The 46,697-nt window shown below is 71.0% G+C and carries 42 protein-coding genes and 1 pseudogene (1 of these 43 cut by a window edge); 13 read left to right on the top strand and 30 right to left on the bottom strand.

Annotation, left to right across the window (positions count from 1 at the left end):
- Nucleotides 1–145: 145 nt before the first annotated feature.
- Nucleotides 146–1,393, bottom strand: coding sequence for an LAETG motif-containing sortase-dependent surface protein (locus ACIRD8_RS11065; RefSeq protein WP_403988972.1), 1,248 nt, complete (start codon nt 1,391–1,393; stop codon nt 146–148).
- 247 nt (nt 1,394–1,640) lie between these two features.
- Between ACIRD8_RS11065 and ACIRD8_RS11060 the strand changes: the two genes are divergently transcribed.
- Complete coding sequence (locus ACIRD8_RS11060; RefSeq protein ID WP_403988970.1) at nt 1,641–3,056, top strand: phytoene desaturase family protein; 1,416 nt, start codon at nt 1,641–1,643, stop codon at nt 3,054–3,056.
- A gap of 13 nt (nt 3,057–3,069) precedes the next feature.
- Here ACIRD8_RS11060 and ssuE read toward each other — a convergent pair whose 3' ends face one another.
- The 10 genes from ssuE to ACIRD8_RS11010 form a co-directional block, all read right to left on the bottom strand.
- On the bottom strand, nt 3,070–3,627 hold the full coding sequence (gene ssuE / locus ACIRD8_RS11055; RefSeq protein ID WP_360360679.1) for an NADPH-dependent FMN reductase: 558 nt from the start codon (nt 3,625–3,627) through the stop codon (nt 3,070–3,072).
- 54 nt (nt 3,628–3,681) lie between these two features.
- Nucleotides 3,682–4,452 (bottom strand): alpha/beta hydrolase, encoded by a 771-nt coding sequence (locus tag ACIRD8_RS11050; RefSeq protein ID WP_403988968.1) that lies wholly within the window; start codon nt 4,450–4,452, stop codon nt 3,682–3,684.
- Between the two features lie 64 nt (nt 4,453–4,516).
- Nucleotides 4,517–5,857, bottom strand: coding sequence for an NtaA/DmoA family FMN-dependent monooxygenase (locus ACIRD8_RS11045; protein ID WP_403988966.1), 1,341 nt, complete (start codon nt 5,855–5,857; stop codon nt 4,517–4,519).
- Nucleotides 5,858–5,903: 46 nt separating this feature from the next.
- Nucleotides 5,904–6,776 carry an ABC transporter ATP-binding protein gene (locus ACIRD8_RS11040; protein ID WP_403988964.1) on the bottom strand — a complete coding sequence of 291 codons (873 nt, stop codon included), beginning with the start codon at nt 6,774–6,776 and terminating at the stop codon, nt 5,904–5,906.
- Nucleotides 6,773–7,654 (bottom strand): ABC transporter ATP-binding protein, encoded by an 882-nt coding sequence (locus tag ACIRD8_RS11035; RefSeq protein ID WP_403988962.1) that lies wholly within the window; start codon nt 7,652–7,654, stop codon nt 6,773–6,775. Before ACIRD8_RS11035 ends, ACIRD8_RS11040 begins: the two co-directional genes overlap by 4 nt.
- On the bottom strand, nt 7,651–8,538 hold the full coding sequence (locus tag ACIRD8_RS11030) for an ABC transporter permease (protein WP_403988960.1): 888 nt from the start codon (nt 8,536–8,538) through the stop codon (nt 7,651–7,653). Before ACIRD8_RS11030 ends, ACIRD8_RS11035 begins: the two co-directional genes overlap by 4 nt.
- Nucleotides 8,539–8,540: 2 nt before the next feature.
- Nucleotides 8,541–9,569: an ABC transporter permease gene (locus ACIRD8_RS11025; RefSeq protein WP_403988958.1), complete on the bottom strand. Its 1,029-nt coding sequence runs from the start codon at nt 9,567–9,569 to the stop codon at nt 8,541–8,543.
- 37 nt (nt 9,570–9,606) lie between these two features.
- Nucleotides 9,607–11,175, bottom strand: coding sequence for an ABC transporter substrate-binding protein (locus tag ACIRD8_RS11020; RefSeq protein ID WP_403988956.1), 1,569 nt, complete (start codon nt 11,173–11,175; stop codon nt 9,607–9,609).
- A gap of 497 nt (nt 11,176–11,672) precedes the next feature.
- Nucleotides 11,673–12,515 carry a DsbA family protein gene (locus ACIRD8_RS11015; protein ID WP_403989652.1) on the bottom strand — a complete coding sequence of 281 codons (843 nt, stop codon included), beginning with the start codon at nt 12,513–12,515 and terminating at the stop codon, nt 11,673–11,675.
- Nucleotides 12,516–12,565: 50 nt separating this feature from the next.
- Entirely contained in the window at nt 12,566–13,000 is a 435-nt protein-coding gene (locus ACIRD8_RS11010; RefSeq protein ID WP_403988954.1) for an RrF2 family transcriptional regulator, read from the bottom strand.
- A gap of 152 nt (nt 13,001–13,152) precedes the next feature.
- Here ACIRD8_RS11010 and ACIRD8_RS11005 point away from each other — a divergent pair, with 152 nt between their 5' ends.
- Nucleotides 13,153–13,665, top strand: a complete 513-nt coding sequence (locus ACIRD8_RS11005) for a cupin domain-containing protein (RefSeq protein ID WP_403988952.1) — start codon at nt 13,153–13,155, stop codon at nt 13,663–13,665.
- Nucleotides 13,666–13,838: 173 nt separating this feature from the next.
- Here ACIRD8_RS11005 and ACIRD8_RS11000 read toward each other — a convergent pair whose 3' ends face one another.
- The 3 genes from ACIRD8_RS11000 to ACIRD8_RS10990 form a co-directional block, all read right to left on the bottom strand.
- Entirely contained in the window at nt 13,839–14,177 is a 339-nt protein-coding gene (locus ACIRD8_RS11000; protein ID WP_403988950.1) for a P-II family nitrogen regulator, read from the bottom strand.
- 38 nt (nt 14,178–14,215) lie between these two features.
- A complete protein-coding gene (locus tag ACIRD8_RS10995; RefSeq protein WP_403988948.1) occupies nt 14,216–15,502 on the bottom strand; it encodes an ammonium transporter in 1,287 nt (428 codons plus the stop codon).
- 184 nt (nt 15,503–15,686) lie between these two features.
- Complete coding sequence (locus ACIRD8_RS10990; protein ID WP_403988946.1) at nt 15,687–16,913, bottom strand: right-handed parallel beta-helix repeat-containing protein; 1,227 nt, start codon at nt 16,911–16,913, stop codon at nt 15,687–15,689.
- A 260-nt stretch (nt 16,914–17,173) separates the two neighbouring features.
- Between ACIRD8_RS10990 and ACIRD8_RS10985 the strand changes: the two genes are divergently transcribed.
- Complete coding sequence (locus tag ACIRD8_RS10985; protein WP_403988944.1) at nt 17,174–18,646, top strand: AlkA N-terminal domain-containing protein; 1,473 nt, start codon at nt 17,174–17,176, stop codon at nt 18,644–18,646.
- 43 nt (nt 18,647–18,689) lie between these two features.
- Nucleotides 18,690–19,208 carry a methylated-DNA--[protein]-cysteine S-methyltransferase gene (locus ACIRD8_RS10980; RefSeq protein ID WP_403988942.1) on the top strand — a complete coding sequence of 173 codons (519 nt, stop codon included), beginning with the start codon at nt 18,690–18,692 and terminating at the stop codon, nt 19,206–19,208.
- An 80-nt stretch (nt 19,209–19,288) separates the two neighbouring features.
- On the opposite strand, the gene ACIRD8_RS10975 is transcribed toward ACIRD8_RS10980, so the two are convergent.
- Entirely contained in the window at nt 19,289–19,870 is a 582-nt protein-coding gene (locus ACIRD8_RS10975) for a TMEM165/GDT1 family protein (protein ID WP_403988940.1), read from the bottom strand.
- Nucleotides 19,871–20,187: 317 nt separating this feature from the next.
- Between ACIRD8_RS10975 and ACIRD8_RS10970 the strand changes: the two genes are divergently transcribed.
- Nucleotides 20,188–20,601 carry a (2Fe-2S) ferredoxin domain-containing protein gene (locus ACIRD8_RS10970; RefSeq protein ID WP_403988938.1) on the top strand — a complete coding sequence of 138 codons (414 nt, stop codon included), beginning with the start codon at nt 20,188–20,190 and terminating at the stop codon, nt 20,599–20,601.
- 24 nt (nt 20,602–20,625) lie between these two features.
- Here the strand turns inward: ACIRD8_RS10970 and ACIRD8_RS10965 are convergent, their stop codons facing one another.
- Both ACIRD8_RS10965 and ACIRD8_RS10960 read right to left on the bottom strand, forming a co-directional pair.
- Nucleotides 20,626–21,351, bottom strand: coding sequence for an SIR2 family NAD-dependent protein deacylase (locus ACIRD8_RS10965; protein WP_403988935.1), 726 nt, complete (start codon nt 21,349–21,351; stop codon nt 20,626–20,628).
- Between the two features lie 58 nt (nt 21,352–21,409).
- A pseudogene (locus ACIRD8_RS10960) lies at nt 21,410–21,903 on the bottom strand (NUDIX domain-containing protein).
- Between the two features lie 130 nt (nt 21,904–22,033).
- Here ACIRD8_RS10960 and ACIRD8_RS10955 point away from each other — a divergent pair.
- Nucleotides 22,034–23,149 carry a glycerate kinase gene (locus ACIRD8_RS10955; protein WP_403989650.1) on the top strand — a complete coding sequence of 372 codons (1,116 nt, stop codon included), beginning with the start codon at nt 22,034–22,036 and terminating at the stop codon, nt 23,147–23,149.
- A gap of 40 nt (nt 23,150–23,189) precedes the next feature.
- Here the strand turns inward: ACIRD8_RS10955 and ACIRD8_RS10950 are convergent, their stop codons facing one another.
- Nucleotides 23,190–23,945 carry a PucR family transcriptional regulator gene (locus tag ACIRD8_RS10950; protein WP_403988933.1) on the bottom strand — a complete coding sequence of 252 codons (756 nt, stop codon included), beginning with the start codon at nt 23,943–23,945 and terminating at the stop codon, nt 23,190–23,192.
- 183 nt (nt 23,946–24,128) lie between these two features.
- Between ACIRD8_RS10950 and ACIRD8_RS10945 the strand changes: the two genes are divergently transcribed.
- Genes ACIRD8_RS10945 through ACIRD8_RS10925 form a run of 5 tightly spaced genes read left to right on the top strand, consistent with a single transcriptional unit; the run spans nt 24,129 to nt 28,950 of the window.
- Nucleotides 24,129–24,926, top strand: a complete 798-nt coding sequence (locus ACIRD8_RS10945) for an ABC transporter ATP-binding protein (protein ID WP_403988931.1) — start codon at nt 24,129–24,131, stop codon at nt 24,924–24,926.
- A complete protein-coding gene (locus tag ACIRD8_RS10940; protein WP_382986323.1) occupies nt 24,914–25,699 on the top strand; it encodes an ABC transporter ATP-binding protein in 786 nt (261 codons plus the stop codon). The genes ACIRD8_RS10945 and ACIRD8_RS10940 overlap by 13 nt, the downstream gene beginning before the upstream one ends.
- Nucleotides 25,696–26,586, top strand: coding sequence for a branched-chain amino acid ABC transporter permease (locus ACIRD8_RS10935; RefSeq protein ID WP_124275668.1), 891 nt, complete (start codon nt 25,696–25,698; stop codon nt 26,584–26,586). Before ACIRD8_RS10940 ends, ACIRD8_RS10935 begins: the two co-directional genes overlap by 4 nt.
- A complete protein-coding gene (locus tag ACIRD8_RS10930) occupies nt 26,579–27,700 on the top strand; it encodes a branched-chain amino acid ABC transporter permease (RefSeq protein WP_403988929.1) in 1,122 nt (373 codons plus the stop codon). Before ACIRD8_RS10935 ends, ACIRD8_RS10930 begins: the two co-directional genes overlap by 8 nt.
- Entirely contained in the window at nt 27,697–28,950 is a 1,254-nt protein-coding gene (locus ACIRD8_RS10925; RefSeq protein WP_403988927.1) for an ABC transporter substrate-binding protein, read from the top strand. Before ACIRD8_RS10930 ends, ACIRD8_RS10925 begins: the two co-directional genes overlap by 4 nt.
- 55 nt (nt 28,951–29,005) lie before the next feature.
- Here ACIRD8_RS10925 and ACIRD8_RS10920 read toward each other — a convergent pair whose 3' ends face one another.
- Nucleotides 29,006–31,378 carry a discoidin domain-containing protein gene (locus tag ACIRD8_RS10920; RefSeq protein ID WP_403988925.1) on the bottom strand — a complete coding sequence of 791 codons (2,373 nt, stop codon included), beginning with the start codon at nt 31,376–31,378 and terminating at the stop codon, nt 29,006–29,008.
- 283 nt (nt 31,379–31,661) lie between these two features.
- Here ACIRD8_RS10920 and ACIRD8_RS10915 point away from each other — a divergent pair, with 283 nt between their 5' ends.
- Nucleotides 31,662–33,044, top strand: a complete 1,383-nt coding sequence (locus ACIRD8_RS10915; RefSeq protein WP_403988923.1) for a glycoside hydrolase family 5 protein — start codon at nt 31,662–31,664, stop codon at nt 33,042–33,044.
- A 120-nt stretch (nt 33,045–33,164) separates the two neighbouring features.
- On the opposite strand, the gene ACIRD8_RS10910 is transcribed toward ACIRD8_RS10915, so the two are convergent.
- The 9 genes from ACIRD8_RS10910 to ACIRD8_RS10870 all read right to left on the bottom strand — a co-directional run bounded on the left by ACIRD8_RS10910 (nt 33,165) and on the right by ACIRD8_RS10870 (nt 44,390).
- On the bottom strand, nt 33,165–35,300 hold the full coding sequence (locus ACIRD8_RS10910; RefSeq protein WP_403988921.1) for a SpoIIE family protein phosphatase: 2,136 nt from the start codon (nt 35,298–35,300) through the stop codon (nt 33,165–33,167).
- Between the two features lie 158 nt (nt 35,301–35,458).
- On the bottom strand, nt 35,459–36,277 hold the full coding sequence (gene pssA / locus ACIRD8_RS10905) for a CDP-diacylglycerol--serine O-phosphatidyltransferase (RefSeq protein WP_187281897.1): 819 nt from the start codon (nt 36,275–36,277) through the stop codon (nt 35,459–35,461).
- 22 nt (nt 36,278–36,299) lie between these two features.
- The gene (locus ACIRD8_RS10900) at nt 36,300–36,947 is read right to left on the bottom strand and encodes a phosphatidylserine decarboxylase (RefSeq protein ID WP_403988919.1); all 648 of its coding nucleotides are present in this window, start codon (nt 36,945–36,947) and stop codon (nt 36,300–36,302) included.
- Nucleotides 36,948–37,129: 182 nt separating this feature from the next.
- Nucleotides 37,130–38,335, bottom strand: a complete 1,206-nt coding sequence (locus tag ACIRD8_RS10895) for an acyl-CoA dehydrogenase family protein (protein WP_403988917.1) — start codon at nt 38,333–38,335, stop codon at nt 37,130–37,132.
- Nucleotides 38,336–38,337: 2 nt separating this feature from the next.
- On the bottom strand, nt 38,338–38,865 hold the full coding sequence (locus tag ACIRD8_RS10890; RefSeq protein WP_403988915.1) for a MaoC family dehydratase: 528 nt from the start codon (nt 38,863–38,865) through the stop codon (nt 38,338–38,340).
- 1 nt (nt 38,866) lies between these two features.
- Nucleotides 38,867–39,841, bottom strand: coding sequence for a CoA ester lyase (locus tag ACIRD8_RS10885; protein WP_307124077.1), 975 nt, complete (start codon nt 39,839–39,841; stop codon nt 38,867–38,869).
- A complete protein-coding gene (locus tag ACIRD8_RS10880) occupies nt 39,838–41,850 on the bottom strand; it encodes a protein meaA (RefSeq protein WP_403988912.1) in 2,013 nt (670 codons plus the stop codon). The genes ACIRD8_RS10885 and ACIRD8_RS10880 overlap by 4 nt, the downstream gene beginning before the upstream one ends.
- Nucleotides 41,851–41,858: 8 nt before the next feature.
- Nucleotides 41,859–43,232: a crotonyl-CoA carboxylase/reductase gene (gene ccrA / locus ACIRD8_RS10875; protein WP_403988910.1), complete on the bottom strand. Its 1,374-nt coding sequence runs from the start codon at nt 43,230–43,232 to the stop codon at nt 41,859–41,861.
- A 366-nt stretch (nt 43,233–43,598) separates the two neighbouring features.
- Nucleotides 43,599–44,390, bottom strand: coding sequence for a GNAT family N-acetyltransferase (locus tag ACIRD8_RS10870; RefSeq protein WP_403988908.1), 792 nt, complete (start codon nt 44,388–44,390; stop codon nt 43,599–43,601).
- A gap of 128 nt (nt 44,391–44,518) precedes the next feature.
- On the opposite strand from ACIRD8_RS10870, the gene ACIRD8_RS10865 reads away from it, so the two are divergent.
- Nucleotides 44,519–45,268, top strand: a complete 750-nt coding sequence (locus ACIRD8_RS10865; protein ID WP_403988906.1) for a restriction endonuclease — start codon at nt 44,519–44,521, stop codon at nt 45,266–45,268.
- Nucleotides 45,269–45,286: 18 nt separating this feature from the next.
- On the opposite strand, the gene ACIRD8_RS10860 is transcribed toward ACIRD8_RS10865, so the two are convergent.
- Together ACIRD8_RS10860 and ACIRD8_RS10855 are read right to left on the bottom strand one after the other, a co-directional pair.
- Complete coding sequence (locus ACIRD8_RS10860) at nt 45,287–46,102, bottom strand: TetR family transcriptional regulator (RefSeq protein WP_403988904.1); 816 nt, start codon at nt 46,100–46,102, stop codon at nt 45,287–45,289.
- 100 nt (nt 46,103–46,202) lie between these two features.
- Nucleotides 46,203–46,697, bottom strand: partial view of a 3-hydroxyacyl-CoA dehydrogenase family protein gene (locus tag ACIRD8_RS10855; protein ID WP_403988902.1) — the 3' end only. Its footprint extends 1,287 nt past the window's final position; only the last 495 of its 1,782 coding nucleotides appear in the window; its start codon lies off the right edge, out of view; it ends in the stop codon at nt 46,203–46,205.

Here is a 46,697-nt window from a genome sequence, read left to right as displayed (position 1 = left end):
GGGTCCCCGGGGGGGCGCCCCGCGGCCCCGCGCGCGGTTTTCTGGGGGGGGGGGGGGGCGGGGGGGGGGGGCCGTTTTTCCTAAACCCCCCCGGGGGGGGGGGGGCGGGGCCCCCCCCCCCCCCACAACTCATTTCGTACGTCCCTTACTTGACGGCAGCTGCCCGCCTCCGGACGGCGTAGAAGATCCCGCCGCCCGCGACCAGCGCCGCCGCCGAGGCGCCCACCAGGGGGAGGGAGGAGCTGGAGCCGGTCGCCGCCAGGTTGCCGCCCGTCGTCTGCGGGGCGGTGCCGCCCGACGTGGAACCGCCGGTGGTGGAACCGGCCGTCGAGGAACCGCCCGTCGTGGAGCCACCGGACGTGGAACCACCGGTCGAGGAACCACCGGACGTGGAGCCGCCCGTCGTGCCCGCACCCGCGTCGATGACGATGTCGGCCGTGTCGTTCGCGGCGTTCTTGTCGAACGGCCTGGACGCCCCGGCGAAGGAGATCTTCCCGGTCGAGCCCTCGACGGCCTTGTCGATCCGCAGGACGAAGGGATACGTCTCGCCACGCCCCGGGTTCACCCACGACTGCGAGGTCCCGCAGGTGTAGTGGGTCTTGGTGACCGGGCTGCAGAAGTCGTGCGCCTTCACGACCGACGTGCCCGGCGGTATCCGGACGTCGACGGTCGCGGCCCCCTGGCCCAGCTCGCGGTACACCCAGGCCGGGCCGTCGTTGACGAACTTCACCGACGCGGTGACCTTGTCACCGACCTCGCCCTTCAGCCGGGCGCCGGTCAGCGCGAAGTCGGCCGTGTTGACGGCGGTGACGTCCGCGTAACCGGTCGCCTCGTCGTGGCTCGCCCGGTCGGCGTCGGTCGCCGGGGCCTTCTCGACCAGCTTCAGCGGAGCGCCCGTGCCGGGCACGGGGTCGGTCCCGCCGTTGTCGGACGGTCCGGGCTCCGTCGAGTCGATGCTCACGCGGACCTTGTCGTACAGAGCGCTGTCCTGCGCCTTCAGGCCGATCGGCTGCTCCGGCACGTAGAGGACACCGGGCTTCAACGGCTGCTCGACGGCGCACACCGCGACGGCCTTCTCCGGTTCCTCGTCGGCGGACGACTCGGTCGAGTACATGCAGTTCCCGTAGGAGTCCGCCGCGGCCAGGCCCGAGGTGACGGTGTAGGTCACCCACACCTTCCCGACCTCCTCGGTGCCCTTGTTCAGCACCGAGAACGGCACATCGACGCCGCTGCCCGGCTGCGCACCCGTGACCGGCGCCAGCGGCCCGATCCCGAGGTCCGGCTCCGCCGCTACGGCGACTGCGGGCAAGGAAGCGAGCCCGGTCAGCGTGGCGGCGGCGAGTACACCGACCGCGGCGCGCGAAAGACGGCGGCCGGGAAGAGTGTGAGTCATAGAAGTTCCCTCGTCGTGGCGTGCGGTGAAAATGCCGTCCCCGGCACATCACTTACCTGAATGGCAGACGCTTCCGGCCGTCAAACGGTTGCACGCACCACGTATTCCGGCTGTTCACCCGTCCGATCGCCCCTCGGCCCCACCGGCGGGACGAGCCGCGGTCCAGCGCCGCCTACCCGGGGGTCCGTTGTCGGCGTACATGAATATCCTGGGTGCCCTGGCCATCGGCTGACGAAGGAGTCCGAAGGTGCCATCGATGCTGGATGCGGTCGTCGTGGGGGCGGGCCCGAACGGGCTGACAGCCGCCGTCGAGCTGGCGCGGCGCGGCTTCGCCGTAGAGGTGTTCGAGGCGGGGGAGACCGTCGGGGGCGGTGCCCGCACCGAGGAACTGACCCTTCCCGGCTTCCACCACGACCCGTGTTCCGCCGTGCACCCGCTGGGCATCGGATCCCCGGCCTTCAAGGCGATGCCGCTCGCCCGGCACGGCCTCGAATGGCTCCAGGCGCCGTTGTCGCTCGCCCACCCCTTCCCGGACGGATCGGCCGCGGTGCTCACCGGATCCGTCGGGGAGACCGCCATGTCGCTGGGCGCGGAGGACGCCGGCGCCTACCGCAGGCTGGTCGCCCCCTACACCGGCCACTGGGACACCCTCGCCCAGGACTTCCTGCGCACCCCCTGGGACGGCCTGCCCCGGGACCCGTACCGCTGGGCACGCTTCGGACTGGACGCGGTCCAGTCGGCCACGCTGCTCTCCCGCCGCTTCCGGGGGGAGAAGGCACGCGGGCTGATCGCGGGCCTGGCCGGACACGCCATCGCACCCGCGAGCGGCCTCGCGACCGGCGGGATCGCACTGCTCTTCGCGCTCGCCGCGCACGAGAACGGCTGGCCGGTGCCGCGCGGCGGTTCGCAGGCCGTCTCCGACGCCCTCGCGGCCTTCCTGCGTGAACAGGGCGGCACCATCCGCACGGGCGTCGAGGTCCGGCGCCTCGACGAACTGCCACCCGCACGGGCGTACATCTTCGACACCTCACCGACCGCGCTCGCCCGCATCGCAGGACTCGGCGGCGCCTACGACCACTACCGCTACGGGCCCTCCTGCTTCAAGATCGATTACGCGCTGTCGGGCCCCGTGCCCTGGACGGCCGAGGAGGCCCGGCGCGCCGGCACCGTCCATGTCGGCCCCTCGGCCACCGAGATCGACGCGGCCCTGCGCGCCGCCGTGGCCGGCCGCGCCCCGAGCGTCCCCTTCCTGATCACCGCGCAGCCCAGCATCGTCGACCCGACCCGCGCCCCCGAAGGCCGCCATGTCTTCTGGGTGTACGGGCACGTCCCGTCCGGCTGGGAGGGCGACGCCACCGACGTCATCGAGCGTCAACTGGAGCGGTTCGCCCCCGGGTTCCGCGACCTGGTCCTGGCCCGCGCGGTCGCCGGGCCGCCCACCCTCGCCCGGCGCAACGCCAACTACGTCGGCGGGGACATCGCCACCGGGGCGTTCGCCGGCCTGCAGACGGTGCTCCGCCCCAAACTCGCCCGCGTGCCGTACGCCACCGCGCACCCCGCGGTCTTCCTCTGCTCGTCGGCCACCCCGCCCGGCCCCGGTGTGCACGGTATGTCGGGGCACCACGCGGCGAAGGCGGTGTGGCGGCGGCTGAGGGCGGCCTGAACGGCGGGACCGCTCAGCCCGCGGCCGCCAGCACCGCCGTACGCCCGCCCAGTGCCCGGGAGAAGGCGTCGGTCACCTGGGCGAGCGCCTCGGCCGTACCGGGCGCGACGGTCAGGGTGCCGTCCTCGCCCGCGGTGATGTCCTTGTCGAGCGTGAACCAGCCCGGGACGATGTGCGCCGCGCCCATCGAGCTGAGCACCGGGCGCAGCGCGTAGTCGATCGCCAGCACATGGGCCGTGCTGCCCCCGGTGGCGAGCGGAAGCACGGTCTTGCCGGTCAGCGCGAACTGCGGGAGCAGGTCCAGCAGCGTCTTCAGCAGCCCCGAATAGGCGGCCTTGTAGACGGGGGTGCCTATGACCACACCGTCCGCCTGCTCGAACAGCGCCGTGGCCTCGACGACGGCCGGGTGCCGGAAGTCGGCGCCGAGCAGCGCCTCGGCGGGCAGGGTGCGTACGTCCAGCGGCGTCACGTCGTGGCCCTGCTGCCGGAGCCGGTCGTCCAGATGACGCAGCAGCCGGGCGGTGCGGGAGGTGGCGGAGGGACTGCCGGAGACGGACAGGATGGTTGCCATGGGGGACCTTTCTCTACGGGGCGGAAATGCCGGAGGTGCCGGACGGGGCGGCGGCTACCACGCGCTCGAATCGACCGTGACGACCGGCACCAGTTCGTTGCGCAGGGTCTCCAGGAAGGTGACGACCTCCGCCGCCACCGAACGGTGCTGCATGTCGTTGAGGACGTCGTGGTGCGCGTCCCGCACCACCGAGAGCCGGGCCCGCGGCAGCGACTTCGCCGTACGCACGAGTGCCTCGCGGTCCGCGAGCGGATCGGCGTCGCCGGTCAGGAGCAGCACCGGGACGTCGATGTCACCGCCGTACGCCGCCGTGAGCAGGGCCTCCGGCACCGCCTCGTCGAGTGCGCCGCGCCGGATCCCGGTGTCCTCGGTGAGCGTGCCCCGATGGGCGGGGCAGGCGGTACGCACGTCGAGTTCGTCCTCCCAGTCGCCGACGGAGGCGGCCCCGCTGCCGGGGATCCCCGCGAGGACGACGGCGTCCGGCCGCACTGCGGACGGTACGTCCTTCCGGCCGAGCAGGGCCGCGACGGCGATGGCTCCCCTGTCGGCCCCCACCAGCACGAGGGGGCGTACGAATCCGTCCTCGTCGGCGGCCGAGTCCTCTGCCGCGGCGGCGAGTTGCTCACCGAAGCGGGTCAGCGAGCCGGCCGGATCACCCTCGTCGAGATCAGGGGCGCCGACGACGCGGACACGGTAGGCGTCGGCGGCCAGCCGCCTGCCGAGCCGGGTGTAGGTCGCCCGGGTCTCGCCCCGGCCCGGCACCACGACGACGGTGCCTCGGGTGCGCAGGCCCTCGGGGGCGTGGAAGTCGGTGTACTCGGTCATCTCATGACTCCTGCGAATGCGTGTGCGTGTGCGTGCATGCCTGCGGGGAGGGTTCGGGCCGGCATCAGTCGTTCGCGGGCGCGCGCTCGGCGGTGTGGCGGTTCGCGGGGACGGGCAGTCCGAGGTTGCCGCGCAGAGTGTCGGCCTCGTACTCGGTCCGGAACAGGCCGCGCTTCTGGAGGAGCGGCACCACACCGTCCACGAAGCGGTTGAGGTCCTCGTTGTTCCGGAACGCCAGGTTGATGCCGTCCAGGGTGCCGGCGTCCGACCACTTCTCGATGGTGTCGGCGACGGTCTCCGGGGCGCCGACGAACGGCGAGCGGCGGAACGCGTTGACGGAGTCGGCGACCTGACGAAGTGTCAGGCCCTCGGCCTGCGCGCGCTCGATGATCTTCCCGGCGCCCGTCCGGCCGCCCTTCTCGGCGAGGTGGGCGACGTCCGGGAACGGCGCGTCCAGGTCGTGCACGCTGAAGTCGTACGCGCCGAAGGACCGGCCCAGGAGCGCGAGGTTGCTCGCGAAGTCGTTGTCCTCCTCGAAGATCTCCCGCTCCCGGCGACGGGCCTCCTCGTCGGTGGCGCCGACGATCGGGCCGCCGTGGATGAAGACCTTGATGTGGTCGGGGTCGCGTCCGTAGGCGGCGGTGCGCTTCTTGATGTCCGCGTAGTACTCCTGCGCCGACTCCAGCGTGCCGCCCGGTGCGTAGATCCCCTCGGCGACGCGCGCGGCGAGGTCGCGGCCCTCGTCGGACACCCCGGCCTGGAAGATGACCGGCTGCCCCTGCGGCGAGCGGGAGATGTTCAGCGGCCCCGCCACCTTGAAGTGCTCCCCGACGTGGTCCAGCGCGTGCAGCCTGGACGGGTCGAGGAAGACGCCGCGCTCCACGTCGGCCGGGAACGCGTCGTCCTCGTAGGAGTCCCACAGCCCTTGGGCGACCTGTACGGACTCCAGGGCGCGGCCGTAGCGGGTGGTGTAGTCGAGGTGTTCGTCGAGCCCGTAGTTCCTCGACGTACCGGTGTCGAAGCTGGTCACGACGTTCCACCCGGCGCGTCCACCGCTGATGTGGTCGAGGGAGGCGAACCGGCGAGCCAGGTTGAACGGCGAGTTGTACGTCGAGCTCGCCGTGCCGACCAGCCCGACGTGCTTGGTGTGGGTGGCGACGGCGGAGAGCAGGGTGAGCGGCTCCAGCCGGTTCAGGTAGTGCGACGGGTAGGTGGAGTTGATGAACTGGCTGTCCACGACGAACAGCGCGTCGAAGAGGGCGTGTTCGGCGGCCTGGGCCTGCTGGATGTAGTAGTTGATGTCGATGCTCGCGTTCTTCGCGACCAGCGGGTCCTTCCAGAGGCCGTGCTGGCCGGGGCCGCCGACTCCGTACGGGTGAAGTGCGAGATGGATCCTGCGGGACATGGGTGTTCCTCTCGGTGGTGCGGGGGACGGGCGGGTGGCCGGGCGGTCAGCCGGTCAGCTGGGCGCGCAGGGCCTCTCGCTCGGAGCGGTCGGCGGTCCGCGAGTGCAGCGTCGGCGCGGAACCGACGAGCAGGCGCGTGTACACGTGCCGTGGTTGGTTGATGACGTCACGGGCGGTGCCCACCTCGACGAGCTCACCCCTGTAGAGCACGGCGATGCGGTCGGCGGTCCCGGCGATGGAGCCGAGGTCGTGCGAGATGAAGACGAGGGACGTCCCGGCGGCGCGGAGCTCCTTGAGGATCTCCAGGACCTGGACGCGGTTGGCGGAGTCCAGGGCGCTGACCGGCTCGTCGAGGATGACCAGGGCGGGCTCCGTGACCAGGGCGCGGGCCACGGCGACACGCTGGCGCTGGCCGCCGGAGAGCTCGCCGGGCAGCCGCCCGAGCAGCTCTCCGGACAGGTGGACCCGGTCGAGGAACGCGCGGGCCCGCTCCACCGCCTCCTTGCGCTCCACGCCCTGGATGAGGAGGGGTTCGATCAGGGAGTCCTCGACGGTGAGGTCCGGGTCGAGGCTGCGCAGCGGGTCCTGGAAGACGTACTGGACGACGCCCCGGCGGCGCAGGGCGCGCCACCGGCGGTTGCCGTACCCGGTGACGTCCTCGCCGCCGACCCGGATCGAGCCGGCCGAGGCGCGCACGAGGCCGAGCACGGCGCGGGCCAGCGTGGACTTCCCGGAGCCCGTCTCGCCGATGACGCCCACGGTCTCCCCGGGCGCCACGCTCAGCGAGACCCCGCGCAGGGCGCTCCGGCCCCGCCGGCCCCGGCCGTAACGGACCTCCAGGTTCTCGACGGCCAGGACGGGGGCCGGAGCCCCGGCCTCCCCGTCGGCGGTCCTCGCTTCGGGCGACGCGGTGGTCATGACGCCTCCTCGGGCGTGAGGAACTTGTCCAGGCCGTACTGCTCGTGCTCGGCCATGAGCAGCCGGGTGTACGGGTGCTGCGGGTCGTGCAGCACCGAGTGCGTCGGGCCCTGTTCCACCACCTCGCCCTGCCGCATCACCAGCACCTCGTCGCACAACTGGGCGACGACGGCCAGGTCGTGGGAGACGACGACGAGCGCCAGGCCGGTGCGCTCGCGCAGTTCGGCCAGCAGGTCGAGGATCTCGGCCTGGACCGTGACGTCGAGGGCGGTCGTGGCCTCGTCGGCGATGAGCGCCCGCGGTTCGACGGCGATCGCCGCCGCGATCAGGACGCGCTGGAGCATGCCGCCCGACAGCTCGTAGGTGTACTGGCCGTAGACCAGCTCCGGGTCGCGCAGCCGTACCGCCCCGAGGAGTTCGAGGGCCTGCCGGCGTGCCTCGCGCCGCTTCACGCCCTTCTTGACCCGGATGACCTCGGCGATCTGGGCGCCCACCCGGATCGACGGGTTGAGGTAGGACGCCGGGTCCTGGAAGACGGCGCCGACCGTGGTGCCGCGCAGGGCCGTCCACTGCCGGGGCGTCAGGGTCGAAATGTCGGTGCCGTCGATCTCGACCGATCCGCCGGAGACCTCGAAGTGCGGGGGCAGGATGCCGAGCACCGCCCGGCAGGTGAGCGTCTTGCCGCTGCCGGACTCCCCGACGATGCCGACCGCCTTGCCCGGGGCGATCTCGAAGCCGACGCCGTGCACGATCTCCCGGTCGGTGACCCGGTCGGTGATGTGCACGCCGCGTACGGCGATCACCGGGGGAGCGGTTGGGGCGGCCGGAGCGTGCTCCAGGGCGCTGTCGACGGCGGTGTTCTGGGACAGGGTCTTCATCGCGAACCTCCCACGGGGACGGGGGCGGACGTGCCCGTACGGGACCGGGCCCTGCGCCGGTTGACCAGCGCGCGGCCCGCCTCACCGGAGACGTCGCGGATGGCGTCGGCGAGCAGGTTGCACGCCCAGACGGTGACCATGATCAGCAGGGCGGGTGCCACCGGGGCCCAGGGCTGGTGGCTGAGGTAGCCCAGGTCGGAGGCGAGCAGACCGCCCCAGGTGGGGGCCGGGGGCTGCACGCCGATCCCGAGGAAGGTCAGGCTGGAGACGATGACGAAGCCCACGCCGATGGTCTGCGCGAGCGCCACCGCGATCGGCGGCAGCACCTTGACCCAGACATGGCGGCGTACGATCCACCCGACCGAGGCCCCGGAGACGATCGCGGCCTCCACGTACGGCGAACGGGCCACGGCCAGCGTGGCGGCCCGGGACACCCGGTAGAAGAGCGGGGAGACCAGGGCCCCGGTGACGAGCATGGCCTGGGTGATGCCGTTGCCGAGGAGCGCGATCACCGCGATGGCGAACAGCAGGAACGGCAGGGCCACCAGGGTGTCGGCCAGCCGGAGGGTCAGCCATTCGAAGACCCGGCCCGAGTAGACCGACAGGATCCCGGGGACCGCGCCGACGACGAGAGCCATCAGTGCGACCTCCAGCGAACCGAGCACGCTGATCCGAGAGCCGTCCAGGAGACGGCTGAACACGTCACGGCCCAGGTAGTCCGTCCCCAGCCAGTGGGCGCCCGAGGCCGACGCGAGGGTGTTGTCGCTCGTCGCCAGCGGATCCTGCGGGGCGAGCCACGGACCGCAGACGGCGAGCAGGGCGATCAGCACGAGGATGACCAAGGCGATCCGGCCGGATGTGAGTGAGAGGACGCGGCGCACCATCGTCATACCCCCCGCTGGGATGCCGGCATGACACGCGCCAGCACCAGATTGATGATCAGGTTGAAGGAGACGACCAGCACGATCGACACCACGAGCACGCCCTGCACCGCCGGTACGTCACCGGCCTGGGCCGAGTCGTTGGCGAACCTGCCGAAGCCCTGGAGGCCGAAGATCCACTCCGTGACCACGGAGGCACCGACCAGCGCCGGGAACTTCTGGCCCATCGTGGCGAGGGCCGGCCCGAGCCCGTTGCGCAGGACATGGGCGAAGAAGATCCGCCGCGGGCTCAGGCCCCGGACCACCGCGCCCGTCACGTAGTTCTCGCCGTACGCCGCGATGAGGCCGGCCCGCAGCTGGCGGGCGACATCGGCGATGACGTCGAAACTCAGGGCGAGCGCGGGGAGCGTGATGTGGGCCAGCCAGGGGCCGACGCCCTGCTCGGCCGGGATGTAGCCGGCCGACGGGAACAGGCCGAACCCCACCGCGAGGACCGCCACCAGCACGATGCCGACGACGAAGGCCGGCATCACCGAGATCACGGTGACGAACCCCGTGATCGCCCGGTCGACGAGGGTGGTGCGCCGCAGCGCCGCCACCGTGCCGAGGAGGAAGCCGACGACCACACCGATGACCAGCGCGAGGACCGCGACGGAGAGGCTCACCCCCAGGCCGAGTCCGATCAGCGTGGAGATGTCGGCCCCGTTGACCCAGCTGGTGCCGAGCTGCCCGTGCAGGACATCCGTGAACCAGTTCCAGTACTGGGTCAGGAACGGCTGGTCGAGCCCCCACTCGGCCTCGATGCGCTGGATCGCCTCGGGGGTCGCCTCCTCGCCCAGCTGGATGCGTGCCGGGCTGAGGCCGCTCATGGAGCGCAGGGCGAACGTCACGAAGGTCGCCACCAGGAACACCGGTACGAAGATCGCGACCGAGCGGCCCAGGGCGGCCGCCCCCCGCCCCGCCGCATGCCGCACCCTGGCCGTGGCGACCCGGCGGCGGCGCTCAGGAGCGGCCTCCGGCGTGATCGTCGTCATCGGACTGCCTCCTCTCTTCTCTGCAGTGGACGGACGGTCAGGAGCCGGCGATCTTCACGCCGGTCCAGTCGATGTGGGCGGGGTTCTTCGGCAGGTCGGAGAGCGCCTTGCTCTTGGCGAAGAGGTTGGGCGAGGAGAAGGTGAAGATCAGGGCTTTGCTCTCCAGACCCGCACGCGTCGCCGTCTGGAGCACCTGGGCGTAGTCGGGCGCGTCCAGAGGTGTCTGCCGGACCTTGGCGACGGCCTCCTTGAAGCCGTCCGGCTCGTACGGGGTGCTCAGGTTCAGCGGGCCGTTCGGGCCGAAGTGGGCGGTGAGCGTCTGCACCGCGGAGTCGCGGCCCGTCGTCGAGTACAGCGAGAACGCCAGGTCCTTGGCGAAGAACGGGGTGGCCCAGTTCTTGTCGATCTTGATGGTGACCTTGATGCCCACGGCCGCCAGCTGCGACTGGACGATCTCGGCCTGCGGGTCCTCCGCCGGGATGACCAGGTTCAGCTTGATGTCGCCGGGCTGGTGACCGGCCTCGGCCAGGAGCTTCTTCGACTTCGCCGGGTCGTAGGGGTAGGCGTTCTCCGACTTCGCGTCGTACGCCACATAGCCCTTGGGGAAGGGCTGGTCGGTGGACTCGCCGTGACCGAACGTCAGCTTGTCGACGAACTCCTTGCGGTTGACCGCGTACCGGAGGGCGTCGACGACCCTGTCGTCGTCGAACGGCGCCTTGTTGACGTTCAGGCTGATGTTCGAGGCGTTGAACCCGGGCTGGGAGAACACGTCCAGACCCGCCTTCTCCGCGGCCGAGGCCTGGCTCGGGTCGAGGTCGGCGAAGTTGTAGACCCCGGTCTGGAGTCCCGAGACGACGGTGGACGCGTCGGGGGCGGACACCAGCTCGACGTCGTCGATGTGGATGTTCTTCGCGTCCCAGTAGTCGGGGTTCTTCCGCAGGACCGCCTTGGTGCCCGGGATCAGCTGGTCGATGACGAACGGACCGGCGCCGACGGGGTTCTGGTCCAGCTTCGTGGGGTTCGCGGCGGCCTTGGGGCTGGCGATCTGCAGGACGCGCTCGCCGAGCAGCTGCGGTATCTGGTAGTCGACCTGGGTGAGGTCCAGAGTGACGTCGAGACCGGCGGCCTTCACCGAACCGATCGACGTCAGGTCGCCGAAGAGCGCGGAGTTCTTCTGCTTCTGCGCCCGCTCGATCGCGGCCTTCACGGCCGCGCCGTCGACCGGCTCCCCGTCGCTGAACTTCAGCCCGGGGCGTACATGGAAGGTGATCCCGTCACCCTTCTCGTTGTACTCCCAGCTCTCCGCGAGGTCCGGGACGGCCTTTCCCTCCTCGTCGGTTCGCGTCAACGAGCTGTAAACGAGGGCGAGTTCTCGGAACTGTGCGCCGCTGCCCGACACCACCGGGTCCCAGTGGCTCGGGAAGTAGGAGGAGGCCCATTTCAGGGTGGCGCTGCCGGCCGACGACGAGGCGCTGCCGCCGCAAGCGCTCAGAGCCGGCACGAGCAGGGCGACGAAGGCGGTTCCGAGGGCAGCGACCCTCAGGCCGCCCGCCTGTCGGGCCGACCGGGCGTCCGGTCGGCGGCGGATCGTGAGGCGTGCGGACATCTCGTTCTCTCTGATGGGGTCCGGCCCGGAAAAGGGCAGGAGGAGGCGGGGGAGCGTGAAGAGGGGAGCGCGGCACTCGCACGAACCGTCGTCGCGTGTGCGGGCATGCGTCGTCGAGGCGTCGGCGCACGGCTGGGCAGGAGCGGGTCCGGGCGGGGACGTCGAGGAACTCACGGCCCCGTACGGGGATACGACGGGAAGGCGCGACGGAAGGCGGAGGGCCGACGCGGGGCACAGGCGCGGATCAGCGGGCCGAAGGGCGGCCGGTGCTGCCGACAGAGGTCAGGCGGCGCCTGTGGAGCGGGGGTGGCGAGTGGTCAGCGACAGAGTGCGCTGGAGGTGCGCCGCAGGTCCACGTAGCGGCACACCACACCGGGGTGCGTCGTGAGCATGGGCTCATCCTGGCGGCAGCCGTCCTCGGCTGTCAATGGACACCCATTGGTGTCTCATTCAGCGGGACGGGGCTCAACCGCAGCTCAGAGCGGTACGGGAGGGGGTCATCCGGCGGCGGGGCGTGCTGACGCCTCGTCAGGATGTAGCCACAGAAGGCCGTTCCCCGTCTCCAGCGGGACCGCGCCGGGCGGCGGCCACACCCCCTCCGCCAGCAGGTGGCGCTCCGGTTCGGTGAGGCTCCTGTGCTGCTCCAGCGCCTCGGACGGGGAGAGCGGCGCGGCGGAGCCCAGCACGCCCGGCCAGAGCTCGTCGACGGCCCTCGCGTACGTCTCGTACGGCCGCCAGCCGGGGATCGCGCGGTACTCCTGCCCGGCCCGCAGCAGGAGCGTCGGCAACGCGTAGCGGTACCCGCCCTCGAAGGTCTCCTTCGCCGCCCCGGGGTGCGGTGATCCGCTGCGTACGGACAGGACTTCGGGGACGGGGCGCCGCGCCTCCGCGCGGTCGGCGCGCACCCGCTCCAGGACGCCGGACGAGGTCGCGTCGGACCTCAGCCGGTCCTGGTCGAGGCCCGGGACACCGCGCGTGGCGGCCATCGCGGCGTCCAGGGTGTCCGCCGGTTCACCCAGCACGAAGACGGTCTCCCGCAGCCGCCGAAGGACCCGCTCGGCGACGTCGGCGCCCTGGAGCTCCGCGGCCCCGGCCACGAGCGACGAGGGCCAGGAGCTCGCCGCGACACGGCTCAGCCGGGCCGCCCGTGGCGCATGGGTGTGCGAGCTGATCCGCTCGACGTAACCGGCGTAGTACGCGGTCTCGGCCGCCGGATCGGGGGCCGGGTCGTCCTCCTCGTCGAAGAGGATCGCGTACACCCGGCGCCAGCCGACCCGGCCGCCCAGCGCGGTCCGCAGCCTGCGGAAGGCGGGCTCCGACCCCCACGCCCAGGGGCACATCGGGTCGGTGTACTCCACCACCTCCACCGGCGGCGAACCCGGTCCGCCGGTCACGCGGCACCGATGACGGACGGCTGTTCGCGCGCCCCGGCGGGCAGCAGCGCCGCCAGGGTCAGCGAGCCGAGAACCGCCGCGGCGTCCGACTCGACCCTCCTCCACACCCCGGGCAGGCCCACCGCGGGGCCGGGGTAGTCGAGCCCGGTCAGCCCCTCGCCCCGCAGGGTGATCAGCTCACCGTCCACGGCGCGTACGACATCGAGCAGGGCGATCTCGTCGGCGGGTCTGCCGAGCCAGTAGCCGCCCTCGCAGCCGCGCTGGCTGCGCACCAGACCGGCCCGGCGCAGTTCGCCCACCACGGACTTCAGGAACCTGAACGGAATCTCCTGCGAGGAGGCGATGGCTTCACAGGAGAGCGGACGGCCGGGATCACTCGCGAGCTCCAGAAGGGCACGCGTGGCGTAGTCCGCCTTCGCGGAGATATGCATGCCCACATCATGCCCCGGGGACGGGCCGCGGGCGAGGCTCTTCCGGCCGTTCCCCTCCGGCGTCGCGCCGTGTGTTGCGGGAACATTGCCGCAGGTGAAGCGGAATGGACACCTCTTGACATCCTTTTCGGCGCCGACCTAACGTCCCTGCCATGAGCGAGCCGTTGACGACCCCCGGAGAAGGCTTCCACCCTCATCTCCACGAAGCCCAGGGCCGCCCGGCGGCACCCCTGCGCACCCGTCTGCACCACATCCGCGCCGACGCGCTCGACGGGGACACGGCGCAGACCGGCGGCATGCGCCGGTTCAGCGCCGTCAGCGGGAAGACGGTGGGTTCCGAGAAGCTCTGGATGGGCCAGACCCATGTAGCTCCCGCGACCTCCTCCTCCGACCACCACCACGGCGAGTCCGAGACCGCCATCCATGTGGTCAGCGGACACCCGGAGTTCGTCTTCCTGGACGACTCGGGGGAGGAGCCGGAAGAGGTACGGCTGCGCACCTCGCCCGGCGACTACATCTTCGTCCCGCCGTTCGTGCCGCACCGCGAGGAGAACCCGGACCCCACCGAGGAGGCCGTGGTCGTCATCGCCCGCAGCACCCAGGAGGCCATCGTGGTGAACCTGCCGCGCCTGTACGCCCTGGACCCGGACGCGACGACCGGCTGACCCTCCGGGCCGGGCGCCCGCATTACCTCAGCGGTAATCGACCGTCCCGGACGGCTGCGCCAGGCTCCCGACGTTCACGTCATCGACCGTCCTGGTCATGGCAGTCGTCATGGCCAGGACGGTATCCGATCCGGACGGCAGCACCCGAGGGATGCCGGAGCGCCCTAGGGGCCCTAGAGGGCCTCCGGCCCCCGCTCGCCCGTGCGGACCCGTACAGCGGTCTCCACGGGCATCGCCCACACCTTGCCGTCGCCGATCTTTCCGGTACGGGCGGCGCGGACCACCGCGTCCAGGACCGGCTCCGCGTCGGCGTCCTCGACGAGTACCTCTATACGGATCTTGGGGACCAGGTCCACCCTGTACTCGGCACCCCGGTAGACCTCGGTGTGGCCGTGCTGGCGCCCGTACCCGCTGGCCTCCGTGACGGTCATCCCGTTCACGCCGAGGTCCTGCAGAGCGGTCTTCACCTCGTCGAGGCGGTGCGGCTTCACGACCGCGGTGATGAGCTTCATGGGGCGGTGCTCCTGTCCTGGGAGAGAAGAGGGGGTGCTCAGTGGCCAGGGGGCTGCGCGGCGGCATGACCCAGACCGCCGTGATCGTAGGCGCTCTCCGCGTGAACTGTCTGGTCCAGGCCCGTGAGTTCCTCCTCCTCGGAGGCCCGCACCCCCATCACCCGGTCGATCGCCCTGCCGATCCCGTACGTCACGAGGAAGGTGTACGCGGCCACGGCGACCACCGCGACGGCCTGCCGGGCCAGCAGGCCCGCTCCGCCGCCGTAGAGGAGACCCTCCGCGCCGCCCGTCATCGTGGCCGTCGCGAACAGCCCTATGAGCAGCGTCCCGACGACGCCCCCCACGAAGTGGACACCCACGACGTCCAGGGAGTCGTCGTAGTCGAAGCGGAACTTCCACGCGACGGCGTACGAGCAGACGACACCCGCCGCGAGTCCGACGACGGTGGCTCCCAGCACGCCGACCGTTCCGCACGCGGGAGTGATCGCGACCAGGCCCGCGACCACACCGGAGGCCGCGCCGAAGGTGGTCGGGTGACCGTCGCGCCGCTGCTCGACGAAGAGCCAGCCCAGCAGGCCGGTGCACCCGGCGACCAGGGTGTTGAGGACCGAGGCGGCGGCCAGACCGTTGGCGCCGAGCGCCGAGCCGCCGTTGAAGCCGAGCCAGCCGAACCAGAGCAGGCCGGCGCCGAGCATCACCATCGGCAGGTTGTGCGGCCGCATCGCGTCCTTCTTGAAGCCGATACGGGGCCCGATCACCAGGGCGAGCGCCAGGCCCGACGCCCCGCAGGTGATCTCCACGACCAGGCCGCCGGCGAAGTCCAGGGCGCCGAGCGAGTCCGCGATCCACCCGCCGGGCCCCCATACCCAGTGCGCGACGGGAACGTATACGAGCAGGGTCCACAGCGGTACGAAGGCCAGCCACGCCGCGAACTTCATCCGGTCCGCGATCGCGCCGCTGACCAGTGCCGCGGTGAGGATCGCGAAGGTCAGCTGGAACGTGGTGAACAGCAGGGTGGGCACGCTGCCGGTGAGGTCGTCGGGGCCGATGCCGACCATGCCCGCGTGGCCGAGGCCACCGATGAGCCCGCCGAACGTGTCGTCGCCGAAGGCCAGTGAGTAGCCGGCCATCAGCCACACGACCGTGACCAGGGCGATCGACACGAAGCTCATCATCAGCATGTTGAGGACGCTCTTCGTGCGGACCATGCCGCCGTAGAAGAGGGCGAGGCCCGGCGTCATCAGCAGGACGAGAGCGGTGGCGGCGAGGAGCCAGGCGGTGTCACCTGTGTCGAGGCCTGCCGAGGCCAGGGTCACGGGGGTCAAGAGAGGGGTCCCTCCTCGGGGCGGCATGGGGTCCGGCCCGGAGAGGGTCCCGGTCGCGCGTTTCACGGAGGGCGCCGTCGCGTTTCCGGGATGTTTCATTGCGTCAAGGTGACCGAAACCTCACGTGGAGGGGCACCCCGGCCCCGACCGGTGTGCCCCTCCACGGTGAGGGTCAGGCGCAGGCCTACGGCGTCACCTTGTTGCCGCCGAACGTCACGACGAGGGAGCCGTCCGCCGCGAACGACCAGTCCATCGCGCCGGCGTAGGCGGAACAGGCCGAACCGTTCGAGCCGGTCCAGAACTGGTTGGAGGCGTCCGCGTCGCCCACCGTCTTGTCGTTGGAACCGTCGCCGCTGCGGCACGAGACGTTGTCGCGGAACACCGAAGTGCCCTTGTCGAAGGAGAAGTTGCGCTCGGCGTTGTCGACGCTGACGTTGTCCGACACGCTCATCGAGCCCGGGTTGCTGTTGTAGGTGAACCCGTGGTGGCCGTTGTTGTAGGCGATGTTGCGCCGCACGACGTGGTCGACCTCGATGCCGTCGCCGCCCAGCTTGTAGCCGTTGCGGTCGCCGTCGGAGTTCACGGTCCCGTCGGAGAGGGTCCCGTTGTCGTAGGAGAGGGAGTCCTCGATGGTCACCGGGCCGATGGGACCGGTCTCCGACTTGGTGTAGAGGTCCCAGCCGTCGTCGATGTTGTTGTGGGACACGGTGTAGCGGAAGACGTTCCCGGGACCCGAGGTGAGCTTCGAGGCGAAGCCGTCGGCGTCCTCACCGTCCGAGTCGGCGTTGTCGTGCGACTCCGAGCTCAGGATGAGGTTGTCGGCGGGCCACTCGTCGTCCGGGGTGTCGGAGGCGATCCGCGAGATCTGCAGGCCCGAGTCGTGGTTGAAGCGCGTGATGACGTGCTCGATGACGTTGTTGCTGCCGCCGACGAAGATCCCGTTGTCACCGGCGTGCTCGACGACGATGCCGTCGATGTGCCAGTACGCGCCGTTCACTGCGAGCCCGCGGTTCGCCGGGTCCTCGCTCATGGCCGAGAAGTTCAGGACCGGGGTCTCGTCCGGGTAGGCGGCGAGCGTCGTGCGGGCACCCGAGGTGCCGTCGTTGCCCGGCGGGATGGTGACCGTCTCGGAGTACGCGTACGTCCCGCCGCGCAGGTAGATCGTCCCGCCCGGGCCGACGCGGCCGATCGCCGAGGAGAGCGTCGTCGGGTCCGACTCCGTGCCGGCCGCGTCGGCGGCTCCGTCCGGCGCCACGTACAGGGCGTCGGCGGCCACCGCGGCCACCGCGGCCGAGGTGCCGGCGGGGGCGCCGGCGGAGTACGTGGCCTGCGCCATGGTGGTGCCGGACAGTGCGAGGAGCGAGCCGGTGAGCAGGCCGACACACGCGAGGGCGGGCTTCTTCTTCTGCATCGTTCTCTCCAGATCGGGTCGGCGCCCGGTCGCCCGCGTGTTCGGATTTCTGAACAGCCCGTGCGGCGGGCCCCATAATGAGTGGGGGGCAAGCGCTTTCTCGGACCGTAAGCGCCTGTCGTGACCGCGTCAATAGACGTGTACGTGATTGGTATTCAGTAATATGAACAGCGGGTGCGTGGCTGTACCGGGCTCTCCGCGCGAGGTCGATGTCGGATTTCCGCCAGCCTTCCGGTCCCCGCGTGCCCGATGCTTGGACCATGCACACCGACACCGAGCGCTGCGTACGGGCCGTACAGTCGAAGGACGCCCGCTTCGACGGCTGGTTCTTCACCGCGGTCCTGACCACCCGGATCTACTGCCGACCCAGCTGCCCGGTCGTGCCGCCGAAAGTCCGGAACATGACCTTCTACCCCAGCGCCGCCGCGTGTCAGCAGGCCGGATTCCGGGCCTGCAAACGGTGCCGGCCCGACACCAGCCCCGGTTCCCCGGAGTGGAACGCCCGCGCGGACTCCGTAGCCCGGGCCATGCGCCTCATCCAGGACGGCGTCGTCGACCGGGAAGGTGTACCGGGCCTCGCCGCCCGCCTCGGATACTCCGCCCGGCAGGTCGAGCGCCAGCTCCTCGCCGAGCTCGGCGCGGGACCGCTCGCGCTGGCCAGATCGCAGCGTGCGCAGACCGCCCGGGTGCTCATCGAGACGACCGGACTCCCCATGGCCGAGGTCGCCTTCGCGGCCGGGTTCTCATCGATCCGTACGTTCAACGACACCGTGCGGGAGGTCTACGCGCTCACCCCGGGCGAGCTGCGCGCCCGGGCCGAACGCGGGGCCCGCACCCGGGGAACCCCGGGTGTCATCGCGCTCCGGCTCCCGTACCGTGCCCCGCTCAACCCCAGCAATCTCTTCGGGCACCTCGCCGCGACAGCCGTCCCCGGCGTCGAGGAGTGGCGCGACGGCGCCTACCGCCGCACGCTCGCCCTCCCGCACGGCCACGGCATCGTGGCGCTGTCCCCGCAGCCGGACCACATCGGCTGCCGGCTCTCCCTCACCGACCCACGGGACCTCACCCAGGCCATCAGCCGCTGCCGCAGACTCCTCGACCTGGACGCCGACCCGGTCGCCGTCGACGACCAGCTGCGCTCGGACCCGCTGCTCGCCCCGCTGGTCGACACCGCGCCGGGGCGCCGGGTGCCGCGTACGGTCGACGCCGCGGAATTCGCCGTACGAGCGGTCCTCGGCCAGCAGGTCTCCACCGCCGCCGCCCGCACCCACGCGGCCCGTCTGGCCGTCGCCCACGGGACCCCGGTCGAGGACCCCGAAGGCGGCCTGACCCATCTCTTCCCGGCCCCGGAAGCGCTGGCCGGGCTCGACCCCGAGACGCTGGCCCTGCCACGCAGCCGCCGCACCACGCTCACCACCCTGGTCGCCGCCCTGGCCGACGGATCCCTGAGCCTGGGTGAGGGCACCGACTGGGAGAGGGCCCGCGCGGAACTGGCCGCCCTGCCCGGCTTCGGGCCCTGGACCGTCGAGGTGATCGCGATGCGCGCCCTCGGCGACCCGGACGCCTTCCTCCCCACCGACCTCGGGATCCGCAGAGCGGCCGGGCACCTCGGCCTCCCGTCGACCCCTGCGGCCCTCACCGCCCGTGCCGCGCGGTGGCGGCCCTGGCGTGCCTACGCCGTGCAGTACCTGTGGACCGTCGACGACCATCCCATCAACCACCTGCCCGCCTGAGACCACCTGCCCGCCTGACCACCCGCACCCCGAAGGACGCACCATGACCACCGCACCCGTCGCGGCCCGGCAGCACACGGTCGCCGACAGCCCGTACGGGCCGCTCACCCTGGTCGCCACCGACGGCGTCCTGGCCGGCCTCTACATGACCGGGCAGCGGCACCGCCCGCCCGAGGAGACCTTCGGCGCCCCGGACCCCGGGCCCTTCGCCGAGACCGTCCGCCAGCTGGACGCCTACTTCGCCGGCGACCTCACGGAGTTCGACCTGCCGCTGCACCTGGACGGCACGCCCTTCCAGCGCAGCGTCTGGGCCGAGCTCCGGCGTATCCCGTACGGCGAGACGCGCTCCTACGGCGAACTCGCCGGACGCCTCGGCAAGCCGGGCGCCTCCCGCGCCGTGGGCCTCGCCAACGGCAAGAACCCGGTAGGCATCATCGTTCCCTGCCACCGTGTCATCGGAGCCTCCGGCGGTCTCACCGGCTACGGCGGCGGGCTGGAGCGCAAACAGCGGCTGCTCGCCTTCGAGCGGGGAACGGACGACGCCGTACCGGCGCTGTTCTGAGAGCCGGTACGGCGTGACGGGGGGATGCGTGGATCAGTGAGCCGGTACGGCGTGAGCGTGACGGGCGGGAGACGCGGGGATCAGACGAAGATCTCGGCCACCGCCCAGATCGCCAGCCCGAGCATGCACAGACCGCCGATGCGCTGCACCGTCTTCAGTGGCACCCGCTTGGCGATGAACCGCCCCGCCAGCAGCGCCAGCGCCGACACCGACATCAGGGCGACGGCCGACCCGATGGCCGTGGACCAGGCGCCGTTGCTCGCGGCGAGGTTCGCGGTGGTGATCTGGGTCAGGTCGCCCCACTCGCTGATGAACACCGCCATGAAGGCGGTCGTGTAGACGGGCCAGAAGCCGGTGACGGTCTTGATCTCCTCGTCCTCGTCGTCGTCCCCGCCGCCGCTGCGCAGCAGCATGAACGCGCCGAAGGCGAAGAGGGAGGCCGAGACCACCTTGACGATCCAGTCGGGCAGCAGACCGAGCAGTCCGCCCGCCCCGACCGCGATGGCGACGTGCACGATGAACGCGGAGGACGTACCGAACCAGACGTAGAGCGGGCGCATGCGGGTTCCCATGGCCAGCGAGGCGAACATCGTCTTGTCGGGGAGCTCCGCGAGGAAGATCAGCCCGAAGGCGGTGATGATCGCCAGGGGGTCGAGATGCATTCCGGGTGGCTTTCTGTGAGAGCCGGGCCCCGGGTCTTCCGCGAAGTGCCGCTCGGGCTTTTTCGGAGGACCACTCGGCCCGGCATGACCGCAGCACCCGCAGGACGCGGGCGTGTCATACCTGACCGAAGGTCTCGCCCGCCCGTAAGGATCTACGGGCCCGGCCACCGGGAACCCGGAGGTTCCAGTGTGTCGACGACCGGTTTGCGGGGCTACTCCCCTTCGCAGCCGTCAACACTACCTCACCCGAGCGGCGGGGGAGCGGCTCGGTACAGTCCTACGGTGATCAGCGACGACGTCCCCGGGAGTGCCCCCGCATGAGCCACCGACCGCGCAAGGCCGCCGCCGGTACCGGGCCGTCCCGGCCCACGGTGAGCGTCTGCCGTGGCTGCTGCTGCGGCACCCCGAAGATCCCGGGCGTGGACCACGCGGGCCAGCTCGCCCAGCTGCGCCAGGCCCTCGACGGATCCGCCACCGTGCGCGCGGTGGAGTGCCTGGACGCCTGCGAGCAGGGCAACGTCATCGTCGTACAGCCGTCCGCCGAGGGCCGCCGGGCGGGTGGCCGCCCCGTCTGGCTGGGGCTGGTCAACGATCCGCACGCGGTCGCCGACATCGCCACCTGGGCGGGCGAGGGCGGCCCCGGCCTCGCGGACCCGCCGGAGATCCTGGACCTGTACGCCTTCAGCCCCTCCCGCCGGATCCGGGCGGGGCTGGAGGGCGAGAACTCCTAGACCGGCCTCTCGCGCACGGCGGCTTCAACCCCGTACGGCCAGCCGTTCCAGCAGCGCGGGCAGCGCCGTTCCGATGGGCTCGCGGACCGTCTCCTCGGCCAGCTCGTCGTACGGGGTCGGCTCGGCGTTCACCACGATCAGCCGGGCCCCGTGCTCCACCGCGATCCCCGCCAGCGACGCCGCGGGCTGCACCTGGAGCGTCGTACCCACCGCGATGAACACCTGGCAGGCCTCGGTGATCGCCATCGCGTCGGCCAGCACCTGCGGATCCAGGCGCTCCCCGAACATCACCGTCGCCGACTTCAGGATTCCGCCGCAGACCGTGCACGGCGGGTCGGCCTCGCCCGCGTCGACCCGGGCCAGCGCGTCCGCCATCGCCGACCGGGCGTGGCACCGGGTGCAGACCACCTCGCGTGCCGTGCCGTGGAGTTCGAGGACCTTGCGGGCGGACAGCCCCGCCAGCTGGTGCAGTCCGTCGACGTTCTGCGTGATCACCCGGACCGGGGTGCCGGAACGCTCCAGGGCCGCCACCGCGCGATGGGCGGCGTTCGGCTCGGCGTTCCACGCGGCACTCGCGCGGCGCATCTGCCAGGAGCGGCGCCGGATCTCCGGATCGGCCATGTAGAAGTCGTACGTGACGAGCTTCTCCGCTTCCGGATCCTTGCGCCAGAGGCCCTGCGGACCGCGGTAGTCGGGGATGCCGGAGTCCGTGGAGATGCCGGCGCCGCTGAGGATCGCGACGAGAGTCATGGCCCCGAGCCTACGGACGGCACCCGGCGGCCGCGACGCTATTTCTGCAGGCCCGGGCTCACCCCGTGACCGGCGCGCCGTCCTCCAGCTCGGCCGCGCCCGCGCCGGAGTCCAGCACCTCCAGCGCCGCCCCGACACGCTGTGCGAGCCGGTCCGGCAGATGGGCGGCGAGGTCGGCGCGGTCCACCAGCCGCCAGGAGAGGAGCTCGTCCTCCTGGATCCGGATCGCGTCGAACTGCTCCTGCGCCAGCACCCCGCCGTCGTAGAGATAGGCGACGATCGGCGGCCGGCCCACGCCGCGCACCCAGTCGACCGCGAGCAGCCGGCCCGGAGCGAGGTCGAGGCCGATCTCCTCAGCCGTCTCGCGTCGCGCGCCCTGGCGCGGAGTCTCCCCCTCGTCCGACTCGACGGTGCGCCGGGCAGCGCCCAGCCCTCCCGGTAGTTCGGCTCGACGAGCAGGACCCGGCCCCGCCCGTCCCTGAAGAGGGTGGCGGCCCCGGCCAGTACACGGGGGAGGCCGGCGATGTAGGTCGCGTAGTCAGAGGTGGTCACGGAGGCAGCGTAGGGGCCCGGTACGCGGTTTCGGACAGCCATGGGCAGATCAGGGGTGGCCCGGATAGGGTCGGGGCGGCGCGACTGCCTGTTCGAAAGCAAGGGATGCAAGGTGACGGACGGAGCAGCGATGGAGACCGCCCACGTGCTCGTGGCGGCGGACAAGTTCAAGGGCTCGCTCACGGCCGTACAGGTCGCGGAGCGGGTGACGGCCGGGCTGCGGCGCGTCGTACCCGGGGTGCGGGTCGAGACCCTGCCCGTCGCGGACGGCGGGGACGGCACGGTCGCGGCGGCGGTGGCCGCCGGATTCGAGCGCCGCGAGGCGCGGGTGACCGGGCCGCTGGGCACCGAGGTCACGGCGGCGTACGCGGTGCGGGACACCACCGCCGTGGTGGAGATGGCCGAGGCCTCGGGCCTCCAGCACCTGCCCGCGGGGGAGTTCGCCCCGCTCACGGCGACCACGTACGGCTCGGGGGAACTGCTGGCGGCCGCGCTCGACGCGGGCGCCCGGACGATCGTGTTCGGCGTCGGCGGCAGTGCCACGAACGACGGCGGCGCGGGCATGCTCGCCGCGCTCGGCGCGCGCTTCCTGGACGGCGACGGCAAGCCCGTCGGCCCCGGCGGCGGCGCGCTCGCCGCGCTGGCCGAGGCCGACCTGTCGGGACTCGACCCCCGGCTCGCGGACGTCGACCTGATCCTGGCCAGCGACGTGGACAACCCGCTGACCGGCCCGAAGGGCGCCCCCGAGGTCTACGGGCGGCAGAAGGGCGCCACCGAGGACGACATCGCCGTCCTCGACGCGGCACTCGCCCACTACGCCTCCCTGCTGGGACCCGAGACCGCCGAGCTGCCCGGAGCGGGCGCCGCCGGAGGCATCGGCTACGGCGCACTGGTCGCGCTGGGCGCGCGCTTCCGCCCCGGCATCGAGGTCATGCTCGACGTCCTGGGCTTCGCCCCCGCGCTGGCCAGGGCCACGCTCGTCGTCACCGGTGAGGGCTCGCTCGACGAGCAGACCCTCCACGGCAAGGCCCCGGCGGGTGTCGCCGCCGCGGCACGCACCGCAGGTGTGGAGACCGTCGCCGTGTGCGGACGACTCGCCCTGCCGCCGGAGGCACTGACCGGTGCGGGCATCAGCCGGGCCTACGCCCTGACGGACCTGGAGCCGGACCCCGCCGTCTGCATGGCGCAGGCCGGACCCCTGCTGGAACGCGCGGCCGAGGCGATCGCCCGCGACTTCCTGTCCTGACGCACCGTCATGAGGGGGTGCCGGGGCGACCGGCACCCCCTCACGGCTGCGGCGCCGTCAGTCTGAACGCGTCCAGCGCCAGCATCATCTCGATCAGTTCACGAGGCCGCGTCAGCGACCGCGAGGTCAGCCGCTCCAGCCGCCGCAACCGGTTGAGCACCGTGTTGCGGTGGCAGTACAGCCGCCCCGCCGCGCGCCCCGCCGAACCCTCGCACTCCAGCCACGCCTCGAACGTCCGTACCAGAAGCGCCCGGTCCGCCGGGTCCAGCGCCAGCAACGGGCCGAAGACATCCGTGACCAGCCGGGCCGACAGCTCCGGCTGACTCGCCACCAGCGCCGCGGGCAGCCGCTCCTCCAGCCGTACGACCTCCGACGTGCCGGGCGGACAGGTCAGGAGCGCCACCTCGGCCAGCCGGCGAGCGGCCCCCAGCCCCGCCAGTCCTTCGGCCACCGGTCCGATCCCGCCGGGGCCGGGACACCACCGCGCCAGCAGCGCCGCAGCCGCCGCCGGATCCCGGTCACCCAGAGCGACGACGACCGTCTCCCGGTCACCCCTTCGCCGCCGGAAGAACCGCAGACCGTCCGCCTCCATCGCGACGGCCGCCGGCCCGCACCCGGCCGCCCCCAGCACCGCCACCACGTAACGGCCCCGCTCCGGCAGACCGAGACCGCTCGCCGCGCGCGCCGCGAGATCCGGCTCCGACCGGCCCTCCAGCAGGGCGTCGAGCAGTGCCCGGCCCCGCGCGTCACCGCGCCGCCGCATGTCCTCGCCCCGTTCCGCAGCCGACCCGCTCATGGCTGGTGACGATGCCACCGGCCGCACCCGGGACGACTGCGGATCACCCGCCTCTGTGCACGCGCACAACCGGGCCGTTCGAAGACTGGTCACCCGCAGCGATTGCGCCCGGGGCCGTGGACGCACGCCGCGCCCGCTGCTGGTCTGTGGCACCACAACGACCAGTCGGAAGGAGGAGGACGCATGGCAACGCTCGAGATCCGCGAACTGTCCGTGGGCTACGGCCCGGTACGGGCACTGCGCGACGTCTCCGTCGACGTGCCGGCCGGCGCGATCACCGCTGTACTCGGTGGCAACGGCGCCGGCAAGACCACGCTGCTGCGGGCCGTATCGCGGACCCTCGGCTTCCACCGCGGCACGGGCACGGGCACCATCCGCTTCGACGGCCGTCCCCTGGACGGGCTCCGCCCCGCCCAGGTGGTGGCGGCGGGAGTGATCCAGGTACCGGAGGGGCGGCAGGTGTTCGCCCGGATGACGGTGGCGGACAATCTGCGGGCGGGCGCACTCGGGGCACGCGGCGGGCGCAAGGCGGCGGCCGCGGCCCTCCGGCGCGTACACGAACTGTTCCCCGTGCTCGCCGACCGCGCGCACCAGCGGGCCGGGCTGCTGTCCGGCGGTGAGCAGCAGATGCTGGCGATGGGCCGGGCCCTGATGGCCGCGCCCCGCCTGCTGCTGCTCGACGAGCCGTCCCTCGGCCTCGCCCCGCTCATGGCGGCCAGGATCGCCGAGACGGTCCAGGAGATCAACGCGGGCGGCACCTCCGTCATGCTCGTCGAGCAGAACGCGGCCATCGCGCTGCGGCTCGCCTCCACGGCGTACGTCCTGGACGTCGGCGAGGTCGCGCTGGACGGCCCGGCCGGCGAACTCGCCGCCTCCGACGAGGTACGCCGTCGCTACCTCGGCGTCGTCGACGAGACCGCAGCCGAGGACGCGGCACAGGCCGAAGGCGTCACCCGCACCCTGAGCAGGTGGTCCGCGTGACGACCGCCCCGGCCCCTCTCACCGTGCGTGACGTGACCGTGCGCTTCGCCGGACTCACCGCCCTCGACGCGGTCTCCTTCACCGTCGAGCCGGGCAGCGTGCACGCCGTCATCGGGCCCAACGGCGCGGGCAAGTCCACCACGTTCAACGTGCTCTCCGGCGTCTACCGCGCCACCTCGGGCAGCGTGCACCTGGGCTCCACCGAACTCACAGGACTCGCCCCGCACACCATCGCCGGCCTCGGCGTCGCCCGCACCTTCCAGAACCTCGCCCTGCCGCCGCACGCCACCGTAGCCGAGAGCCTCATGCTCGGACGGCACCGGCTCACCCGCGCCGGGTTCGTGGCCGCCGGCCTGAGGCTGCCCTCTGCGACCCGCGAGGCACGGCGGCACCTCGAACGCGTAAGGGAGATAGCCGAGTTCATCGGACTGGACAAGGAACTCGACTTCCCCGCAGGCGCCCTCCCGTACGGGAAGCAGAAGCTCGTCGAGCTCGGCCGCGCCCTCTGCATGGAGCCCGAGGTCCTCCTCCTGGACGAGCCCATCGCCGGCATGACCGCCGAGGAACGCCGGCGCACCGCCGCCGTCGTCGCCGGAGTGCGCGACAGCCTCGGCATCTCGATCGTCATGGTCGAACACGACATGGGGGTGGTGATGCGGCTCGCGGACGCGGTGACCGTACTCGACTTCGGACGCAGGATCGCGGGTGGCACGCCCGCCGAGGTGCAGAACGACCCGGCCGTCGTGCAGGCCTACCTGGGGGCACAGGAATGACCACCTTCATCGAACTCCTCCTCGGCGGCCTGTCCATCGGCTCGGTCTACGCACTGATCGCCCTGGGCTTCGTCGTCATCTTCAAGGCGACCGAGGTCGTCAACTTCGCCCATGCCTCGCTGCTCCTGGCAGGCGGTTACGTCACCGCCGTACTCCACGACGACATCGGATTCTGGCCGGCGCTCGCCGTCGGGATCGCGGGCGCGGCCGTCGTCGGTTCGGCGGTCGAGTTCTTCGTCATGCGCCGCTACCGGGGGAGCGACCAGAGCGTCCTGGCCATCGTCACCATCGGCGTCGACATCCTCCTCACCACCGAACTCACCCGCCGCATGGGCACGGACGTGCTGTCGCTCGGCGACCCGTGGGGCGACGACGTCGTCACCATCGGGGGCGTCACCCTCGCCGAGACCCGCATCGCGGCGTTCCTCGTCGCGGGGCTGCTCATCACGGTGTTCCTGCTCGCCTTCCGCTTCACCTCGTGGGGCGTCTCCATGCGGGCCGCCGCCGAGAACCCGCAGACCGCCGCCCTGATGGGCATCCGGCTCGGCCGGGTCTCCCTCTCCGCCTGGGCCGTCGCGGGAGCACTCGCCGCCGTCGCCGCGCTCTTCCTGACCGTGTTCCCGACCCCCGGCCTGGAACGGGCCACCTCGCTCGCCGCGCTCAAGGCGTTCCCCGCCGCGATCCTCGGCGGTCTCGACTCGACGACCGGGGCGCTCGTCGGGGGACTCGTCGTCGGAGTCACCGAGTCACTCGCCACCGGCTACCAGAGCGACCTCTCCTTCCTCGGACGAGGCATCGGCGATCTCGCGCCCTACCTGGTGATGGTGGTCGTCCTGCTCGTCCGGCCGGCGGGCCTCTTCGGTACGAAGGAGCTGTCCCGTGTCTGAAGCCGTCAAGGACGCCCCGGGGGCCGCCCCCGCCGCCCCCGCCGCCGGAACGCCGTTCGCCGGAAGGCTGCGCCGGCCCGTCCCCTACCTCTGGCTCACCGGCTCGGTGCTGCTCCTCCTCTTCCCGTTCTACCTGGACCGGTTCTGGCTCCAGGCCGGACTGTTCGCGATGGCCGCCGCGATCGGGGCGATCGGGCTCAACCTCCTCACCGGCTCCACCGGCCAGCTCTCCATGGGCCACGCCTTCTTCCTCGCGGTCGGCGCCTACGGCTACTGCATCCTGGCGGGGGAGAGCAGCACGGAGAACGGCCACGCCCTCACCGGCCTCGGCCTGCCCACCTGGCTCGCGGCCGTCCTGGCCGTGCTCCTGGCGGGCGCCGCGGGCGGGCTCTTCAGCCCCATCGCGGGGCGGCTGAGCGGCGCCTACCTCGGTATCGCCACGCTCGCGCTGATCTTCATCGGCCAGCACGTGCTGTTCAACGCGGACTCGCTCACCGGCGGTTTCAACGGCCGCCCGGTGCCGCCCCTCTCGCTCTTCGGGTTCACCTTCGACGACGCCGAGGTGGTCGTCGCCGCCGTGCCCTTCCAGTCCTCCGAGAAGCTCTGGTACCTCGGACTGGCAGCCCTGCTGGCCGGCGGGCTCTTCGCCCGCGGAGTGCTGCGCGGCAGGCCGGGCCGGGCCCTCAACGCCATCCGGGACCACCGGATCGCCGCAGGCGTGATGGGGGTGCCGGTGGCCAGGTACCGGGCCGGTGTCTTCGTCCTGTCCTCGATGTACGCGGGCCTCGCGGGCGTCCTGCTCGCGCTGGTCTTCCAGCGGACCGTGCCCGAGTACTTCGGCATGATCCTTTCCCTCGAATACCTCGCCATGATCGTCATCGGCGGGCTGGGCAGCGTCGCGGGAGCCGTCATCGGCGCCGCGTTCGTGTCGCTGCTCCCGCAGGTGCTCACCCACTACAGCGACTCCCTCCCCCTGGTGTCCGCCCCTGGTACGGGCGGCATCGCACCGGGTGAGGCGTCCCGCTATCTGTACGGCGCCGCGGTCGTCGCGGTCGTCCTGTTCCTGCCCGGCGGCCTTGCACGTCTGAAGAATCCAGGGGAGAAGAAGAAATGAAGCTACGTGTTGTCGGAGCCGTCGTCGCGGCTCTCACCCTCACCCTCGCGGGATGCAGCGAGAAGGCGAAGTCGTCGGACGACGGCGCCGCGGACACCAACGGTGTGAAGACCGGGGAGGGCGTCACCGACTCGAAGATCACGCTCGGGGCCCTGACCGACATGACCGGGGTGTACGCCTCGCTCGGCAAGAGCGTCACCCAGGCCCAGCAGCTGTGGGTGAAGGAGACCAACAAGGCCGGCGGAATCTGCGACCGGCAGATCGAACTGACCGTCCGCGACCACGGCTACGACCCGCAGAAGGCGATCGGCGCCTACACCGAGCTGGAACCGGACGTGCTGGGCTTCACCCAGTTCATCGGCTCCCCGTTCGTCGCCGCCGTCGAGTCCCGGATCGACGGCCAGGACAAGGGCATCGTGCTGCCGCAGGCGTGGTCGGCGAGCCTGGTCGGATCCAAGTACGTCCGCGTCATCGGTGCCACGTACGACGTGGAGACGATCAACCTGATCGACTTCCTGCTGGACGAGAAGCGCATCGCCAAGGGCGACAAGATCGGGCACGTCTACTTCGAGGGCGACTACGGCGAGAACGCCCTGGCCGGCTCCAAGCACGCGGCGAAGGAGGCGGGCCTCACCGTCGTCGAGCAGAAGATCAAGCCGACCGACAACGACATGACCGCCCAGGTCTCCGCGCTCAAGCAGGCCGGGGTGAAGGCGGTCGTCATCAGCGCGGGTCCGCGCCAGGCGGCCTCCCTGGTCGGCGTTGCCGCGGCCACCGGATTCAAGGTCCCGGTCGTCGGCAACAACTCGGCGTACGCCCCGCAGCTCCTGGCTACCCAGGCGGGCGCGGCCCTGCAGAAGGACTACTACATCGGCGCCTCCACCCTGCCCATCGGTGACGCGGCGGAGGGCCCGGCGAAGCTCGCCGAGGCGTACGCGGCCCAGTACCCCAAGGACGGCCTCGACAACGGCGTCATCGCCGGGTACAACGCGGCGGCCGTGTTCGGCGAGGCACTGAAGAAGGCCTGCGCGTCCAAGGACCTCACCCGTGAGGGTGTCGACAAGGCCCTGCTCACCATCAAGGACTTCGGCGCCGACTTCGGGATCTCGCACGACTTCACCGACCCGGCGGCGCCCTCCACCCGGCAGACCGTCGTCATGAAGCCGGACGCCAAGGCCCCCGGCGGCCTCAAGGTGGTCCGCACGGCCGAGGTGGCTCCCGCCGCCGAGTCCTTCTCGCTCAAGCCCTGACCCTCCCCGCGCAGCGACGGGCCCGGCCGCGGAGGCCGGGCCCGTCCGTGCGCGGTCAGTGGGTGTAGGCCTCCAGTTCGGACAGCTGGCCGGCGGGCCATCCGGTGTTCGCGGTGAACGTCAGCCGCAGATACCGGACCGGGGTCCCGGTGAGCGTCACCGTCGCGGTGTTACCGCTCGCCGGGTCGAAGGTGTAGCCCGCGGGCGCCTTCAGCGTGCTGTAGGCGGAGTTGTCGGTGCTGCCCGTGACGCCGACCGTCTGGGTGCGTTTCGCCCAGGCGGCGGCCGGGGGAAGCTTCAGCACCAGCCGCTTCACGGCCTTCGCGGCACCGAGGTCCACGGTGACGGACTGCGGGAAGGCGTTGTTGCGGCTCTCCCAGTAGCTGCCCGCGTTGCCGTCCACCACGTTGCCGGCGCCGTACACATCGGCGTGGCTCGTCTCGGTGACGGTCCTGCCCTGAGCGAGGTTGCCCGTCTCCTCGGGCGGGTCCGTGGGGTCGGTGGGGTCGGTCGGGTCCGTGGGATCGGTCGGGCCGGTGGGCCCGCCGCCCGGGACCCCGCCGTTGGTCCACACCGGGTCCGGCCAGACACCCGTGCAGGCGGGCGGGTCCGCGTACCAGCCGGAGTTGCCCGCGCCCCGGGTGATCTGGAAGCCGCTGCCCACGCAGTTGTGGATCGGGTTGGACTGGGCGATGTGGGTGGCGACGACCTTGTTGAAGGACGCCGTGCCCGGGGCCTGGATCTGGAGGGCGTACGTACCGGCGCCGTCGATCTTGATGTTGTCGAAGTGCAGCCCGTTGCTCGCGCCCTCGATCAGGTGGATCGCGGCGTAGGAGCTGTCCAGGATCTCGCTGTCGGTGATGTTGATCGTGGCACCGCTGATCGGTTCGTTGAGCCCGCTGAACCAGATCGCGCCGACCCCGAAGCGCCAGTTGAAGTCGTTGTTCCCGGTCCGGATCAGGGTGTTGCGGGCAGCGGTGTGCGTACCCGAAACAGCCGTTCCCTGACCCGAGTTGACGCCCGGGTAGCGGTTGGCGATGTGCAGCCCGCCGCCGTTGGTGACGGTGTCCGACATGACGTTGTCGGAGATCGTGATGTCCTTGCCGCCGTACGTGACGATGTTGTTGGCGAGGATCGGCAGGATCACCGTGTTGAAGGTGAACTTGTTCTTCACGTTCGGGACGTTCTCCGCCCACATGGCCAGGCCGTCGTCCCCGGTGTTGCGGACGAAGGTGTTGGTCACCGTGGAGTTCGTGACGCCGTAGTGGAAGTTCACCCCGTCGGCGGTCTGGTCCAGGATCCGGCTGTTCCGGATGGTGAAGTCGTCCATCGGGCCGTCCATCCAGGCACCGCACTTGGTGTGCTGCATCCAGACGTTGTCGACCACCGAGTGCGACATGGCCCCGCCGATGGCGTTGACCTGATCGTTGTCCACCCGCTCACGGATGTCGCCGATGATGGCGAAGTCCTTGAGGGTGACGTCGCTGCTGCCGCCCTGCGCCGCGTACTTCCCGTAGACGCCGACCGCCTTGCTGCGGTCCGTGGGGTGGCGCCCGGTGAGCACGCTGTACCAGGGCCCGGCGCCGCGCAGGGTCACCTTGTCGACGACGATGTGGTCCTGGACCTTGAACGTGCCCTGCGGGATGTACACCTCCTTGCCCTGGGTGCGGCCCGCGTCGACCGCAGCCTGGATCTTCGCGGTGGAGTCCGCGGCACCCGTCGGGTCGGCGCCGAAGTCGCCCACCACGTCCAGCGCCCCGGACGGCTTGCCGACCGGGGCACCGACCTGCTCGAAGTCGGCCAGGTCGATGGTGAACGACGGTGAGTCGGCGGTGGAGGTCACCTGCAGCCGGACCTTCGTGCCGGCCGCCAGGGTCGACCCGAACAGGGTCCGGGTCTCGTCGTAGAAGTGGTGCGGGTTGCTGTCACCCGGGTTGTTGTTGAACGGGTAACCCCCGTAGTACCAGCCGTACTTCGAGGTCACCGGCACGCTCTTGAGCGAGGCGCCGCCGACCCGCAGGTCGAGCGAGGCGTCCCGGCCCGTCCCCGCCGCGTTGTCCGGCAGCGAGTAGCGGAAGGTCATGGCGTTCGCCGGGGCGGTGAGCGTGAACTCGACGTACTCACCGACGGCGTCGAGGGTCACCGCCTGACGGCCCGACGCCTCGGAGGGCAGGGCGCCGTACAGGCGGTCGGGGCCGATCAGGGCGCCGTTGGTGGCGGCGTACTCGGCTTCCTGTTCCTTGAACGGGACGGTGGCGCCCCGGCCGGATATCCCGACCGGCGACGGTGCGGGGACCGCGGCGGCCTGCGCGGGTGGAGCGCCGGCCAGTACCACCGCCGCCGCGGTGCCCGCGGCGACGAGTGCGAGGGAGAGGGAGGCGGACAGGGAGCGTCTGAGCAGACGTGGTCCAGCGAGTGGTGGGGTCACGTGTGGGTCGTCCTTGCGGCTCGAGGGGCTCTGTGGACGTCCCACAGGCTAGGAGCACCGACGTAAAGAAGTCCACGGTGCTGCGCAAGATTTCGAGTGCATCGCTCAAATTAATGACTCAGCTACGGGAATGCTGGGCGCCGACGAGGGGTACGTGTCTTCAAGAAGTGAAAGTTGTCATGCCCATTGACAGGCGTTCCGCCGCGCTGGCTTCATGTGACCAACGGAATGGGAGCGCTCCCATCCCCGCTGCCCGCCTCACCCCCATGAAAGGCGACAACGGATGAAGCCACGGACGAGAAAACGGCTGGCCAGGGCGACGGCCGCCGCCGCCACGGCGACCGCCCTCCTGATGACACTCTCCGGCACGGGTTCCGCACAGGCCGCGGAGGCGCCGGAGGGCGGGCCCGCCGGCACCACGTCAGCGGTGGCGCCCGCCGCCGGCACCGGCACGGACTGGCTGCACACCGAGGGCAACCGGATCGTCGACGAGCAGGGCAACAGGGTCTGGCTCACCGGGGCCAACTGGTTCGGCTTCAACGCCACCGAGCGGGTCTTCCACGGCCTGTGGTCCGCCAACCTGGACACGGTCACCCGGCAGATGGCGGAGCGCGGCATCAACATCGTCCGGGTGCCGATCTCCACCCAGCTCCTGCTGGAGTGGAAGAACGGCCGGGCGGCGACCTCCAGCGCGGTCAACACCTGGGCCAACCCGGAACTGGAGGGCCTGACGACCCTGGGGGTCTTCGACGCCTTCCTGGGGGTGGCGGAGAAGTACGGCATCAAGGTGATGCTCGACGTCCACAGCGCGGAGGCCGACAACTCCGGCCACATCCACCCCGTGTGGTGGAAGGGCACGATCACCACCGAGCAGTTCTACTCCGCCTGGGAGTGGGTGACCGCCCGGTACGAGGCGAACGACACCCTGGTGGCGATGGACGTCAAGAACGAGCCCCACGGCAAGCAGTCCGACAGCCCCCGGGCCAAGTGGGACGGCTCCACCGACCAGGACAACTTCAAGTACACCTGCGAGACCGCCGGGAAACGCATCCTCGCGATCAACCCGCGGGTCCTCGTCATGTGCGAGGGCATCGAGATCTACCCCAAGGACGGGACGGACTGGTCCTCCACCTCGGCGGCCGACTACCACGGCATGTGGTGGGGCGGGAATTTGCGCGGGGCGAAGGACCACCCGGTCGACCTCGGCGCGCAGCAGGACCAGCTGGTCTACTCCCCGCACGACTACGGGCCGCTGGTGTACCAGCAGCCCTGGTTCGAGGGCGAGTGGGACCGCGGCACGCTGGAGCGCGACGTCTGGGACCCCAACTGGCTCTATCTGCACAAGGACGGCACCGCTCCGCTGTTCGTCGGTGAATGGGGCGGTCACCTCGACGGCGGCCCGAACGAGAAGTGGATGAGGGCCCTGCGCGATCTGATGGTGGAGAACGGCATCCACCACACCTTCTGGTGCCTCAACCCCAACTCCGGTGACACCGGGGGCCTGCTGGGCTACGACTGGGCGACCTGGGACGAGGCCAAGTACGCCCTGCTCAAGCCCGCCCTCTGGCAGTCCGGCGGGAAGTTCGTCAGCCTCGACCACGAGGTCAGGCTCGGCGGCGAGGGCAGCACCACCGGCATCAGCCTGGCCGACCTCTACGGCGGCTGACCCCCGCCCCGTAGCCACCGCCCCGTAGCCACCGCCCCCTGACCGCCCTGGGGTGCCGATGAACCCCACCGCCTCGGCACCCCAGGGCTCTCCACCCTCTCCGCACCCCGGGCCGCGTCGTCAGCCGTCCGTCAGCAGCGCGTTGATGAGCAGCAGCGCGATGTCGTCGGTGCCGGGCGTGGCCCGCTTCGCGTACCGCACGAGCGTGTCGGCGACGGACTCCATGTCCTGGTCCAGGGCGAGGGCGAAGTGCGCGGCCAGCTCGGCGGCGGCGTCGTCGAAGTCCACGCCCGGGGCCTCCACGAGCCCGTCGGTGTACAGCGCGAGCGCCGCACCCGGCGGCAGCGGAACCTCGGCCGTCGGATAGCGGGACGCGGGGTCGATGCCGAGGAGCAGGCCGGGCGGCAGCGGCAGGACATCGGTCTGCCCGTCCGGCTGCCGCAGCAGAGGTGCCGGGTGGCCCGCGGTGGCCAGGCAGACGCTGTGCCGGGCGAGGTCGAGATGGATGTAGAGGCAGCTGGTGAAGAGGCCGGGGTCGAGGTCGGTCAGCAGCCGGTTGGTGCGGGCCAGGACCTCGTCGGGCTGGGCGCCCGCGGAGGCGTGCACCGCGGTGCGGACCTGCCCCATGAGCGCGGCGGCGTTCTCGTTGTGTCCCTGTACGTCGCCGATGGCCGCGGCGGCCGTCGTGTCGTCGAGCCGGATCAGGTCGTAGAAGTCCCCGCCGATGCCCATGCCCCGGGTCGAGGGGAGGTAGCGGGCCGCCACGTCCAGTCCGGAGATCACGGGCAGGCCGTGGGGCAGGAGGTGGGCCTGCAGGCTGTGCGAGAGGCGGTCCTTGGCGTCGTAGAGGCGGGCCCGGTCCAGAGCCTGGGCGAGCAGTCCCGCGATCGAGGTCAGCAGGGTGCGTTCGTCGGGTTCGAAGGGGTGCGGCCGGTCGTAGGCGAGGACCAGCGAGCCCACCGGACGCCCCGAGACGATCAGCGGGAGGAAGGCGCAGGCGGCGACCGCGTTGCGGAGGCCCGCCGAGGGGTAGGCGCGCTCCAGCTCGGAGAAGGTGGCGTAGAAGTCGGGAATGCCTGTCGTCAGCACGCGCGCCGCGGGCGTGGGCGAGGTCAGGGGGGCGCCGTCGAAACGGTCCATGAGCGCGGGATGGGTGCCGCGGCGGCCCTCGATCCGCAGCCTTCCCTCCGCCGACGTCATGACCACGAGGGTCTGGATGCGGAAGGCCGACATCAGCTGGTCGCCGGCCAGACCGATCACGTCCTGGGTACCGACCGCCTCGGTGAGGCTCGCCGCCAGATGCATCAGGTGGTAGAGCGCGGTGGCACGGCTGGGGGCCGCGGAGGCGCTGGGCAGTGAGGGCGCGGGGATGTCCTGGGGGCCGGGCCGCGAGGTGGGCACGATGCGGACACTGATGCCGGTGGCGGTCGGGAACAGGTGGAAGGACAGCCACCGGTCCGGTGGCCGCAGCACGTTGAAGGACGTCTGCTGGCGGCCGATGACGGCGGCCCGGTAGTGGTCCTCGACAGCGGGGTTGTCCAGCCAGGGGAGCGACTCCCAGGGCAGGGTCCCCCGTACGTCCTCGGCCCGCGTTCCCAGCAGGGCTGCGGCGGCGTCGTTGATGAAGACGACCCTCCCGTCGATCGACAGCGCGCAGCTCCCGCCGGGCAGCCGCCGGACGAACTCCGCGATGACCGTGGCCTCGGCCGGACCGGGGGTGGGCGGCTTCGGCGGGGGCAGCACCCATGGCTGGGTGCCGGGCCGGACCGGGTAGCCGCTGCTCTCGGCCTGCTGCAGGAGCATGCCGATGCCGTGGCAGCCCTTGACGACGGCCTCGCGCTCCTCGGGCGCCAGCTGCGGGGGGTGGGAGCCGGGCCACAGCAGCACGAGCCCTCCCCGGTCGACGGCACCGGTGCGGATGGGGGCGGCGGCCATCGCGAACCGGTACGGCAGGACGAGTGCGGGGCGCGGGTACCGGCGGGCCAGTTCCTCCTGGTTGCCGAGCCAGATCAGGCAGCGCAGGCGTACGGCGTCGGCCACCGGTATCGGGGCGGACAGCGGCACCCGGGTCCACGGGGCGGCCAGCTGGCCGGGGACCCCGGAGAGCACGGCCAGGTGCAGGGTGGTGTCGTTCTTCGGCAGCAGGTAAACCATCGCCACAGACGCGCCGGTGTCGCGCACGACATGGGTCACGGCGCTGCCGAGCAGCTCCGTGCCCGAACCCGTGGCTGCGACAGAGGCTGCATGGTCCTGCACGCTCTCCAGCGTCCCCTGTGAGAGGCGGCCGCGCACCCGCTGCCGTACCCGGTGCGTACGCACCCGCCGACACGGCACGGACGGGTCCGGCCGCCGGACGCGCGAGGGCCCGGATGCCGGGGAGCATCCGGGCCCTCGTCGTACTGCGTTCCGCGTGCTTACGGGAGCTGCGCCGCCCGTGCCTCGCGCCGGTTGTCACGGAAGGCGTTCACCCGCCGTGCCGTGGCGAAGAGCGGGATCACCGCCCCCAGGACGACCTGCAGCGCGCAGCCGGTCTGGAGGAGCAGCTGGCCACCGGGGGCGTCGAACGCCCAGGCGGCGAGGAGCCCCATCGCGGCCACGATCCAGCTGAGCATGGCCACCGCGAGGACGCCCCGCGGCTTCGGATACTCGACCCGGCTGACCATGAGCCACGCCACTCCGATGATCGCGAGCAGCGTCGGCACGAAGGGCAGCTCCAGCAGCACGATCGAGACGACCGTGAGCGCTCCGAAGGGGCTCGGCATGCCCTGGAACATGCCGTCCTTCAAGGTCACGCACGAGAACCGCGCAAGCCTGAGCACCACCGCCAGCAGCACCACGATCGCCGCGAGCGCCGACACCCGCTGGTGTGCGTCGTCCGCGACCATTCCGTACACCAGTACGAAATACGCCGGCGCGAGGCCGAAGCTGATCAGGTCGGAGAGGTTGTCCAGCTCCGCACCCATCGGGGAGGAGCGCAGCTTGCGCGCCACCAGCCCGTCGAACAGGTCGAAGACGGCCGCCATGAGCATGAGGATCACCGCGGTCGCCGCGGAGTGCCTGGCCATGCCCGACTCGTCACTGCCCGTGAGGTGCGGGATGAGGATCCCCGTGGTGGTGAAGTACACCGCCATGAAACCGCACGTGGCGTTACCGAGGGTGAGCGTGTCCGCTATCGACAGCCGCATCGAGAGCGGCATGTCCTCGGCGTCGTCCTGCTCCTCCGCCTCGGGCACCCAGCTCGCCTGGGTATCGGGATCAATCACGGTCAATTCGAGTCACCCCCGCGGTGGTGGCCTGGCCGACCTCGACCGCGACATCGACACCTTCCGGAAGGTAGATGTCCACGCGCGAGCCGAAGCGGATCAGACCGATGCGTTCGCCCTGCTCCACCTTCGTGCCCTGCGGGATGTAGGGCACGATGCGACGGGCGACCGCTCCCGCGATCTGCACCATCTCGATGTCGCCGAGCTCGGTGTCGAAGTGCCAGACAACGCGCTCGTTGTTCTCGCTCTCCTTGTTGAACGCCGGGACGAACCCACCCGGGATGTGCTCCACGGAGGTCACGGTGCCGGCCAGTGGAGCCCGGTTGACGTGAACGTTCAGCGGGCTCATGAAGATCGCGACGCGGGTGCGCCCGTCCTTCCACGGCATGATGCTCTGCACCACGCCGTCGGCCGGCGAGATGACGCGGCCCTGGGTGATCTCGCGCTCGGGGTCGCGGAAGAACCACAGCATGCCCGCCGCGAGCGCGGTGGTGGGCACGGCCACGGCCGCCCAGCGCCCGGACGTGCGGGCCCGGGCGAGGCTGAGGGCCGCGGTGGCGACGGTCGGGAGGAGCCACGGCGATGCTCCGCGGGCGAGGCGGACCCCGCCGCGGGATGCAGAGATTTGGCTGTCGGGCATGGATGACCTTCGTAGCGGATGATGCCGCGCTGGCAACGGGGGGACGGCGGCTTTCCGGCGATGCTATCGGGTGCGAGCGGCAACTGGGCAAGCCAGCAGCCGAGTCGGACAGCTGAAAGGCTCCGGACAGGGGTGACAGGGTGTGATGTTCTTCGCCACCAAATCACCTCGAACGGGACATTTCAGCCCTGGAACCGGTACTCCTCGAGCAGCCGGCGACCGATGATCATTTTCTGGATCTCGGCGGTACCTTCACCGATCAGCAGCATCGGGGCCTCACGGTAGAGGCGCTCGATCTCGTACTCCTTGGAGAAGCCGTAACCGCCGTGGATACGGAAGGCGTCCTCGACGACTTCCTTGCAGTACTCGGAGGCGAGGTACTTCGCCATCCCTGCCTCCAGGTCGTTCCGCTCCCCGGAGTCCTTTTTGCGTGCCGCATTCACCATCATGGCATGCGCGGCTTCGACCTTGGTGGCCATTTCGGCCAGTTTGAACTGGATCGCCTGGTGCTGGGCGATCGGCTTTCCGAAGGTCTGGCGCTGCTGCGCGTACGAAACGCCCAGTTCGAACGCACGTTGTGCGACGCCACAGCCACGCGCGGCTACATTTACCCGCCCGACCTCGACGCCGTCCATCATTTGGTAAAAACCTCGGCCGGTCGTGCCGCCCAGCACACGATTGGCCGGAATGCGCAGTCCGTCCATGATGAGCTCGGTCGTGTCGACGCCCTTGTAGCCCATCTTGTCGATCTTCCCCGGGATGGTGAGACCGGGGCGGACCTCCCCGAAGCCCGCCTCCTTCTCCACCAGGAACGTCGTCATCGACTTGTGCGGGGCCGTGCCCTCGGGGTGTCCTTCGTCACTCCTGCAGAGGACGGCGACCAGCGTGGACGTTCCGCCGTTCGTCAGCCACATCTTCTGGCCGTTGAGGACGTATGCGTCGCCGTCCTTCACGCCCTTGGACGAGATCGCCGAGACGTCCGAGCCGAGCGCCGGCTCGGACATCGAGAACGCGCCCCGGACCTCGCCCAGCGCCATCCGCGGCAGGAAGGTGTCCTTCTGCTCCTGCGTGCCGTGCTGCTTGAGCATGTACGCCACGATGAAGTGCGTGTTGATGATGCCCGACACGCTCATCCAGCCGCGGGCGATCTCCTCGACGCACAGCGCGTACGTGAGGAGCGACTCGCCCAGACCGCCGTACTCCTCCGGGATCATCAGCCCGAACAGGCCGAGTTCCTTGAGTCCTTCGACGATGTCCGTGGGATATTCGTCGCGGTGCTCCAGCTGGGTGGCGACAGGAATGATCTCCTTGTCCACGAAATCCCGCACCGTGGAGAGAATTTCCTGCTGGACATCCGTCAGACCGGCGGTCTGCGCGAGTCGGCTCATGGCTACTTCTCCACGTTCTTGCTCGACGGCTGATCGATCTCGGGGCGGCCGGGCTGCTCTCCGCCGCGCTCCTTGATGTACGTCTCGGTCGGGACCATCACCTTGCGGCGGAACACGCAGACCAGCGTGCCGTCCTGCTTGTAGCCCTTTGTCTCCACGTAGACGATGCCGCGGTCGCTCTTGGACCTCGACGGCGTCTTGTCGAGCACGGTCGTCTCGCCGTAGATCGTGTCGCCGTGGAAGGTCGGCGCGACGTGCTTCAGCGACTCCACCTCCAGATTGGCGATGGCCTTTCCGGAGACATCGGGAACCGACATGCCGAGCAGCAGCGAATAGATGTAGTTGCCGACGACGACGTTCTTCCCGAAATCGGTCGTCTTCTCGGCGTAGTTGCTGTCCATGTGCAGCGGGTGGTGATTCATGGTCAGCAGACAGAAGAGGTGGTCGTCGTATTCCGTGACCGTTTTTCCGGGCCAGTGCTTGTAGACGGCACCGACCTCGAACTCCTCGTATGTGCGTCCGAACTGCATGTCAGGCCTCCGGGGCTTCGAACTTGGAGGTGCGCTGCATGCCGGCGGCGCGGCCCTTGCCCGCGATGACCAGGGCCATCTTGCGGCTGGCCTCGTCGATCATCTCGTCGCCGAGCATCGCCGAGCCCTTCTTGCCGCCCTCCTCCGAGGTGCACCAGTCGTAGGCGTCGAGGATGAGCTCGGCGTGGTCGTAGTCCTCCTGGGAGGGCGAGAACACCTCGTTCGCCGCGTCGACCTGACCGGGGTGCAGCACCCACTTGCCGTCGAAGCCCAGCGCCGCGGCACGGCCCGCGACCTCGCGGTAGGCGTCCACGTCGCGGATCTGCAGGAACGGGCCGTCGATGGCCTGGAGGTCGTGCGTGCGGGCCGCCATCAGGATGCGCATCAGGATGTAGTGGTACGCGTCCGCCGGGTAGCCGGGCGGCTGCTGGCCGACGACCAGGGTCTTCATGTTGATCGAGGCCATGAAGTCGGCCGGGCCGAAGATCAGGGTCTCCAGGCGGGGCGAGGCGGCGGCGATGTCGTCGATGTTCACCAGGCCCTTGGCGTTCTCGATCTGCGCCTCGATGCCGATCTTCCCGACCTCGAAGCCCATCGTCTTCTCGATCTGGGTCAGCAGCAGGTCCAGCGCCACGACCTGCTGGGCGTCCTGGACCTTCGGCAGCATGATGCAGTCGAGGTTCGGGCCCGCGCCCTCGACGACCGTGATGACGTCGCGGTACGTCCAGTGGGTCGTCCAGTCGTTGACCCGCACCACGCGGGTCTTGCCGGTCCAGTCGCCGTTGTTCAGGGCGTCGACGATGTGGTGCCGGGCGCCCTCCTTGGCCAGCGGCGCGCAGGCGTCCTCCAGGTCCAGGAAGACCTGGTCGGCCGGCAGCCCCTGGGCCTTCTCCAGGAACCGCGGATTGGAGCCGGGAACCGCCAGGCAGGAGCGTCGCGGGCGCAGCCGGTTCACAGGGGACGAGGGCGTGGTCATGCGGGGACCTCCAGAGGGTCGAGCTTGTTGGCTTTCCGGATCTCGTCGACGATACGGCCGATGATTTCCGTGATACCGAAGTCCTTCGGGGTGAAGACGGCGGCGACGCCGGCTTCGATGAGGGCGTGGGCGTCGGCCGGGGGGATGATGCCGCCGGCGATCACCGGGATGTCCGGCGCACCGGCCTCACGCAGCCGGTGCAGCACGTCCGGCACCAGCTCGGCGTGCGAGCCGGACAGGATGGACAGCCCGACGCAGTGCACGTCCTCGGCCAGCGCGGCGTCGGTGATCTGCTCGGGCGTCAGTCTGATCCCCTGGTAGACCACCTCGAAGCCGGCGTCCCTGGCGCGTACGGCGATCTGTTCGGCGCCGTTGGAGTGCCCGTCGAGGCCGGGTTTGCCGACCAGCAGGCGCAGTCGTCCGACGCCCAGGTCCGCGGCGGTCCGGGTGACCTTCTCGCGCACCAGCGCGAGCGGCGTCCCGGCCTCCGCGGCGACGGCCACCGGTGCGGACGAGACGCCCGTCGGTGCCCGGAACTCGCCGAACACATCGCGCAGGGCCCAGGCCCACTCACCCGTGGTGACGCCCGCGCGTGCGCACTCGACGGTCGCCTCCATCATGTTCGCGGTGCCCGCCGCCGCCTTCTTCAGGGCCGTCAGGGACTCGGTGGCCCGGGCCTCGTCGCGGTTGTCGCGCCACTCGTGCAGCGCGGCGACGACCCGGGCCTCGTTCTCGGGGTCCACCGTCATGATCGCGGCGTCGAGGTCGGCGGTCAGCGGATTCGGTTCGGTCGTCTCGTAGATGTTGACGCCGACGATCTTCTCCTCGCCGCCCTCGATCCGCGCCCGCCGTGCGGCGTGCGAGGAGACGAGCTCCGACTTGAGGTAGCCGGACTCCACGGCGGCCATCGCGCCGCCCATCTGCTGGATCCGGTCGATCTCGGCCAGCGACTCCGTGACCAGTTCGTCGACCTTGGCCTCGACGACGTGCGAACCGGCGAAGATGTCCTCGTACTCCAGCAGGTCGCTCTCGTGCGCGAGCACCTGCTGGATGCGGAGCGACCACTGCTGGTCCCACGGGCGCGGCAGCCCGAGCGCCTCGTTCCAGGCGGGCAGCTGCACCGCGCGGGCGCGGGCGTCCTTGGAGAGGGTGACCGCCAGCATCTCCAGCACGATGCGCTGGACGTTGTTCTCCGGCTGCGCCTCGGTGAGTCCCAGCGAGTTGACCTGTACGCCGTAGCGGAAGCGGCGCTGCTTGGGGTTCTCGATGCCGTACCGCTCACGTGTGACCCGGTCCCAGATGCGGCCGAACGCGCGCATCTTGCACATCTCCTCGATGAAGCGGACCCCCGCGTTCACGAAGAAGGAGATGCGGGCGACGACATCGCCGAACTTCTCCTCGGGCACCTGGCCGGAGTCGCGCACGGCGTCGAGCACCGCGATGGCCGTCGACATGGCGTACGCGATCTCCTGGACCGGAGTGGCCCCCGCCTCCTGCAGGTGGTAGCTGCAGATGTTGATCGGGTTCCACTTCGGGATCCGGTTGACCGTGTACGTGATCATGTCCGTCGTCAGCCGCAGCGACGGGACCGGGGGGAAGACGTGCGTCCCCCGTGACAGGTACTCCTTGACGATGTCGTTCTGCGTCGTGCCCTGGAGCTTGTCGGGGTCCGCCCCCTGCTCCTCCGCGACCACCTGGTAGAGCGCCAGCAGCCACATGGCGGTCGCGTTGATCGTCATGGAGGTGTTCATCTGCTCCAGGGGGATGTCCTGGAACAGCCGTCGCATGTCACCGAGGTGCGAGACGGGTACACCGACCCTGCCCACCTCGCCGCGGGCCAGGACGTGGTCCGGGTCGTAGCCGGTCTGCGTCGGCAGATCGAAGGCGACCGAGAGACCCGTCTGACCCTTGGCGAGGTTGCGCCGGTACAGCTCGTTGGACGCCTCGGCGGTCGAGTGACCGGCGTACGTCCGCATGAGCCACGGCCGGTCCTTCTGACGTTCGGTCATGGTGGACCTCAGACGTTCCGGCTGGATGGGACGGCCCGCTCCGCTGACGCGTCACGGAACAGGTTGATGGCGTCGATGTGCTGTTCCCGGAGCTCCGTGTCGCGCACGCCGAGGCCCTCGGCGGGGGCCAGCGCCAGCACGCCGACCTTGCCCTGGTGCAGGTTGCGGTGCACGTCGTAGGCGGCCTGGCCGGTGTCCTCCAGCGAGTACACCTTGGAGAGCGTCGGGTGGATCTTGCCCTTGGCGATCAGGCGGTTGGCCTCCCACGCCTCGCGGTAGTTGGCGAAGTGCGAGCCGATGATCCGCTTGAGCGACATCCACAGGTAGCGGTTGTCGTACTCGTGGTTGTAACCCGAGGTGGAGGCGCAGGTGACGATCGTGCCGCCCTTGCGGGTCACGTACACGCTGGCGCCGAAGGTCTCGCGGCCCGGGTGCTCGAAGACGATGTCCACGTCCTCGCCGCCGGTCAGCTCACGGATGCGCTTGCCGAACCGCTTCCACTCGCGCGGGTCCTGGTTGTGCTCGTCCTTCCAGAACTTGAAGCCCTCGGCGTTGCGGTCGATGATCGCCTCGGCGCCCATCTTCCGGCAGATCTCCGCCTTCTGGTCGCTGGAGACGACACAGATCGGGTTGGCGCCGCCGGCCAGGGCGAACTGGGTGGCGTACGAACCGAGTCCGCCGCTCGCGCCCCAGATCAGCACGTTGTCGCCCTGCTTCATGCCCGCGCCGTTGCGCGAGACGAGCTGGCGGTACGCGGTGGAGTTGACCAGGCCCGGGGACGCGGCCTCCTCCCAGCTGAGGTGCTTCGGTTTCGGCATCAGCTGGTTGGACTTGACGAGTGCGATCTCCGCCAGGCCGCCGAAGTTGGTCTCGAAGCCCCAGATGCGCTGCTCCGGGTCGAGCATCGTGTCGTTGTGGCCGTCGGAGGACTCCAGCTCCACCGAGAGGCAGTGCGCGACGACTTCGTCGCCCGGGTTCCAGGCGTTGACACCGGGACCGGTGCGCAGGACGACGCCCGCCAGGTCGGAGCCGATGACGTGGTACGGGAGGTCGTGGCGCTTGCTGAGGTCGCTGAGCTTGCCGTACCGCTCCAGGAAGCCGAAGGTCGAGACGGGCTCGAAGATCGACGTCCACACGGAGTTGTAGTTGACCGAGCTGGCCATGACCGCCACCAGGGCCTCGCCCGGGCCGAGCTCGGGCACCGGAACGTCCTCGACGTGGAGGGACTTGCGGGGGTCCTTGTCGCGGCTGGCGAGGCCGGCGAACATCTCGGCCTCGTCCTTGTGCACGGTCACCGCGCGGTACGACTCGGGGATGGACAGGGCTGCGAAGTCCGCGGCCGTGCTGTCCTGCGATTGGATCGCGTCCAGGATTTCCTTCACGGTGATGCCTCCGGCAGATCGGGTCTCCGGCGTCGAGGGAAACGCTCGGAGGACCCCTGTGGTCAGGGGAGCGGTGCGGTGTGGAGGTGTGCCGTCGGTTCGGCGGGTGGTGCTCTGGGCCTGCTCGGTGGAGCAGAAGGGTTTGCCTGTGACGCAGGCGTCCGGGCGCGCGGACACGTGGTCTGCGGGGACAGCCGGCGTACGAGAGATCTCTGCACGCCGGCCGCCCGGACGCCTTCAACGTATGGCACTCCGTGACAGGTGGCAAGGCACCCAGTGCCAACAATTTCTCTCAGTTGTCATCTCGTAGGCACGCATGAGCAACATCATGGTTGGTATGCCGCATTGCTCCGCCTTTTGGTGGCTCTACGGCGCGGTGCGGTACACGTACGGCGTCGTCGTGCCCAGGGCCGTGAAGCCGAGCCGCCGCAGGATCGGGGCGGACTGATCCGTCGCGTCGACCTGGAGGAAGCGGTAACCGCGTGCGGCGGCGATACGGGTCCGGTGGGCGACCAGCGCCCGGTAGATGCCCCTGCCGCGCCATTCGGCGGCCGTCCCGCCGCCCCAGAGGCCGGCGAAGCCCGTACCGGGGTACATCTCCATCCGGGCCGCGCTCACCGGTTCGCCGCCCGCGAGGACCACGACCGCGACGAACGTGTCAGGGGCCTCGGCCAGCCGGGTCAGCGTCCGGTGACGCAGCCATGAACTGTCGGTGCCGAAGGCCCGCTCGTGCGCCCGGACCATCAGCTCCACCCCGGCCGCGTCGGACACCGTGTGCAGATCCACGCCCGCCGGAAGGTGCGCGGTGGTGGGCAGGCCGGCGACCGGGGCGACGAACAGTGTTTCCGGCGGCTCCGCCACGAAACCCGCGGCCAGCAGCCTTCCGCCCAGGTCGGCGGGCCGGTCGTGGGAGTACAGCTTCCACTCGAACGCGTCGTGCCCGAGGGCGGTGTAGTGCTCCACCTGCGCCGAGATCGCCGCTTCGGCCCGTACGGGGTCGAGGTCCGGGGCCGTCCAGACGACCCCGTTCCAGTCGTCCGCCGAGCCGGTCTGGCGGACGACGTCGGGCCCCCGCTCGACCCGTGCGCCGGGGCCGTCGGGGCGGGCGTGTTCGCGCATCTCGTGATCGAAGAGGGCCAGCATCTCGTCAGGTTCCATCCGCGCATCCGAGCACTTCTGCCCCTGCCCGGCCACCGGGTTTCCCGGCCGGTGCGTCAACGGCCGGCCGCGGGGCAGATGAAAGTGATCTTGATGTGGGCAGGCCGTGGACAAGGGGTGGGAACGCGATGGGCATACAGACGCGCAGAGACGTCCGGAAGGGCCGGCGGCCCGGATTCGACATCCGGCGGACGGCGTTCGGCTTCGCGTTCCTCGCGCTCCTGGTCTGCGGCGCCGGACTCGCGGTGCGCACGGCTCTGAGGAGTGCCGAACGGCACCCGGTGGTCGCCGTGGCCTGCGTCGTCGTACTGGTGGCCGGGACCGTGGCGCTCCTGCGCATGCGCCGCAGCCGCAGGGCGGCGGCCAGGGCCGCCGAGGCGGCCGTCGGGACCGCCTACGAGGTCGTGGACGCCGCCCTGGAGGAAGCGCCGGAGGCCGAGACCGCCCCCGCTCCCGTGCCGCCACCGGTCGACTACGCGGCGATGGACCCCTACGCGTTCGAGGAGGCCGTGGCCGCCCTCTGCCGGCGGGACGGCTGCCTGGACGCCGAAGTCGTCGGAGGCGCCGGTGACCTGGGCGCGGACGTGGTGGCCACCACCCCGGACGGCCGCCGTCTGGTCGTGCAGTGCAAGCGCTACACGTGCGACAACAAGGTCGGCTCGCAGGATCTCCAGCGCTTCGGCGGGACCTGCTACGCGGTGCACGAGGCCGAGGTGGCCCTCGTCGTCAGCACCGGCGAGTTCACCGAACCGGCTCTCGAGTACGCCGAGCAGTGCGGCATCGTCTGTGTCGGCCCGGACGAGCTCACCGCGTGGAGCGAAGGCGCCGCGGCGCCGCCCTGGTACGCGGGAGCCGCCGTGCAGCCCGCCGAGGGCTGAGCCGCGCCCGGGCCGGGCTCAGTGCTCCTTCAGCGCCTGCTGGATCGTGCGCATGATCTCGTCGAGCGGCGCGTCGGTGCGGGCCACGGTGACCAGCACCTCGCCCTCCCTGGACACCGAGGCCGCCGGGGTCTTCCCGGCCTCGCCCCCCGCGGTCCGCCCCGCCCCGATCCCGGTGCCGAAGGTGTCCCGCACGATCGCGAACGCGTGGTCGAGCTGCGACTCCACGTCGCCCTGCCCGTCCGCGCGCAGCCAGCGCCGCAGCACATGGTTGTGCGCGGTCACCACGGCGGACGCGGCTACCTCGGCGAGCAGCGGGTCGTCATTGCCCACATGGTGGTCGCGCTCATCGAAATGGCCCAGCAGATAGCGCGTGAAAAGCCGTTCGTAGCGGGCCACCGAGGCGATCTCGGCCTCGCGGAGCGTGGGCACCTCACGGGTCAGCTGGTAGCGCGCCACCGAGACCGCGGGCTTCGCCGCGTACATCTTCATGACCTCCTTGATGCCGCGGCACACGGTGTCGAGCGGGTGCTCGTGCGCGGGTGCGGCATTGAGGACGGCCTCGGCCCTGACGAGGGTGTCGTCGTGGTCCGGGAAGATGGCCTCTTCCTTGGAGCGGAAGTGCCGGAAGAACGTGCGCCGGGCGACCCCGGCAGCCCCCGCGATCTCGTCGACCGTCGTTGCCTCGTACCCCTTGGTGGCGAACAGCTCCATGGCGGCGGCGGCCAGTTCGCGGCGCATCTTGAGCCGCTGGGCGGCGGCACGGGTGCCTGCGGCACTTTCCGGGGCGTCCGTCGAGGCGGAGGAACGAGGGGACTTGGCGGGTTGGGACATGAGGTGAACGTAACCCATCGGTGCGGGGGAGTGCGCCCGTGGGGGCGGGTCGCCCGAGGGTCCCAGCAGCCCGCCCCACCCGCCCCGACCGGCTCCCCGCTCAGCGCCGGGCATATTCGCGGAAGCCACGCCCCGTCTTGCGGCCGAGGCAGCCCGCGGCCACCAGGTGCTCGAGCAGCGGTGCCGGCGCGAGGCCCGGGTCGCGGAACTCGGCGTGCAGAACCTTCTCGATGGCGAGCGAGACGTCCAGGCCGACGACGTCCAGGAGCTCGAAGGGCCCCATGGGGTAGCCGCCGCCCAGCTTCATCGCCGCGTCGATGTCGTCGAGCGTCGCGTAGTGCTCCTCGACCATCTTGATCGCGTTGTTGAGGTACGGGAACAGCAGCGCGTTCACGATGAACCCGGCCCGGTCACCGCAGTCGACCGGGTGCTTGCGCACCTTCACGCAGACCTCGCGGACCGTGGCGTGGACGTCGTCGGCGGTCAGCACCGTGCGGACCACCTCGACGAGCTTCATCGCGGGCGCCGGGTTGAAGAAGTGCATCCCGATGACGTCCTCGGGGCGCGAGGTCACCCGGGCGACCGCCACGACCGG

It is taken from the genome of Streptomyces sp. NPDC102451 (genome assembly GCF_044765485.1).
GTDB lineage: Bacteria > Actinomycetota > Actinomycetes > Streptomycetales > Streptomycetaceae > Streptomyces.
Note: the sequence above shows the minus strand (reverse complement) of the source record. Positions and strands in the feature narration are given on the sequence as shown.

Coding starts and splice junctions, on each gene's coding strand:
- ACIRD8_RS10880 (WP_403988912.1), bottom strand. CDS start 41,850: ATGACCGAACGTCAGAAGGACCGGCCGTGGCTCATGCGGACGTACGCC.
- ssuE (WP_360360679.1), bottom strand. CDS start 3,627: ATGGCAACCATCCTGTCCGTCTCCGGCAGTCCCTCCGCCACCTCCCGC.
- ACIRD8_RS11065 (WP_403988972.1), bottom strand. CDS start 1,393: ATGACTCACACTCTTCCCGGCCGCCGTCTTTCGCGCGCCGCGGTCGGT.
- ACIRD8_RS10865 (WP_403988906.1), top strand. CDS start 44,519: ATGGGCATACAGACGCGCAGAGACGTCCGGAAGGGCCGGCGGCCCGGA.
- ACIRD8_RS11000 (WP_403988950.1), bottom strand. CDS start 14,177: ATGAAGCTCATCACCGCGGTCGTGAAGCCGCACCGCCTCGACGAGGTG.
- ACIRD8_RS10915 (WP_403988923.1), top strand. CDS start 31,662: ATGAAGCCACGGACGAGAAAACGGCTGGCCAGGGCGACGGCCGCCGCC.
- ACIRD8_RS10885 (WP_307124077.1), bottom strand. CDS start 39,841: ATGACCACGCCCTCGTCCCCTGTGAACCGGCTGCGCCCGCGACGCTCC.
- ACIRD8_RS10980 (WP_403988942.1), top strand. CDS start 18,690: ATGACCACCGCACCCGTCGCGGCCCGGCAGCACACGGTCGCCGACAGC.
- ACIRD8_RS11020 (WP_403988956.1), bottom strand. CDS start 11,175: ATGTCCGCACGCCTCACGATCCGCCGCCGACCGGACGCCCGGTCGGCC.
- ACIRD8_RS11035 (WP_403988962.1), bottom strand. CDS start 7,654: ATGAAGACCCTGTCCCAGAACACCGCCGTCGACAGCGCCCTGGAGCAC.
- ACIRD8_RS10970 (WP_403988938.1), top strand. CDS start 20,188: ATGAGCCACCGACCGCGCAAGGCCGCCGCCGGTACCGGGCCGTCCCGG.
- ACIRD8_RS10925 (WP_403988927.1), top strand. CDS start 27,697: ATGAAGCTACGTGTTGTCGGAGCCGTCGTCGCGGCTCTCACCCTCACC.
- ACIRD8_RS11040 (WP_403988964.1), bottom strand. CDS start 6,776: ATGACCACCGCGTCGCCCGAAGCGAGGACCGCCGACGGGGAGGCCGGG.
- ACIRD8_RS10990 (WP_403988946.1), bottom strand. CDS start 16,913: ATGCAGAAGAAGAAGCCCGCCCTCGCGTGTGTCGGCCTGCTCACCGGC.
- ACIRD8_RS10975 (WP_403988940.1), bottom strand. CDS start 19,870: ATGCATCTCGACCCCCTGGCGATCATCACCGCCTTCGGGCTGATCTTC.
- ACIRD8_RS10945 (WP_403988931.1), top strand. CDS start 24,129: ATGGCAACGCTCGAGATCCGCGAACTGTCCGTGGGCTACGGCCCGGTA.
- ACIRD8_RS10890 (WP_403988915.1), bottom strand. CDS start 38,865: ATGCAGTTCGGACGCACATACGAGGAGTTCGAGGTCGGTGCCGTCTAC.
- ACIRD8_RS11030 (WP_403988960.1), bottom strand. CDS start 8,538: ATGGTGCGCCGCGTCCTCTCACTCACATCCGGCCGGATCGCCTTGGTC.
- ACIRD8_RS10955 (WP_403989650.1), top strand. CDS start 22,034: ATGGAGACCGCCCACGTGCTCGTGGCGGCGGACAAGTTCAAGGGCTCG.
- ACIRD8_RS10870 (WP_403988908.1), bottom strand. CDS start 44,390: ATGGAACCTGACGAGATGCTGGCCCTCTTCGATCACGAGATGCGCGAA.
- ACIRD8_RS10985 (WP_403988944.1), top strand. CDS start 17,174: ATGCACACCGACACCGAGCGCTGCGTACGGGCCGTACAGTCGAAGGAC.
- ACIRD8_RS11005 (WP_403988952.1), top strand. CDS start 13,153: ATGAGCGAGCCGTTGACGACCCCCGGAGAAGGCTTCCACCCTCATCTC.
- ACIRD8_RS11010 (WP_403988954.1), bottom strand. CDS start 13,000: ATGCATATCTCCGCGAAGGCGGACTACGCCACGCGTGCCCTTCTGGAG.
- ACIRD8_RS11045 (WP_403988966.1), bottom strand. CDS start 5,857: ATGTCCCGCAGGATCCATCTCGCACTTCACCCGTACGGAGTCGGCGGC.
- ACIRD8_RS10965 (WP_403988935.1), bottom strand. CDS start 21,351: ATGACTCTCGTCGCGATCCTCAGCGGCGCCGGCATCTCCACGGACTCC.
- ACIRD8_RS10950 (WP_403988933.1), bottom strand. CDS start 23,945: ATGAGCGGGTCGGCTGCGGAACGGGGCGAGGACATGCGGCGGCGCGGT.
- ACIRD8_RS11050 (WP_403988968.1), bottom strand. CDS start 4,452: ATGACCGAGTACACCGACTTCCACGCCCCCGAGGGCCTGCGCACCCGA.
- ACIRD8_RS10935 (WP_124275668.1), top strand. CDS start 25,696: ATGACCACCTTCATCGAACTCCTCCTCGGCGGCCTGTCCATCGGCTCG.
- ACIRD8_RS10900 (WP_403988919.1), bottom strand. CDS start 36,947: ATGCCCGACAGCCAAATCTCTGCATCCCGCGGCGGGGTCCGCCTCGCC.
- ACIRD8_RS10895 (WP_403988917.1), bottom strand. CDS start 38,335: ATGAGCCGACTCGCGCAGACCGCCGGTCTGACGGATGTCCAGCAGGAA.
- ACIRD8_RS10860 (WP_403988904.1), bottom strand. CDS start 46,102: ATGTCCCAACCCGCCAAGTCCCCTCGTTCCTCCGCCTCGACGGACGCC.
- ACIRD8_RS11015 (WP_403989652.1), bottom strand. CDS start 12,515: ATGTGCCCCTGGGCGTGGGGGTCGGAGCCCGCCTTCCGCAGGCTGCGG.
- ACIRD8_RS11025 (WP_403988958.1), bottom strand. CDS start 9,569: ATGACGACGATCACGCCGGAGGCCGCTCCTGAGCGCCGCCGCCGGGTC.